The sequence below is a fragment of the Arminella tubonensis genome (genome assembly GCF_003240585.1).
GTDB lineage: Bacteria > Pseudomonadota > Alphaproteobacteria > Rhizobiales > Rhizobiaceae > Rhizobium > Rhizobium tubonense.
Genome location: NZ_PCDP01000065.1, coordinates 1 through 57,179, shown reverse-complemented (window position 1 = coordinate 57,179; position 57,179 = coordinate 1). Strand labels below are relative to the sequence as shown.

At 58.7% G+C, this 57,179-nt stretch carries 52 protein-coding genes and 1 pseudogene; 30 read left to right on the top strand and 23 right to left on the bottom strand.

Going from position 1 to position 57,179, the window contains the following annotated elements:
* The first annotated feature begins 393 nt into the window (after positions 1-393).
* From CPY51_RS27870 to cydX, 6 genes are all read left to right on the top strand, one after another.
* Positions 394-984: a GbsR/MarR family transcriptional regulator gene (locus CPY51_RS27870; protein WP_111163471.1), complete on the top strand. Its 591-nt coding sequence runs from the start codon at positions 394-396 to the stop codon at positions 982-984.
* Positions 981-2,744 carry a thiol reductant ABC exporter subunit CydD gene (cydD, locus tag CPY51_RS27865; protein ID WP_111163470.1) on the top strand — a complete coding sequence of 588 codons (1,764 nt, stop codon included), beginning with the start codon at positions 981-983 and terminating at the stop codon, positions 2,742-2,744. The genes CPY51_RS27870 and cydD overlap by 4 nt, the downstream gene beginning before the upstream one ends.
* Positions 2,741-4,432 (top strand): thiol reductant ABC exporter subunit CydC, encoded by a 1,692-nt coding sequence (gene cydC, locus CPY51_RS27860; protein WP_420820750.1) that lies wholly within the window; start codon positions 2,741-2,743, stop codon positions 4,430-4,432. Before cydD ends, cydC begins: the two co-directional genes overlap by 4 nt.
* An 85-nt stretch (positions 4,433-4,517) precedes the next feature.
* Positions 4,518-6,095 (top strand): cytochrome ubiquinol oxidase subunit I, encoded by a 1,578-nt coding sequence (locus CPY51_RS27855; protein WP_111163469.1) that lies wholly within the window; start codon positions 4,518-4,520, stop codon positions 6,093-6,095.
* Positions 6,096-6,101: 6 nt separating this feature from the next.
* Positions 6,102-7,256, top strand: a complete 1,155-nt coding sequence (cydB, locus tag CPY51_RS27850) for a cytochrome d ubiquinol oxidase subunit II (RefSeq protein WP_111163468.1) — start codon at positions 6,102-6,104, stop codon at positions 7,254-7,256.
* 21 nt (positions 7,257-7,277) lie between these two features.
* A complete protein-coding gene (gene cydX / locus CPY51_RS27845) occupies positions 7,278-7,397 on the top strand; it encodes a cytochrome bd-I oxidase subunit CydX (protein ID WP_111163467.1) in 120 nt (39 codons plus the stop codon).
* 17 nt (positions 7,398-7,414) lie between these two features.
* On the opposite strand, the gene CPY51_RS27840 is transcribed toward cydX, so the two are convergent.
* The 4 genes from CPY51_RS27840 to CPY51_RS27825 form a co-directional block, all read right to left on the bottom strand.
* Entirely contained in the window at positions 7,415-8,179 is a 765-nt protein-coding gene (locus tag CPY51_RS27840; RefSeq protein ID WP_111163466.1) for a glutamine amidotransferase, read from the bottom strand.
* A 67-nt stretch (positions 8,180-8,246) separates the two neighbouring features.
* Positions 8,247-9,251 carry a rhamnose ABC transporter substrate-binding protein gene (locus CPY51_RS27835; RefSeq protein ID WP_111163465.1) on the bottom strand — a complete coding sequence of 335 codons (1,005 nt, stop codon included), beginning with the start codon at positions 9,249-9,251 and terminating at the stop codon, positions 8,247-8,249.
* A 52-nt stretch (positions 9,252-9,303) separates the two neighbouring features.
* Entirely contained in the window at positions 9,304-10,314 is a 1,011-nt protein-coding gene (locus CPY51_RS27830) for an ABC transporter permease (protein ID WP_111163464.1), read from the bottom strand.
* Entirely contained in the window at positions 10,314-12,899 is a 2,586-nt protein-coding gene (locus tag CPY51_RS27825) for an ATP-binding cassette domain-containing protein (RefSeq protein ID WP_111163463.1), read from the bottom strand. Before CPY51_RS27825 ends, CPY51_RS27830 begins: the two co-directional genes overlap by 1 nt.
* 280 nt (positions 12,900-13,179) lie before the next feature.
* On the opposite strand from CPY51_RS27825, the gene CPY51_RS27820 reads away from it, so the two are divergent.
* From CPY51_RS27820 to CPY51_RS27790, 7 genes are all read left to right on the top strand, one after another.
* Positions 13,180-14,412 carry an ROK family transcriptional regulator gene (locus tag CPY51_RS27820; RefSeq protein ID WP_111163462.1) on the top strand — a complete coding sequence of 411 codons (1,233 nt, stop codon included), beginning with the start codon at positions 13,180-13,182 and terminating at the stop codon, positions 14,410-14,412.
* Between the two features lie 147 nt (positions 14,413-14,559).
* Positions 14,560-15,567 carry a LacI family DNA-binding transcriptional regulator gene (locus CPY51_RS27815; protein ID WP_111163461.1) on the top strand — a complete coding sequence of 336 codons (1,008 nt, stop codon included), beginning with the start codon at positions 14,560-14,562 and terminating at the stop codon, positions 15,565-15,567.
* 32 nt (positions 15,568-15,599) lie between these two features.
* The gene (locus tag CPY51_RS27810) at positions 15,600-16,919 is read left to right on the top strand and encodes an ABC transporter substrate-binding protein (RefSeq protein ID WP_111163460.1); all 1,320 of its coding nucleotides are present in this window, start codon (positions 15,600-15,602) and stop codon (positions 16,917-16,919) included.
* A gap of 55 nt (positions 16,920-16,974) precedes the next feature.
* A complete protein-coding gene (locus tag CPY51_RS27805) occupies positions 16,975-17,820 on the top strand; it encodes a carbohydrate ABC transporter permease (protein ID WP_111163459.1) in 846 nt (281 codons plus the stop codon).
* Entirely contained in the window at positions 17,817-18,650 is an 834-nt protein-coding gene (locus tag CPY51_RS27800; protein ID WP_111163458.1) for a carbohydrate ABC transporter permease, read from the top strand. The genes CPY51_RS27805 and CPY51_RS27800 overlap by 4 nt, the downstream gene beginning before the upstream one ends.
* Before the next feature lie 32 nt (positions 18,651-18,682).
* Entirely contained in the window at positions 18,683-20,794 is a 2,112-nt protein-coding gene (locus tag CPY51_RS27795) for an ADP-ribosylglycohydrolase family protein (RefSeq protein WP_111163457.1), read from the top strand.
* A 28-nt stretch (positions 20,795-20,822) separates the two neighbouring features.
* Complete coding sequence (locus CPY51_RS27790; RefSeq protein ID WP_111163456.1) at positions 20,823-21,893, top strand: ABC transporter ATP-binding protein; 1,071 nt, start codon at positions 20,823-20,825, stop codon at positions 21,891-21,893.
* 69 nt (positions 21,894-21,962) lie between these two features.
* Here CPY51_RS27790 and CPY51_RS27785 read toward each other — a convergent pair whose 3' ends face one another.
* The 3 genes from CPY51_RS27785 to CPY51_RS27775 form a co-directional block, all read right to left on the bottom strand.
* Positions 21,963-22,868 carry a S1C family serine protease gene (locus CPY51_RS27785; protein WP_111163455.1) on the bottom strand — a complete coding sequence of 302 codons (906 nt, stop codon included), beginning with the start codon at positions 22,866-22,868 and terminating at the stop codon, positions 21,963-21,965.
* Between the two features lie 174 nt (positions 22,869-23,042).
* The gene (locus tag CPY51_RS27780) at positions 23,043-23,228 is read right to left on the bottom strand and encodes a hypothetical protein (RefSeq protein ID WP_111163454.1); all 186 of its coding nucleotides are present in this window, start codon (positions 23,226-23,228) and stop codon (positions 23,043-23,045) included.
* A gap of 118 nt (positions 23,229-23,346) precedes the next feature.
* The gene (locus CPY51_RS27775) at positions 23,347-24,390 is read right to left on the bottom strand and encodes a class I SAM-dependent methyltransferase (RefSeq protein WP_420820749.1); all 1,044 of its coding nucleotides are present in this window, start codon (positions 24,388-24,390) and stop codon (positions 23,347-23,349) included.
* 259 nt (positions 24,391-24,649) lie between these two features.
* Here CPY51_RS27775 and CPY51_RS27770 point away from each other — a divergent pair, with 259 nt between their 5' ends.
* Both CPY51_RS27770 and CPY51_RS27765 read left to right on the top strand, forming a co-directional pair.
* Positions 24,650-26,629 carry a putative bifunctional diguanylate cyclase/phosphodiesterase gene (locus CPY51_RS27770; protein WP_111163452.1) on the top strand — a complete coding sequence of 660 codons (1,980 nt, stop codon included), beginning with the start codon at positions 24,650-24,652 and terminating at the stop codon, positions 26,627-26,629.
* 224 nt (positions 26,630-26,853) lie between these two features.
* A complete protein-coding gene (locus tag CPY51_RS27765; RefSeq protein WP_111163451.1) occupies positions 26,854-28,026 on the top strand; it encodes an MFS transporter in 1,173 nt (390 codons plus the stop codon).
* Between the two features lie 25 nt (positions 28,027-28,051).
* Here the strand turns inward: CPY51_RS27765 and CPY51_RS27760 are convergent, their stop codons facing one another.
* From CPY51_RS27760 to CPY51_RS27745, 4 genes are all read right to left on the bottom strand, one after another.
* Positions 28,052-29,443 carry an aldehyde dehydrogenase family protein gene (locus CPY51_RS27760; RefSeq protein WP_111163450.1) on the bottom strand — a complete coding sequence of 464 codons (1,392 nt, stop codon included), beginning with the start codon at positions 29,441-29,443 and terminating at the stop codon, positions 28,052-28,054.
* A 2-nt stretch (positions 29,444-29,445) separates the two neighbouring features.
* Positions 29,446-31,092, bottom strand: coding sequence for an acetolactate synthase large subunit (locus tag CPY51_RS27755; protein WP_111163449.1), 1,647 nt, complete (start codon positions 31,090-31,092; stop codon positions 29,446-29,448).
* Between the two features lie 194 nt (positions 31,093-31,286).
* Entirely contained in the window at positions 31,287-32,144 is an 858-nt protein-coding gene (locus CPY51_RS27750) for an NAD(P)-dependent oxidoreductase (RefSeq protein WP_111163448.1), read from the bottom strand.
* 96 nt (positions 32,145-32,240) lie between these two features.
* Positions 32,241-32,660, bottom strand: coding sequence for a hypothetical protein (locus CPY51_RS27745; protein ID WP_111163447.1), 420 nt, complete (start codon positions 32,658-32,660; stop codon positions 32,241-32,243).
* A 454-nt stretch (positions 32,661-33,114) separates the two neighbouring features.
* On the opposite strand from CPY51_RS27745, the gene CPY51_RS32585 reads away from it, so the two are divergent.
* Positions 33,115-33,273, top strand: a complete 159-nt coding sequence (locus CPY51_RS32585; RefSeq protein WP_154677744.1) for a hypothetical protein — start codon at positions 33,115-33,117, stop codon at positions 33,271-33,273.
* 144 nt (positions 33,274-33,417) lie between these two features.
* Here the strand turns inward: CPY51_RS32585 and CPY51_RS27740 are convergent, their stop codons facing one another.
* Positions 33,418-34,734 carry a type II toxin-antitoxin system HipA family toxin gene (locus CPY51_RS27740; RefSeq protein WP_195909641.1) on the bottom strand — a complete coding sequence of 439 codons (1,317 nt, stop codon included), beginning with the start codon at positions 34,732-34,734 and terminating at the stop codon, positions 33,418-33,420.
* Positions 34,691-35,032, bottom strand: coding sequence for a helix-turn-helix domain-containing protein (locus tag CPY51_RS27735; protein WP_146260180.1), 342 nt, complete (start codon positions 35,030-35,032; stop codon positions 34,691-34,693). The genes CPY51_RS27740 and CPY51_RS27735 overlap by 44 nt, the downstream gene beginning before the upstream one ends.
* A gap of 306 nt (positions 35,033-35,338) precedes the next feature.
* On the opposite strand from CPY51_RS27735, the pseudogene CPY51_RS27730 reads away from it, so the two are divergent.
* Both CPY51_RS27730 and CPY51_RS27725 read left to right on the top strand, forming a co-directional pair.
* A pseudogene (locus tag CPY51_RS27730) lies at positions 35,339-36,185 on the top strand (IS110 family RNA-guided transposase); the annotation flags it as partial.
* 826 nt (positions 36,186-37,011) lie between these two features.
* Positions 37,012-37,515: a cupin gene (locus CPY51_RS27725; RefSeq protein ID WP_420820748.1), complete on the top strand. Its 504-nt coding sequence runs from the start codon at positions 37,012-37,014 to the stop codon at positions 37,513-37,515.
* A 23-nt stretch (positions 37,516-37,538) separates the two neighbouring features.
* On the opposite strand, the gene CPY51_RS27720 is transcribed toward CPY51_RS27725, so the two are convergent.
* Positions 37,539-37,820 (bottom strand): hypothetical protein, encoded by a 282-nt coding sequence (locus tag CPY51_RS27720; protein WP_111163444.1) that lies wholly within the window; start codon positions 37,818-37,820, stop codon positions 37,539-37,541.
* A 738-nt stretch (positions 37,821-38,558) separates the two neighbouring features.
* Positions 38,559-39,500, bottom strand: coding sequence for an NADP-dependent oxidoreductase (locus CPY51_RS27715; RefSeq protein ID WP_244598808.1), 942 nt, complete (start codon positions 39,498-39,500; stop codon positions 38,559-38,561).
* Between the two features lie 739 nt (positions 39,501-40,239).
* Between CPY51_RS27715 and CPY51_RS27710 the strand changes: the two genes are divergently transcribed.
* From CPY51_RS27710 to CPY51_RS27690, 6 genes are read left to right on the top strand one after another with little or no spacing between them, the layout of a single operon-like run.
* Positions 40,240-40,860 carry a c-type cytochrome gene (locus tag CPY51_RS27710; RefSeq protein ID WP_111163543.1) on the top strand — a complete coding sequence of 207 codons (621 nt, stop codon included), beginning with the start codon at positions 40,240-40,242 and terminating at the stop codon, positions 40,858-40,860.
* Between the two features lie 2 nt (positions 40,861-40,862).
* On the top strand, positions 40,863-42,137 hold the full coding sequence (locus CPY51_RS27705; protein ID WP_244598807.1) for a cytochrome c: 1,275 nt from the start codon (positions 40,863-40,865) through the stop codon (positions 42,135-42,137).
* A 7-nt stretch (positions 42,138-42,144) separates the two neighbouring features.
* The gene (locus CPY51_RS32930; RefSeq protein ID WP_195909640.1) at positions 42,145-42,318 is read left to right on the top strand and encodes a hypothetical protein; all 174 of its coding nucleotides are present in this window, start codon (positions 42,145-42,147) and stop codon (positions 42,316-42,318) included.
* Positions 42,315-42,875, top strand: a complete 561-nt coding sequence (locus CPY51_RS27700) for a cupredoxin domain-containing protein (RefSeq protein ID WP_244598806.1) — start codon at positions 42,315-42,317, stop codon at positions 42,873-42,875. Before CPY51_RS32930 ends, CPY51_RS27700 begins: the two co-directional genes overlap by 4 nt.
* Positions 42,865-44,490, top strand: coding sequence for a b(o/a)3-type cytochrome-c oxidase subunit 1 (locus CPY51_RS27695; protein ID WP_111163442.1), 1,626 nt, complete (start codon positions 42,865-42,867; stop codon positions 44,488-44,490). The genes CPY51_RS27700 and CPY51_RS27695 overlap by 11 nt, the downstream gene beginning before the upstream one ends.
* Positions 44,487-45,278 (top strand): c-type cytochrome, encoded by a 792-nt coding sequence (locus tag CPY51_RS27690; protein ID WP_111163441.1) that lies wholly within the window; start codon positions 44,487-44,489, stop codon positions 45,276-45,278. The genes CPY51_RS27695 and CPY51_RS27690 overlap by 4 nt, the downstream gene beginning before the upstream one ends.
* Positions 45,279-45,543: 265 nt before the next feature.
* Here CPY51_RS27690 and CPY51_RS27685 read toward each other — a convergent pair whose 3' ends face one another.
* Positions 45,544-46,263, bottom strand: coding sequence for a Crp/Fnr family transcriptional regulator (locus tag CPY51_RS27685; protein ID WP_111163440.1), 720 nt, complete (start codon positions 46,261-46,263; stop codon positions 45,544-45,546).
* Between the two features lie 126 nt (positions 46,264-46,389).
* Here CPY51_RS27685 and CPY51_RS27680 point away from each other — a divergent pair, with 126 nt between their 5' ends.
* Entirely contained in the window at positions 46,390-46,623 is a 234-nt protein-coding gene (locus CPY51_RS27680; RefSeq protein WP_111163541.1) for a DUF6894 family protein, read from the top strand.
* An 825-nt stretch (positions 46,624-47,448) separates the two neighbouring features.
* On the opposite strand, the gene CPY51_RS27670 is transcribed toward CPY51_RS27680, so the two are convergent.
* From CPY51_RS27670 to CPY51_RS27655, 4 genes are all read right to left on the bottom strand, one after another.
* Positions 47,449-47,661: a hypothetical protein gene (locus tag CPY51_RS27670; RefSeq protein WP_111163439.1), complete on the bottom strand. Its 213-nt coding sequence runs from the start codon at positions 47,659-47,661 to the stop codon at positions 47,449-47,451.
* 263 nt (positions 47,662-47,924) lie between these two features.
* Positions 47,925-48,566, bottom strand: a complete 642-nt coding sequence (locus CPY51_RS27665) for a LysE family translocator (protein ID WP_111163438.1) — start codon at positions 48,564-48,566, stop codon at positions 47,925-47,927.
* A gap of 9 nt (positions 48,567-48,575) precedes the next feature.
* Complete coding sequence (locus CPY51_RS27660) at positions 48,576-49,511, bottom strand: dihydrodipicolinate synthase family protein (RefSeq protein WP_111163437.1); 936 nt, start codon at positions 49,509-49,511, stop codon at positions 48,576-48,578.
* A gap of 13 nt (positions 49,512-49,524) precedes the next feature.
* A complete protein-coding gene (locus tag CPY51_RS27655) occupies positions 49,525-50,157 on the bottom strand; it encodes a LysE family translocator (protein ID WP_111163436.1) in 633 nt (210 codons plus the stop codon).
* Between the two features lie 162 nt (positions 50,158-50,319).
* Here CPY51_RS27655 and pdxR point away from each other — a divergent pair, with 162 nt between their 5' ends.
* Positions 50,320-51,783 (top strand): MocR-like pyridoxine biosynthesis transcription factor PdxR, encoded by a 1,464-nt coding sequence (gene pdxR, locus CPY51_RS27650; protein ID WP_111163435.1) that lies wholly within the window; start codon positions 50,320-50,322, stop codon positions 51,781-51,783.
* Positions 51,784-51,924: 141 nt separating this feature from the next.
* Here pdxR and CPY51_RS27645 read toward each other — a convergent pair whose 3' ends face one another.
* Positions 51,925-52,938, bottom strand: coding sequence for an ABC transporter ATP-binding protein (locus CPY51_RS27645; RefSeq protein ID WP_244598805.1), 1,014 nt, complete (start codon positions 52,936-52,938; stop codon positions 51,925-51,927).
* A 137-nt stretch (positions 52,939-53,075) separates the two neighbouring features.
* On the opposite strand from CPY51_RS27645, the gene CPY51_RS33950 reads away from it, so the two are divergent.
* Entirely contained in the window at positions 53,076-53,345 is a 270-nt protein-coding gene (locus CPY51_RS33950; RefSeq protein WP_195909639.1) for a hypothetical protein, read from the top strand.
* A 497-nt stretch (positions 53,346-53,842) separates the two neighbouring features.
* Positions 53,843-54,106 (top strand): hypothetical protein, encoded by a 264-nt coding sequence (locus CPY51_RS27635; RefSeq protein ID WP_111163433.1) that lies wholly within the window; start codon positions 53,843-53,845, stop codon positions 54,104-54,106.
* Between the two features lie 69 nt (positions 54,107-54,175).
* On the opposite strand, the gene CPY51_RS27630 is transcribed toward CPY51_RS27635, so the two are convergent.
* Positions 54,176-54,841 carry a hypothetical protein gene (locus tag CPY51_RS27630; protein ID WP_111163432.1) on the bottom strand — a complete coding sequence of 222 codons (666 nt, stop codon included), beginning with the start codon at positions 54,839-54,841 and terminating at the stop codon, positions 54,176-54,178.
* Positions 54,842-55,116: 275 nt separating this feature from the next.
* On the opposite strand from CPY51_RS27630, the gene CPY51_RS27625 reads away from it, so the two are divergent.
* Both CPY51_RS27625 and CPY51_RS32920 read left to right on the top strand, forming a co-directional pair.
* Positions 55,117-55,515: a GFA family protein gene (locus tag CPY51_RS27625; protein ID WP_111163540.1), complete on the top strand. Its 399-nt coding sequence runs from the start codon at positions 55,117-55,119 to the stop codon at positions 55,513-55,515.
* Positions 55,516-55,986: 471 nt separating this feature from the next.
* A complete protein-coding gene (locus CPY51_RS32920) occupies positions 55,987-56,196 on the top strand; it encodes a DUF1059 domain-containing protein (RefSeq protein ID WP_195909638.1) in 210 nt (69 codons plus the stop codon).
* A 145-nt stretch (positions 56,197-56,341) separates the two neighbouring features.
* Here CPY51_RS32920 and CPY51_RS33610 read toward each other — a convergent pair whose 3' ends face one another.
* Complete coding sequence (locus CPY51_RS33610) at positions 56,342-56,749, bottom strand: hypothetical protein (protein WP_420820754.1); 408 nt, start codon at positions 56,747-56,749, stop codon at positions 56,342-56,344.
* Positions 56,750-57,179: the final 430 nt, after the last annotated feature.

Here is a 57,179-nt window from a genome sequence, read left to right as displayed (position 1 = left end):
GACGAGTGGAGAAATCCCTTCGCTTCCAGCCGCAAGTCAAGGCGCCGCTTGGGGAAAGCATTCAGAACCGAGTTCATAAACCGGAAGCCGCTGAACCTCGCGCTGCCCGCCACCGGTTAAACGAGCCGGGGACGACCGACCCGGGTCGCGACCGCGCAGGTCCGACACCACAATATCCGCACGGTTTGATCCAGATCAATTTCTGTGACGCGTCGCCGGCTATAAGGTCGACAATTGCGACTGATCCTAGCATTATCGGCCAAATCCACAATTCGCTGCGGTGGAACGACTGCCGCAGATTGACGCATATGCGACTTGCCGGTTGCGCAAATTATATTGGCAATTACAGTAATTTCAGAAATTACTGTAATTCCTGATGCATCGGAAATTGCTATGAACTTGCCCCCGCTTGTACAATCCTTCGTTCTTCACTTCGGCGAGATGGGCTCGCGCTGGGGGATCAACCGTACCGTCGGACAGATATACGCGCTGCTCTATGTCTCACCGACGCCGCTCTGCGCCGAAGATATCGTCGAGGCCGTTGGCGTCTCGCGGTCGAACGTGTCGATGAGCCTGCGCGAGCTGCAGGCCTGGAACCTGGTCCTTCTCAAGCACAAACCGGACGACCGCCGCGACTTCTTCACCACGCCGGACGATGTCTGGCAAATCCTTCGCACACTGGCCGAGGAACGGAAGAAGCGTGAGGTCGATCCGACGCTGTCGGTGCTACGCGAGATCCTGATGCAGCAGCCGGCCAGCGAAGAGGAGCGCTATGCACAGGCGCGGATGAGCGAGATGCACGGCCTGATCGAGCAGTTGACCAACTGGTACGACGACGTCAGGCAGCTTGAGACCGAGCGGTTGGCAACCCTATTGTCGCTCGGCGCCAAGGTAACCCGGCTGCTTGAGGCCAAGGACCGTGTCGTTTCCCTCGGTCGCCGCCGGTCCGGCACAAATCCGATAGACGGGAGGAAAGCGCCATGACCAGCGCCTTCCTCGAAGCCGCGGTCGAGCCGGCAGACCTGCCGACAAGGAATCCGCAAGCATCTGCCGAGCCCGCACTGGCCCGCGACCGCAACACTCCCCGGCTGCGACCGAACGGCCTGCCCCGTGCAGCCATGGTGCAGACCGTGGCCGCACTCATCTGGATTCCGCAAGCCGCGCTGCTCGCCTTCGGCGTCGGTACGATCGCCAGTGGCGGTGGCGGCCTTGCGGAAGTAGCGCTACCGGCCGCCTTCGTCCTCGCGCTGGGGGTGGCGCGCGCCGCACTGGACGCCACCGGCGGGCGGATGGCCTTCCGTGCCGCAAGAGCGGAGCTTACCCGACGTCGCGATATTGCCACGACTGCGCTTGCCGCCCGTTCGCCTCTTGACGTCGAGAGGCCCGCGTCGGGGTTTGCCGCCAGCCTGATCGCGGAGCAGGCTGAGACCATGGTGCCCTATTTCGCCCGCTTCCTGCCGGCACGGTTGAAGGCAAGCACCGTCCCGCTCGTCACGCTCGTCTGCGTGTTTCCCATTTCCTGGGTCGCCGCCATCATCCTGATCCTCGCGGCACCGCTGATCCCCATCTTCATGGCGTTGATCGGCTGGCGTGCCAAGGCAGCGAGCGAGGAGATGCTGGCGAAATCCGGGGGTCTCAATGCCTTTCTGCTGGATCGCCTGCGCGGCCTTGCGACGATCCGCGCATTGGGTGCAGTGGATATCACCGCGCAGAGGTTGCGTGCCGACGCGGAATCCCTGCGCCGCCGCACCATGGCAGTGCTCAAGATCGCTTTTCTGTCCTCCGCAGTGCTGGAATTTTTCGCGGCTCTCGGCGTTGCCGCAACCGCCGTCTATATCGGCTTCAGCCTGCTCGGCTCGATCGATATCGGCAGCTGGAACGGCAAGCTGACGCTGACGCAGGGCCTGTTCATCCTGCTGTTGGCGCCCGCCTTCTTCGAGCCGCTGCGGGAGCTCTCCGCGGCATGGCATGACCGCGCCTCCGGGCAAGCGGCGATCGATGCGCTTGACGGGCTTTCGCACAATGGTCTGGTCTTGCCTGGTTGGCGCAACGATCAAGTCGGTGCGTCCGACGATTTTGCCGCCGTGCCTGACATCCGTATCCGCGATTTCTCCTTCCGCCATGCCCCGGCGCAAAGCAGCGTTTTCAAGGACTTTAATCTGACGGTAGCAGCCGGCGAACACGTCGCTCTGCTTGGCCCCAGTGGTTGCGGCAAGACGACATTGCTGTCGCTGATCGCAGGATTGGCGCCACACGAAAATGGCACGATCCATATCGCAGGTGAACTGATGTCTGATCGGTCTTCCGCCGCGCTGCGCCGCCGTATCACCTGGATCGGACAGCGTCCGCACGTCTTTGCCGGTACGATGGGGAGCAACATCACACTTGGTCGACCCGATGTCGGGGCGGACGCAATCCGTTGCGCCATCCGGAAGTCACACCTGCAGCCTGTCTTCGAGACGCATGGGGCAGCGCTGATCGGCGAAGGCGGAGCGGGTCTTTCGGGTGGCGAAGCCATGCGGCTGATGCTGGCTCGCGCTGTCGTCGAAAACCAGGCGGGCATCATCCTTGCCGACGAGCCGACCGCGCATCTCGATGCCGAGACCGCCAACGACATCGCCCGGGACCTTATGCTCTTTGCCCACGGCCGGACCCTGGTCATTGCCACGCACGACCCGGTGCTGGCAGCAAGGATGGATCGCGTCATCCGCCTCGGCGCCCCCGAACAGGAGCTGGCGGGATGATGTCGACTATCCGTTCAATTCGTCCCATCCTCGAACTTTTCATGGCGGAACGCCGCCGGTCACTGCTGCTGGGCGGCGCGCTTTCTGCCGCCACTGTTCTAGCCGGGATCGGGCTCCTCGGGCTTTCCGGCTGGTTCATCACGGCCACGTGGCTTGCCGGCCTGTCAACGGCAGCAGCGATCACCTTCGACGTCTTTGCTCCGTCGGCCGGCATCAGGCTGTTGGCGATCGTCCGCACGGTCGCGCGCTACGGCGAGCGGTTGACGACGCATGATGCGACGCTTGGCGTACTCGCCGCCCTCCGCGAGAGACTGTTTCGCAGCTGGGCGCAGCCAGCCGCGGCCACGGCCCTGATGCGCCGCCCTGCCAAGCTGCTGTTTCGACTCACAGCCGATATCGACGCGCTGGATTCGCTCTATCTCAGGGTTCTCGTTCCAGTCGGCGTCGCCATTCTCTCGGGGCTCGCGACAAGTGTCGCACTCGGGCTGATGCATCCGCTGTTCGGACTGCTCGTCGGCCTGTGGCTTGTCGTCACCGGCCTCGGCATTCCGTTTGCCGGCGGAAGGCTGGCGATCAAGCCGGCCCGGCGCAGAGCGCATGCGATCGAGGCATTGCGATCGCGCACCATCGATCTCGTCGCCGGGCAGACGGAACTTGTCATGGTTGGGCGACTGCAGGCGCAGCGCGCTGCCATCGCCAAGGCGGACCTGCGCCTCGCTGAGGCCGATGATCAGTTGAACCGCATCGAAAGCACTGTAGCCTTTGGTTTCAGCCTCGTTTCAACCATGCTGCTTACGGGCACGCTTCTGACGGTCGCCGCACTCGCCAAGGCCGGGACGATCAGCGCGCCGGTGGCAGCACTCGGGTTGCTCGCTGCCTTTGCAGCGACGGAACCCTTCACCGCTCTTCGTCGCGGTGCCCTCGAACTTGGCCGCACGGCGCTGGCCGCCCGCCGCATCGGGCCTCGGCTTGATCCGCAGCCACCGACAGGGGCTCTTCGCCCGGCGCTGAAAGATTTCGCCGTCCGTCTCAACGGCGTTGCGGTCCGGCATGACGGGGCTGCCCGCTTCGCCCTTCACGGCATCTGTCTTTCGCTCATGGCGGGCGAACGGCTTGCGTTGATCGGCGCAAGCGGCGCCGGCAAGTCGACGCTGCTTTCGCTGCTCTCTCGCGAGATCACCGCCGAAGATGGCGCCGTTGAGCTGCAGCCATCAACGCTTTTGACCCAGAGGACGGAGATTTTCCAGGATACGCTGCGCGACAACCTGCGCCTCGCAGATCCTGCCGCCACCGACGAAGCGTTGCGCGACGTTCTTTCTTCTGCTGGCCTCCTTGCCGAAATCCAAGCATTGCCGCAGGGGCTCGATGTCAGTCTCGGCGAAGGCGGGCTCGGCCTTTCCGGCGGGCAGTTGCGACGACTGGCGCTGGCCCGGCTATTGCTGCGAGACGCTCCGCTCTGGCTGCTTGATGAGCCGACCGAAGGTCTCGACGGCGATACCGCGCGCGATGTGATCCAGCGGCTGGTCGCCCGTTCGCAAGGCCGCACGCTGGTCATCGCCACGCATATCCGCCGCGAGGCAGCGATCGCCGATCGGATAGCCGTCCTCGACCAAGGCCAGATCATAGCAACGGCGCGGCGCGGCGAGCAGGGATTCGACGTCCTTCTCGCCAGGCTGCGGCCGGACTGAAGCAGGCCTGCATATTATCCTTTCCGCACCGTCTCTTATGGCGATGCGGACATCACCGACCCCCTGGGACCGTGGGAGAACGCATATGGAACTCGACATCGTGGCGCTATCGCGCCTGCAATTTGCAATGACTGCTCTCTATCACTTTCTATTCGTGCCGCTGACACTCGGTCTTTCCGTGCTGCTCGCCATCATGGAGACGACCTATGTCATGACCGGCCGGCAAGTCTGGCGCCAGATGACGAAATTCTGGGGCACTCTGTTCGGGATCAACTTTGTGCTGGGGGTCGCCACAGGCCTGGTCATGGAATTTCAGTTCGGCATGAACTGGAGCTACTACAGCTATTATGTCGGCGATATCTTCGGAGCGCCGCTTGCCATCGAGGGCCTGATGGCCTTCTTTCTGGAAGCGACCTTCGTCGGGCTGTTCTTCTTTGGCTGGGAAAAGCTCTCGAAGGTCGGTCACTTGAGCGCCACATGGGCGGTCGCCCTCGGCTCGAACTTCTCGGCCCTCTGGATCCTGATTGCCAATGGCTGGATGCAGAACCCGGTTGGCTCGGCGCTCAATCCGCAGACGATGCGCATGGAGGTTACCAGCTTCTTCGACGTCGTCTTCAACCCGGTGGCGCAGGCAAAGTTCGTCCACACCGTCTCGGCCGGCTATGTCTGCGCGTCGATTTTCGTGCTCGGCGTCTCCGCCTGGTATCTGCTGAAGGGTCGCCACATCGAGATCGCCAAGCGCTCGATGACGGTTGCCGCCTCCTTCGGCCTTGCATCTGCGCTTTCGGTTGTCGTCCTTGGCGATGAAAGCGGCTATCTCTCGACCGAACACCAGAAGATGAAGCTGGCCGCCATCGAGGGCATGTGGGAAACCGAACCGGCCCCAGCCGCCTTCACCGCCTTCGGCTTTCCCGACCAGCAATCGCGCGAGACGCACTTTGCCGTCCATATTCCCTGGGTGATGGGCTTGATCGGCACACGCTCGCTGACAACAGTCATCCCCGGCATTCAGGAGCTTGAGGATCAAGCCAAGAACCGCATCCGCGACGGTATCAAGGCCTATGACGCGCTCTTGAAGATCCGCAGCGCTCCCAGACAGGACGCAGTGGCACAGGACGTCCGCTCCTCCTTCGAGGATCTCGGCCATGAGCTCGGCTATGCGCTGCTTCTCAAGCGTTACGTCGATGATCCGAGGCAGGCGACGGATGCCCAGATCGACCAGGCGGCCAAGGATACGATCCCGAACGTGCCGACGTTGTTCTGGTCGTTCCGCGTGATGGTCGGTCTCGGGATGTTCTTCATCGCGCTCATGGTCACATTCTTCTGGCTGTCGGCACGCCGGCGGCTTGATCGCTATCCGCTGCTGCTGCGGATCGCGGTGCTGGCGATCCCGCTGCCGTGGGTCGCGATCGAGTTCGGCTGGGTCGTCGCCGAATTCGGACGCCAGCCTTGGGTGATCGAGGGCGTCCTGCCGACGGCGGCCGCCGTCTCCAGTCTCGGCGCCGGTACGGTACTTTTGACCATCATCGGCTTTGCGTCCCTCTACACCGTTTTGATCGTCATCGAGATGAGCCTGATGGTGAAGGCCATTCGCAAGGGACCGGAACCGGACGACGAGCCCGAGGCCCATCTGATGTCCCAAACCCTCATTGCCGCGGAGTAGCACGTCATGATCCTGCACGAACTCATCGACTATCAAACACTGCGCGTGATCTGGTGGCTGCTGCTCGGCGTTTTGCTGATCGGCTTTGCTGTGATGGACGGCTTTGATCTCGGGGTCGGCACGCTTTTGCCATTCGTCGCCAGAACCGACACCGAGCGACGCGTCGCCATCAACACGATCGGCCCGGTCTGGGAGGGCAATCAGGTCTGGCTGATCACGGCCGGCGGCGCGATCTTTGCCGCCTGGCCGCCGCTTTACGCGGTCTCCTTCTCGGGCTTCTACCTTGCCATGTTCGCGATCCTCTTCGCGCTCATCCTGCGGCCGGTGGGCTTCAAGTATCGTTCCAAGCGCGACAGCCCGCGCTGGAAGGCCGGCTGGGATTGGGCGCTGTTCGTCGGCGGCTTCGTGCCGTCGCTGATCTTCGGGGTTGCGGTCGGCAACGTCCTTCAAGGCGTCCCGTTCCGCTTCGCCGACGACATGCGTATCTTTTACGAAGGATCCTTCTTCGGCTTGCTCAATCCCTATGCCCTGCTTTGCGGCTTGCTCTCGGTCGCCATGCTCTCGATGCACGGCGCAGCCTGGCTGCAATTGAAGGCGTCCGGCCCGGTCGCCGTGCGAGCCCGCAGCTATGGCAGTATCGCAGCGCTCGCCGTCATCGTCCTCTTCGCGCTTGGCGGCGTCTTCCTGTGGCTCGGTGTCGACGGCTATCGCATCACCGGCGAGATCAGCACGGTCGGTCCCTCCAACCCGCTCTTGAAGACCGTCGACCGGGCTTCCGGCGTCTGGTTTGCCAACTATGCCACGCACTCCTGGATGCTGATCGCGCCGATCCTCGGCTTCGTCGGCGCGGCTGCCGCCTTCTTCGCCATGCGGGCAAGGCTGGAGATCGCCACGCTGCTTCTCAGCAAGATCTCGATTTTCGGCATCATCTCGACCGTCGGCGTTTCGATGTTCCCGTTCATCCTGCCATCGTCGCTCGATCCGCGCTCAAGCCTGACGGTCTGGGATGCGTCGTCGAGCCATACGACACTGTTCATCATGCTGGTGGTCGTGGTGATCTTCCTGCCGCTGATCATCGCCTACACAAGCTGGGTCTATCGTGTGCTCTGGGGCAAGGTGGATGAGGCCAGCGTCAACGAAAAGGGCGGACACGCCTACTGAAATCCGGAAAGGATAGAGACAATGTGGTATTTCGCCTGGATCCTCGGCCTGTCACTGGCTGCCGCTTTCGCTGTGCTCAACGCGATGTGGTACGAACTCGTGGACGACGCAGCAAAGAAGGAAGCGGCCAAGAAAACGTGACCTGACCCCTTCAGCGCCTATATTTCACGGGCAAGCCAGCGGACCATGTTGGCCATGAACAGATCATAGCCCGACCATTGCATGAAATCCTGGGAGAGCCAGTGGGGACCGATGTCGGTCATCCAGGCAAGCGTCCGTCCTGCGCCGTATTGGCGAACCGACAGCAACGGCATTTGCCCGGCGCGACGGTCGCAATGGATCAGGGTCTTCATGTCGGTGCCCTCACGCGCCGCGACGCGGTTCATGCCAAGGACATAGGGAATGGGCGTTGGCACGCCCGCGAGTATTGGGTGACTAGCCTCGTCAATCGCCGGATCGAGCCCCTCCGGCGCCTCTATTCCGTCGGGACCAGGAAAGCACTCGACAGGCAGGCATTCCTCGACGGCCGTGCCGCCGAACATGGCAAGACCATCAATACCTTGAAAACTGCAATACCCGCCCGCCATCATCAGGGAGCCGCCGCGCTCAACCCATTGCCTTAGAAGTTCGAGCCGGTTTACCGAGCGGCGGCCTGCGCGCGTCTGGGGCGTATAGAGAAGCGACAGCGCACCCACATCGGAAAGCACCACCGTCGAATAGGCGGAAAGGCCCTCCATGGTCATTGGGAATTCGCTTTCGCAACGGTCGCCACCGATCTGGACGACAGCGATGTCGTGTGCCGCGAGGCCCTGGATGTAGCGCTCGGCACCGTTTGAATAGCGCGCCGAGGCACCAACCTCATATCCCTTGGCGGCAAAGGACGTGACGTGAAACGTCTCGCCGGCGAGCAACACTGGCTTCATGGTGGCCTCCGATGTCAATTGAAAACGGGTGGCACCATTGCGGCGCCACCCTTCAAGTCGCCCGATTTCAGAACTTGAATTCTTCAACGTTTGCCGGCGTCACGATCTTGGCTGGTCCAAGAAGCACCTCGCCTTTTTTGCCGACCTTGTAGGAACCCAGTCGCCCGGCTTCGAAGGCTTCACCCTCCTTGCCCGTCACCTTGCACTGCGCGACGGCCTGGGCCGCGTAATAGGTGAGGTAGCCAAGGTCCTTGACGTTCCACCAGATATCCTGGACCGAGCCGTTCTGGATGTATTTCTTGATGAGGGTCGCCGGCGCCAGGCCGGTGAGCTTCACCTTGCCGAGAAGACCTGCCTGATCCATGGCGCGGGCGGCAGCCGGCAAGCCGATGCCGGCCGGGATGATGATGCCCTTGAGATTTGGAAATGCCTGCGCCAGGGCCAGCGCCTGCTGCTGGTTGACCTGCTCGCTCTCCTGACCGTAGGCGACCTGGACGAGCTTCATCTTCGCGTATTTCTTGTCGGCTGCCATCTTCTTCTTCATGAAGTCGATCCAGGCATTCTGGTTGGTCGCAGTGGGCGTCGACGAGAGGATTGCGAATTCGCCCTCGTAGTTGATCATCTGACCCATGGATTCCAGCATCATTTCGGCCAGGCTGTCGCCGGCCGCCTGATTGAGGAACACGGTGCGGGCGGCGCTTGCCACATCGGAATCGTAGGACACGACTTTCACGCCCTGCTTGGCCGCACGGCGCAGAGCCGGGGCAACCGCGTTGGCATCGTTGGCGGAAATCGCTATGACGCCGACCTTTTGCGAAACGAGGTTATTGATGAAATCGATCTGCGCCTCGGCGGTCGCCTGCGAGGGGGCCTGCTTGATCGCCTTGCCGCCGATTTCCTTGGCGGCCTCCTCTGCGCCGGTCTGGGCGACCTGGAAATAGGGATCCGTGTCGAGCTTCGGCAGGAAGCCGACCGTTACCGGCCCCTTGGCGCATTCCTCCGCGCTGGCGGCGGCGACGCTTGCGATCAGGCTCCCCGCGATGAGCAGAGTTTTGATAAGATGCGATGTCATTTACGTTTCCTCCTCAAGATATCCGGTCCGATGAAGCAGGCCAGCCCCGGAACTACTCGCCTGTTTTGACTTTGGAATGCCGCGTTCGGACGCTGGCTAAAATTCGCTCCGCCGCATTGCTGGCCAGCAGAGACAGAATGAGCAGAAGACCGATGACCGTGCCCTGCGCGTCGCCGCCAATCTGCAGCAGGCCGAGGACGTTGCGAATGGTCGCGACGAGAAGCAGTGCCCATAACACGCCCGTCAGCCGGCCGCGGCCGCCGAACACGCTGATCCCTCCAAGGAGAGCGATCGTGATGACATCGAGCTCAATGCCAAGGGCATTGTTGGCGCGGGCATTTGCCAGACGTGCCGCATAGACCATGCCAGCCGCCCCGCAAACCACGCCTGACGTCACGAACAGAGCAAAGACCGTTCGCGCAAGGCGAATGCCGGAATAACGCGCTGCATCTGGGCTGCCGCCTATCGCATAGATCCGACGGCCAAGCGGCATCTTTTGAAGCGCGACGGCAAAGAGCGGCGCTAGAAGCAGGAAGGGAATGATGGTGAGGGGCACGGCCGAGGAGCCGACCGTGTCGATGCCGAAATCAAGGAAGCTGTCAGGAAAATCATTGATCGAGTCCGAGCCAAGGAGGATATAGGCAATACCGCGGAACAGCGCCATTGTACCGAGCGTCACGACGAGCGATGGCAGACCAAGCTTCGTCACCAGAACGCCGTTGAAGGCGCCACAAACGCCGCCGGCCATAAGCGTCACCGGAACTGCCAGCAACAGCGGCGCGCCTTCCCTTGTCAGCAGCCCGAATATCACGCTGGTCAGCGCCAGAATGCTGCCGACGGACAGGTCGATTTCACGGGCAATGATCAGAAGAACCATCGGCAGGACGATCAGCGCCCGCTCGGAAATGCCGGCGATTGCCTGGGATATATTGAAAACGGACGCGAAGTTCGGCACGCCGAGCAGCGCATAGGCGATGACGGCGATGGTCAGGACAGCCAGGAAATTGTCCCAATTCGCAAAGCGGCTGACGAAGCTCGGGCTGGATTTTGAGTTCGTGCTCATCAATGCGCTCCCCTGCGTTTGCCGGCCGCACGACGGGCAACGAATGCGTCGATGCCGATGGCTGCCAGGATGACCAGCCCATAGACGCCCTGAAGCCAGAGAGGATCGACACGCACCAGCGTCAGTCCATTGTTGATGATCAGCAGCATCAACGCGCCGGCTGCCACGCCGAGCACGGTGCCGGAGCCGCCACGCACTGCAATGCCGCCCACAACGACCGCGGCAATCACCGTCAGTTCGAAGCCGTAGGCAACGCGAGCATCGACTGTCGCATAGCGCGAAGCCCAGAGCGCGCCGTCGAACCCGGCCAGAAGTCCGGCTACCGAAAAGGCTGTCAGGATGCGCGCACGCGATGGAATGCCGATAAGGCTGGCGCCGCCGGGATTGGAACCGATGGCAAACAGCTCCCGGCCGACGGAGGTGTTGCGAAGGAAATAGGCAACCGCAAGAAGCGTCACCACAGCGATCAGCAGGACTGCCGGGACGCCGAAGATGTTTGCCGCCGTCATGTCCAGCCAAGCCTGGGGCACCTGATCGGCGCTGACCTGCGTTCCCCCGGCCCAGAGGCTATTGATGCCTCGAAATATCGACATTGTCCCGAGCGTCACCACAATCGCAGGAACCCTGCCGTAGGTCACGATCAGTCCATTCAAAAGTCCGGCCGCAAGCCCGATGGCACAAGCCAAAGCGACACCACCCAATACCCCGATTTCCGGATGGAGATGAATGGTCGACGCAGCGCCGTAGGCGGCAAGGCCAATGATCGCTGCGACGGAAAGATCGATGCTGCGCGTGATCACCACCAGCATCTGGGCTACCGCGACAATCATCAGCAATCCGGCATCCATTGCCAGGGCAGACAGATTGGCGCCGCTGAGCATACGCACGTTCAATATCGAAATCGGAATGACGACGGCAGCGATGGCCGCAAAAAGTCCGAACTCGCGGCGGGAAACCAACCGCCTCAAACTGCTGTCCGTAGTCTTCTCAGGACTGTGCGACCGCTCGTCGTGATGCTGGACCGGTTTGGCAACGAGTTCGCCATCCACCTGCCGGACGATTGCATTCGTCGCCGCACCGATCACTTTTTCCTGTGTGGCTTCGTCCCGGCTGAATTCAGCGGTGACCACCCCTTCTCGCAGAACGATCATCCGATCGGCCATACCGAGAAGCTCCGGCAGTTCGGATGAGATCAGTATGATCGCCATGCCCTTGCTGGCCAGATCGACCATCATCGCATGCACATCTGCTTTCGTCTGAACGTCTATGCCTTGTGTCGGCTCGTCGAGGATTAGGATGCGCGGTTTCGTCGCCAGCCATTTCGCCAGAACGACTTTCTGCTGGTTGCCCCCGGACAGGGCGCTGACCGGCTGCTCGAAGGACTTGAACCGCAGCCGAAGACGATCGAGAAACGGCTTTGCAATGCCGAGTTCCAGGGTGCGCGACATCAGCCCACCTCGCGTTGCCTCGTCAAGCACCGTCAGTGACGCGTTGTTGAGGATCGAGAAGTCCATGACCAGGCTCTGGCCGATCCGGTCTTCGGAAACATAGGCGACGCCGTGGTCCATCGCATCCTTTGGCGAGGAATAGCCTACCAGCTCGCCGTCGATTGCAATCGAGCCCGCCGTCGGCTGGTCGATGCCGAACAGCACGCGGGCGATTTCGGTACGGCCGCTGCCGACCAACCCGCCAAACCCCAGGATCTCGCCGGCTCGCAGTTGAAACGACACATCCTTGAACAGGCCGTCGCAGGACAGACCTTTGACATCGAGGACGACGTCGCCGGGCTTTGCAGCATTGTGCGGATAAAGGCCGTCAAGCGAGCGGCCAACCATCATCTGCACCGCACGCTCGCGCGTCAGCTCTGCGGCAACTTCCGTTCCGACAAGGCGCCCGTCGCGCAAGATGGCGATGCGATCGGCGACGTGAAAGATCTCGTCCATTCTATGGCCGACGAACATCATCGCCACACCTTGGGTACGAAGATTGTTCACAACTGAAAACAGCCGCTCGACTTCTCTCTGCGACAGGGCTGCAGTAGGCTCGTCCATGATCAGGACCCGCGCATCGAGCGAAAGCGCCCGGGCAATTTCGACCAATTGCTGCTCGGACGTCCGCAACCGTTTCAGAGGCGCCGTCACCTCGACGTCAAGGCCGACCAGCGTCAGAAGACGCGCCGCCTCATCCTGCATGTGGCGATGATCGAGCTTCCAGCGCAGGCCGGTCTGCCCGATGAAAAGGTTCTCAGCGATGCTGAGATCGGGAAAGAGGCCAGGATGCTGATGCATGACGGCGACACCCGCCCGCTGAGCTTCCAGCGGTGAGGCGAATTCGACCGACTTGCCAAGAATAAAAACCTGGCCGCCGTCCGGGCGATGGACGCCTGCAAGCAGCTTGACGCAGGTGCTCTTGCCCGCGCCGTTCTCTCCAAGGAGAGCAAGAACTTCCCCCGCCCGCAGTTGGATGGACACATCGGCAACCGCAACCGTGCCGCCGAAGACCTTGGTGACGCCATCAAGTGACGCCACGATTTGGCCTATCTCCGTCGCCCCGGACGCAGTGGGCTTGCCCGAAACATCAAGCATCGCGCACATCCAAGAAGGCCGGACCGTACCAAGCGCTGAAAATCATGTCCTTGATGCCTCCTCTAGTCCCACGACGAAGGTGTCGCCCAACTCCCATTGGGTATTTATTAAAGCAATTTACTATAATCAAGCTTGAATGTCGTCAAGTATCATTTTACAGATGATGCAGAAGCTTCCTTGGCGATTGGTTGCGAAACCCGGGCCGCCGCGCTAGGGGTGGCGCGACAGCGTCGGCTTAAAGCAAAGTGCTTTCAGATACGGTCTTCAATGGTTGGAACGCATGGCAGGAAAAGGCAGCAACTCAGTCCAACTCCGCCATTACAACGAGCGCGTCGTACTGGAAGCGGTGCGGCGTTTCGGTCAGGCATCCAAGGCAGAAATAGCGCGGTTCGCACATCTGACCCCGCCGGCTGTTGCCGGGATCGTCGATGCGCTGGTCGCTGGCGGCTACATGGTCGAAAACGGCAAACGCTTCGGCGGCAAGGGCCAGCCATCGGCGATGTACGCGCTTGCCAATAGCGGCGCCTACTCCATAGGCTTTCATATCGGCCGCAGAGCGATGGACGCCATCCTGATCGATTTTGCCGGGCAAACCTGTGCGTTCGAGACCCACGACTACGATCACCCGGATCCAGACAGCATCAAACGTCTAGGGGGTGCGGCGATTGCGCGGTTCAAGTCGCAATTGGGCAGCCCGTTGAGTTCTCGGCTGATCGGCATCGGCATATCCGCGCCCTATTTCATAGGCGGGTGGGACGAGGAACTCGGATTTCCCGGTGACGTGCAATTGGCCTGGCGATCGTTCGATCTGAAGGCTTATTTCACGGAGACGCACAACCTTCCCGTCATGATCGAGAACGATGCATCTGCCGCTGCGGTCGCGGAACTGGTTTATGGCCTTGGAAAGCAATATTCCGATTTCCTGCACATTTCCCTCAGCACGTTTGTCGGCGGCGGCCTTGTTCTCGACGGCACGCTGCAGACCGGGCCGAACGGCAACACAGCCGCCTACGGCCCCTTCCCGGTCACTCATTCGACATTGAGTTCGGTTCCAAAGCCGAAAGGGAAATTCGAGGTCCTGCTGCATCGCGCGTCGATCTACACACTCGTCCATCATCTGCGCACCAATGGTATCGACATCAGGCGGGTGCGCGATCTTGATCCGATGCCGGCGGCCGCGCGTGGGCTGGTATCGGAATGGCAGGACGATTGCGCCGATGCGCTCGCCCAGGCGATCATCGGAAGCATCGCCGTCGTGGATGTCGAAGCGGTCGTCATAGACGGGCTCCTGCCCGCTCCCCTGCTCATGGAAACGGTCGCCCGCGTACGCCAATGTTTTTCCGAGATGGTTCCTCCAGGACTGATCGCACCGACGATAACCGCCGGCGCATTGGGAGCGCGGGGCTCGGCATTGGGAGCAAGCATTCTTCCCATCTATCTGATGTTCGGCCCGGACACAGGCGTGCTGATGAAGAAGGGCAACGACAAGAAGCCGCTCCTGATCGGGTCCTGATCAAAGTTGGTTCCGAAGACCATGATCGCCGGCGTCGAGACGGCGGCCGCTAGATTCTCCTTCCCCTAATATTCAATCCCGGCTTGACAGGGGACCTATTGGGTGCTTGTTTATACGTATCACTAATACGTATAAGTCGAGATTGTATTGGCCAGCGGACGAGCAACGCAAAAGGATGTGGCAAGGGCGGCGGGTGTCTCGCAGGCCACCGTATCGCTTGTGCTAAGCGGCGGCGGCGCGCTCTCGATCCCTGCCGAAACTTGGGATCGCATCACAAAGGTGGCCAAAGATCTCGGCTACGTGCCCAACCGGTTCGCGCAGGCATTGAAGACCAATCGGTCAATGACGATCGCCTGCATCGTTCCCGACATCACCAACCCGTTCTATCCGTCTCTGATCCGCGGCATTCAATCGGTCGCCGACGGAATGAGCTACGATGTCATTGCCGTTAACACCGACGGCTCGCCTGATCGCGAGCGGCATTTTCTCGACTGGGCGCGGCAGGGGCGCGTCGACGGCGTAATAGGCGTATTCTTTACGCTTCGCGCCGGCGATTTCAGGCCGCTGATCGAGGCAGGCGTACCCGTGGTGCGCATTGAATCGTCCAAGAAGCGCGGCGGTGAAATCGCGCTCGACGATATTTTCGTCGACAGTCGTGCGGCGGCCTTTGCGGTGACTGAGTACCTGATCGCTCAAGGCCATTCCCGTATCGCCATGGTCGCTGGGCGTGGCGGTCCGCAGGGCAACCGCATCGAGGGGTATCGCACCGCGCTGGCCAACGTCGGCTATGACGAGCATGTCGTGGTCGACGAGGAGTTCAGCGAGATTGGTGGCCTACGCGCTGCCGAGACTATTCTGGCAAGTGCATTTCGACCAACAGCCATCTTTGCCGCCAACGACCTGATGGCGGTCGGCGTCATGCAGTCGCTGCGCGAGCGCAATATCTTGATACCGCGAGAGATGGCCGTGGTCGGCTTCGACGATATCTCAGCCGCAAAGCTTGTCACACCCCCACTGACGACGGTGGCCCAGTTTCAATGGCAGATGGGAGAACGCGCCGCCCAAACGCTCATGGAGCGGCTGCGCGGCGTCAAGACCGGCCCCGGCACCGCGGTCGAAATGCCTTTCAATTTAATCCAAAGGGGCTCGACGTAAGGCCACCTGAGGCAAACCTGGAGGAGGAAAACATGCAACGCCGTACAATTTTGAAGGCCGGACTTGGTCTGGCAAGCCTGCCGCTTCTATCGCGCTTCGCATTTGCAGCCGATCAGAAACCCGTGACGTTCTGGTATGAATCCGCATCGCCGGAAAACCAGGACAATCTCAAGAATCTGCTGGTCGATCCGTTCAACGCGGCCCATCCGGAAGATAGCTTGAGCATCGATTTCCGCGGCTCGGACCTCGACAAGCAGCTCCGCGTCGCCATGCTTTCGGGCACTGGTCCCGATGTCGTCTTCACCGCCGGCCCGAGCTATGTTGCCGCCATGTCGCAGGCCGGGCAACTTCTGCCGCTCGACGACTATGCCAAGAAATATGGCTGGAACGACAACATCCTGCCGCTTTTCCTCGAGCTCGGAAAATATGACGGCAAGCTCTATGCACTTGCCAAGACCTATGAAACGCTGGGTCTCTTCTACAACAAGACGCTCTTTGCCAAAAATAGTTGGAAAGCGCCCACGACCGTCCCAGAGTTCGAAGCGCTGGCTGACGAGATGAAAGCCAAGGGCCTGGTGCCGTTCGGCGCCGGCAATGCCGACTGGCGTCCGGCGAACGAGCACTATGTCTCAATCATTCTCAACTCCATCGCCGGCCCGGAAAACGTTTATAAAGCGCTGACCGGGGCGATCCCCTGGACCGATCCGGCCTTTGTCGCGTCAATCGACAAGCTGGCCGAGTGGTGGGACAAGGGGTACTTTGGCGACAACTACTTCTCGCTGACGCTCGAGCAGGCCTTTGCCCAGGTCGCCACCGGTCAGGCCGGGATGGCGCCGACGGGCACGTGGAATTTCACCAACATCAATCCCTATTTCCCTGATAACAAGGCGGAGCCGGGTTTTGTCGGTTTCCCGAGTGCAAAAGGTGATCCGATCTATCCGCTTGGCATCGGTTCGACCCTGTCGGTCAATGCAAAGTCGGACAACGCGGACGGCGCGGCGACGGTGCTGGATTACATGTTCAAGGATGACTTCTACAGCAAGATGAATTCGGCCTGGCAGGGCGAATGGAACCTTCCGCTGAAAGATCTCTCCAAGGTGACGCTCTCCGACAAGGTGCCGCCGCTCTACACCGAGACCATGAAGAACCTGTCGGCAGCGGTGTCCGACGGCAAATACGGCTACACCACCTGGACGTTCCTGCCGCCTGCAACCGACACCTATCTCGTCAGCGGCATGGAAGAAGTCTGGCTCAAGAAGATCAAGTCCACCGACTTCCTGAAGAAGCTGGATGAAACCTTCAAGAGCGAAAAGGAAGCCGGCAAGGCTCCCGCCGTTCCCCCGCGCACCTAATAACGAAGCATGACGGGCGGCGATTGCGCGCCGCCCCTCCCCTGGAGGAAAATCCATGCACCGCCTCTACATCGTTCCGACGATGATCATTAACGTTGTCATCGTGCTGATCCCGGCACTTTTGACAGTCGTGCTCGCCTTCTGCACCTGGGATGGCATCTCGGCGCCGACATTCGCCGGCCTTGCCAATTTCCGGGCGCTGGCGGCAGATGGCGTGTTCTGGTCGGCGCTTGGCAACAATATCATCTGGACGCTGGTCTTTCTGACTGTCCCGATCGCCATGGGCCTGCTTGCGGCATCGATGCTCTTGATCGTCCGACGCGGCAGCAATGTCCTGCAGATAATCTATTTCCTACCCGTCGTGATCGCGACCCCGATCACCGCGCGCATCTGGCAGGGCATGATCTACAGCCCGGTCACCGGCGTCTTCGGCGTCCTGAAGAAATTCGGGCTGCCGATCCCTAATCCACTCACCCAGCCCTCGATGGCGCTGTTCGGCGTTGCCACCGTCGATCTGTGGCACTGGTGGGGTTTCCTTTGCGTCATCTTCTTTGCTGCGCTGCGGCAGGTTCCGCAGGAGCAGATCGAGGCGGCCCGGCTTGAAGGTGCCACCTATGTCCAGATGATGCGCTACGTGCTTTTGCCCGGCATCCGACCAACGATCACCCTCATGATGATCATGACGGTGATCTGGTCGTTCCTTGCCTTCGATTTCGTCTACATCCTGACCCAAGGCGGTCCGGCATTCTCGAGCGAAGTCCTTTCCACGCTCGCTTATCGTCATGCGTTCTATGATCTTAATGTTGGGCAGGCCGCTGCCGCAGCACTGGTCATCAGCCTCTTCGGGCTGGTCGGGACGTTCTTTTATGTCCGGATACAGACGCGGGAGGGCGAGCAATGAGACTGGTAGAAAGCCGGGCGACGCTGACATTCTCCTATATCCTGCTCGGCATCTTCGCGTTCATCGCACTTTTCCCGATTGCTCTTTTGGTGCTGAATTCACTGAAGCCGGCAGCGCAGATCGTGCAGAACCCGCTTGGCCTCCCGCAGCCGATCCGTTGGATGAATTTCGTCAACGCCTGGAGCCACGCCAGGTTCTCGAAGACGTTCGTCAATTCGCTGATCGTCAGCGGCACGACGATCGTCCTTGTCTGCAGCACCTCCTCGCTGACGGCCTATGTGCTGGCGCGCAAGAAGATCAAGTCCTGGAAGATTTTTACGTTTTACCTTCTGGCCACCACCACGGCGCCGGTACAGCTTTATATCTTCCCGCTCTATTTCGGCTTCGCCAAGCTCGGCCTCATCAACAATATCTTCGGTGTGGCGCTAATCTATACGGCGCTCTTCAGCCCCTTCGCGGTCATGCTGTTGAGAACCTATTTCCTGGCTGTGCCGAAGGAGCTGGAAGAAGCGGCGATCGTTGATGGCGCCACCGCCTGGCAGGTGTTTTCGAAGGTCATGCTGCCGATTGTCTCTCCGGGCATCCTTACGGTCGCCTTGATTATCGGCCTGAATTCGTGGAACGAATTCCTGATCGCCACCACTTTCCTGCAGAAGGCGGACAACGTCACGGCGGTCATCGCCTTTTATCTTCTTTCCGGCCAGTACAGCTCCGACTGGGGTGAAATCATGGCTGCCGCACTTATCATCGTTGTCCCCGTCGTCGCGCTTTTCGTCTTCATGCAGAAGCGCTTCATCGAGGGCATGGCCGGTGGCTCGGTCAAAGGTTGAACCAATCCAATTCCCAGATGGAGTAGTCTGAAATGCAGCTTCCGAACGACTATCTCGAACGTGTCTATGCCGGCGTCCTTGGCAAGCTTGTCGGCGTCTATCTCGGCCGGCCTTTCGAGGGCTGGACCTACCAGAAGATCATGGAAGAGCTCGGCCCGATCGAATATTACGTGCATGAGCGCCTGAACCAGCCGCTGGTCGTTACCGACGACGATGTTGCCGGCACATTCACCTTCATCCGTGCACTTGAGGATTACGGTGTCAAACCCGGCATTTCCGCCGAAGAGATCGGCAAAAGCTGGTTGAATTACATTGTTGAGGAACGCTCGATCCTTTGGTGGGGTGGCAACGGCAATTCCACCGAGCACACGGCATGGCTGAACCTGAAAAAGGGTGTCGCGGCCCCGGCGTCGGGCTCGATCGCAACCAACGGCCAGGCAGTCGCCGAGCAGATCGGCGCGCAGATATTCATCGACGGATGGGCCATGGTCGCGCCACGCCAGCCCGAGCTTGCGGCGAAACTTGCCGAGCAAGCAGGCAAAGTCAGCCACGACGGCGAATCGGTCTATGCGGCGATGCTGTGGGCGGCGATGGAGGCGGAAGCGTTCGGGTCAGCGGATATCGACCATCTGCTCGATACCGGCCTCGCGCAGATCCCGCGCGACAGCCTGATTGCGAAACTGATTGCCGACATACGCGCCTGGCACAAGGCCAATCCAGACTGGCGCGACACCCGCCAGAAAATTCAGGATCACTACGGCTATGACAAATATCCAGGCAACTGCCACGTGGTGCCCAATCACGCACTGATGGTGATGGCGGTGCTCTATGCCCCCCATGACTTTCAAAGAGCGCAGATGATCGTCAACACATCGGGCTGGGATACCGATTGCAATGCCGGCAATGTCGGCTGCCTCATGGGCATTATGAACGGTCTCGAGGGGCTCGATGAAGGCCCGGATTGGCGCGGCCCGATCGCCGACCGCATGCTGATCTCCTCAGCCGATGGCGGCAATTCGATCAACGACGCAGTTCGCCAGGCCTACTATCTGACTAATCTCGGCCTCGAACTTTCCGGCGGCCAGACGCTCGATGCGCCAAAGAACGGCGCCCAGTTTCACTTCTCCCTGCCGGGCAGCCAGCAGGGGTTCCAGGTCCAGCCAGGGCTTGATGCCAACAAGTCAGTGCGCATCCGCAATGCTGAATTCGAAGGCAGCCGAGCGCTCGCAATCGACTTCGAAGCGCTAGGTCCGGGCCAGCTGGTGGCCATCACCAGTCCCACCTTCTCTCCGCGCGAGATGCTGAATATGCGCACTTACGATCTGATGGCCACGCCGCTGGTCTATCCCGGCCAGGTGGTGAAGGCACGGGTCGTCGCAGATGCCGGGAGCCTCGGCTCGGTCGAGGTGAAGCTGCGCGCCCGCGTCTATGACGAGCACGACCAGATGCGCGATGTGGAGGGCGAGGCCAAAAGGATTGGCGCGGGCGAAGAGGCAATGCTCGAATGGCAGTTGCCCGAAATGGGCGGTCAGCCGATCGCCGAGCTGGGACTGGTTATTGCGAGCACCGACAAACGTGCCGATGGCCGCTTGCTGGTCGATTATCTTCGCTGGGATGGCGCGCCGGCATTCACGCTCCGCCGCCCACAAGGCGATGGTGATTTCTGGCGCATGGCGTGGGTCAATGGCGCGAGCTTCTTCTCCAAGCGGTTCCCGCAGGCCTTCCGGATTTCGCAGACCGTCGGTGAAGGCATTATCATCCACGGCACGCGTCAATGGACGGACTATCAGGCCTCCGGGGATGTGATGCTGCATCTCGGCAATTATGGTGGCCTTGCCGTGCGAGCCCAGGGCTTGCGCCGCTACTACGGCGCGCGCGTCACCCGCGAAGGCAAGATGCAGATCGTCCGGGTGCGCGATGAAGATATCAGGATATTGGCCGAAGCCGCCTTCAAGACGGAATTCGAAAAGCCAATCGCAATGCGGGTTGCGGCCACCGGCAATCGCATCGTCTTCGAGGCCGACGGCGTCTTAATCTCGGCTGAAGACAATGCGCCTGGGGCCTTCAACGACGGGGGTATTGGCCTGATCGTCCACCAGGGCGCGCTTTCATCAAACGAAATACGCATCGGGGCTGTGCAATGACAAGTCGCGTCCGGGAAGGAAACTAAAGATGGCGACAGTCACGATCGACAGGGCACGCAAGGCCTATGGCGCCATGAAAGTGCTGCACGGGGTTTCGGTCGACATCGCCGATGGCGAATTTGTCGTTCTCGTCGGCCCGTCCGGCTGCGGGAAATCCACCTTGCTACGCATGATCGCCGGGTTGGAGGACATCACTGGCGGGACCATCAGCATCGGCGAACGGGTCGTCAACAATCTGCCGCCGAAAGAGCGTGACATCTCCATGGTGTTCCAGAATTACGCGCTTTATCCGCACATGACGGTTGCCGAGAACATGGCGTTTTCGATGACGCTGGCCAAAGCGCCGAAAGCGGAGAAGCAGCGGCGGGTCGCCGAAGCCGCACAGATTCTGGGGCTCACCCCTTTGCTCGAGCGTTATCCGCGGCAGTTGTCCGGCGGCCAGCGCCAGCGTGTGGCTATGGGACGGTCGATCGTGCGCAACCCACAGGTCTTCCTGTTCGACGAGCCTCTTAGCAATCTCGACGCCAAGCTGCGCGTCGCCATGAGAGCTGAGATCAAAAGCCTGCACCGGCGGCTGACGACGACGACAGTCTACGTCACCCATGACCAGGTTGAAGCAATGACCATGGCCGATCGGATCGTTGTCATGAACGAAGGCCGGATAGAGCAAATTGGGGCGCCGCTCGAACTCTACGACAATCCCGGCAGCATCTTCGTTGCCGGCTTCATCGGCTCGCCGTCGATGAACCTGCTCAAGGGTACGGTCGAGCAAACCGACGGTGCGCCGGTCTTCCGTCTTGGCGCCGATGCGACTTTGCCGTTGCCGGTTGGCCTGCGCTCAGCCGGCAGCGCAGAAATCTACGGCATTCGGCCGGAATATCTCAGCATCTCGGAACAGAGAAACGGGATCGCCGCCAGAGTTGTCGTTGTCGAGCCACTGGGTTCGGAAATTCAGCTGCTGGTGTCGGTCGGCGATCAAACCCTCGTCATCGTCCTGCGTGACCGGATCGAGATTGCTCCAGACGACGTCATCTGGCTCAAGCCAGACGTCAGTCGCGTGTGCCTTTTCGACAACAATGGGCTGAGGCTGGCCGACTGAGCTTCGATGGCGGCAAAGCAAGGCTGCAGACGCCATCGGCGTATGCAGCCGCTCCACGCAAGCATTTCGCTACTGCAATTGCGGCTTCTTGAGGTAGCTGTCCCGGTCGGCTGACTTAACACGCAGCCAGGCTTCGCGGCCGCCGCGCAATATTCTCATCGGGAACTCCGTGCCAGCCGGGCCGCTTTGCCACAGCTTCCGATAAAAGTCCGCAAGGCCCGCGACCTCTCCATCTCCTATCTCCGAAATGACGTCACCTCGACGCAGGCCCGCATCGGCACCGGGGCCCCCTTCGGCCACGTTCATAACGACGACCTGGCCATTGGTTTCGGCGGAAAACACGCCAAGCCACGGCCGCCGCGGATGGCTAACCTGGCCGCGGTTCAAAAGATCATCAAGAATCGGGCGTAACAGGTTGATCGGCACCACCATATTGATGTCGGCGCTCGCGCCGCTTTGGATCAATTGCATGCGAAGCGAACCGATGCCGAGAAGCTTGCCGTCCGTGCTGATGAGCGCAGCACCTCCCCAGGACGGGTGGGCAGGCGAGATAAAAATCGCCTCGTCCAGCAGGTACTCCCAATAGCCCGCGAATTGCTGCTTGGCGACGATATTTGCGTCGACAAACTGGCCCATGCCGTCTGCAAGCACGACCGGATCGCCCACCATGGCTTCGTCGGCATCGCCTAGATCCATGGGGGGACATCCAAGCTGGCCCAGTGCCTGCACCAGTCCGAAGCCTGTCTCCTGGTCGTAGGCAAGCGCGTGACCAGGAACCAGTTTTCCATCACTGGTCGTCAGCCAGACCTCCTCCGCCTCGGTGATAAGGTAGCCAATCGTAAGCACCAGTCCGTTTGCCCTGATGACCACTCCGCTGCCTTCCCTGCGGATACCAAGCGCGGTCGCCGTAAATGCGTCCTCCGGGATGGAAGACCGTACCGCCACCATCGACTGAAAAATCGCATCGATATTCATGATCTGGTCTCCGTGAACTGCAATTCCGAGGCGCTCGGGAAGACCGCCACGCTCGACACAGAACAAACGTCTGGCCTCACGGGCAGGTATGGATCCGCAGCACCTGGCACAAGGGCTTGCCAGCAGAATTTTCTATGGCGTATTCACCTGACACAGAGCCGACACTCGATCGGATCAACGGAACCGTGGCGGTTTCTGCGGCGCGTTGGCGTTGATCTCGTGCAGAGGCGCATATTTACCCAATAGCCTTACCAGTTTGCGTTCCTCATGCGCATCAAGGCCAATCTTCCTGCAATGCTCAGCGACGTCGCGGCTTTTAGGACCTGGATCGCTGACTTGTCGATTGTTGAGATGTTCCATCGTTGTTTCCTCCTGCAAGGGAAACGCAATTGCATGGCCTCTGGTTCGGCGACAGCTTCTTTTTTGTGCGGTCAAGGCACTCGCAAACGCGATTTCGCCGTGCGCAACCACCGCGAGGCTACGATGGCGATCGAACTATGCCGTAGACGATGTTGCGGTTTGCACCAAAATGCACGCTGGCGTCAAAGGCCTCCCTGCCATCCACCGCAGCGATAATGTCCCACATGTCAGACTCCGATCGCAGCAACAGCGCCCAATTCATGAATGTCTCCATGTAACCATCGACAGCGACATCATTGGAGAAATTGGCAAAAAGGAAAACCCCGCCGGGCTTCAACATTTGCAGGCAGCGCTCAGTCAACTTCACCGCAACGCCGAATGACAGATAGTCGTAGAGACCTGCGGCATAAATGAAATCGAATTGACCCAGGCTGTGCCGACCGGTCAGCAATCCGCGAACCGAGCCGTCGATGGCCTCCACACATGTCCCCGCGAAGTCCTTTGCTATCGATCCAATGCTTTCGGGATCTTGATCAAGGGCAACCCATCGCTTGATCATCCGGCTTTGGAGGGCGGTCGATCTCTCCGCTTCGCGTAAATGCCCGGCAGCGATCGTCAGGATTTCCGTGTCCGGTCCGCGACCGATCGCGATCTCATCAATATGTCGCGTCAGCAGATCGCGACGCTCTCGAACCGCCACGGAGGATGGGGCCTCCCTGGTGTAGTCATATAGGGCTCGGCCGCGCGGAGACGCCCGCTCGATCGCCTCGCTGACCCGCGCGTGGCCGTAGATAAAATCCAGCAGATGGGCGTCTCCCGAATAGCCCCGAGGTTTTTCAAACGACCAGCGCGTGAATGGGTCTTCAAGGAAAAAATCGGATACCGGATGGTTCTGGGCCACTTCAACGAGTGCTTGCCAGACCTGCGGAGAGAATTTGCGGCGAGTAAGATGCAGTTGCGTCGCCAGGCGGTCGATCACCACGGCTGCCGGCAATTCGTTCTCAACCTGCTGCTGAGCGATGCTCAAGGTCAAGGCAAGCTCGGCTTTTGCCACGGTCATCTGCTCGGCAAAATCCTCGCTTTGGGGTGTAGCGCTCTCGCGAGCCATGGATTGTGGAGTGATCAGACTCTGACCGTCGAATGAAAAGGGATGTTGGCTCACAGCGGGACTCAGTCGTTAACAATTCGCTAACTATAGGACGAGGAAGGTCAACGCGCGAATGAATTTGTCTCCATTCATAGAATGGAAGATTCGTTGATTCGCCTATCTTGGCTTTGAGCGCTTCCGCCGCATTCACGAATGACCTTGGCAAATCACTATTGGGGGGCTTCCTGCATGACCGACGCCTATATATCTGACCGCGCGGGAACCCCGATGAAGACGGCTTGCGCCGCTTGCGTCGCCTCCGGTGAGTGAGCACATGACCCAGACATTGGCGCAGATGGTCGACGTCGATCTTCAAACGATGCGGAACCGCTATTTGCCGGAAGAGCTTCGGGCGCTTTACCGCACGGAAGCAACCGCACTGCGGAAAGCGGCATCCAGGCGAGGCCTATGGATGGCAGTTTTCGTCTATCTACTGTTTTCGATCACGGACATTCTGCTCATCGGGGATGTGGCCGTGTACACGATTGCGGCGCGTTTCGCTGTCGGCTCGATTGTTGTCGGCGTGCTGGAATTGCAGTACCGCTTCGATCTGGGAGCAGACTGGCTAGACGCCACCTGCGCAGTGGCCCTCGTGTCGGGTTACATCGCTTGGCTACTGCCCGCCATGACGACGGGCGAAATCCAGAATATGTCCTACTACATGGTTTTCGGAGCCATCTTTATGATGGGGGTCAATCTGTTCTTCAGTTTCCGGTTTGCCCTTTCGGTGATCGCATCAGGAACAGTGCTCGGTGCCTTTTTGACCTCTCTCTTCTTCTTTCCCGCAAACAGCTATCACACGCTGGCATTTGTCGTCTTTTACGTGTCGTGTTTCGTGTTCACCTCATATGTGAACTGGAAGCTGAACGTCGAGCGCTACAATGTTTTTCTGAATTCTCTTGAAGCGAGGGTCCAGCATCAGGAGGCGACCGAACGTGGGAAGGCGCTTCTCAGCTTGTCGAATACGGACCCGTTGACCGGTTTGGAAAATCGCCGGGCAATCGACCAGACACTTCGCGAGTTTTGGGATGGCTGGCAAAGGCATGGCCGGAGCTTTTGCGCGATACTGATCGACGTCGACTTCTTTAAGAAATACAACGACTTTTACGGACATCAGGAAGGCGACCGATGCCTCGTTCTGGTGGCAAGCGCTCTGCGCCATTCGATCGAAGCCTTCAATGGATCGATCGGGCGTTATGGTGGCGAGGAATTCATAGTCCTGGCACCTGCGGAGACGACCGAACAGGTGGCCGAACTCGCCGAGACCATTCGAAGGACGGTCGAGGATTTGGGGCAGTTGCACGAGCAGCGAAGGGACGGTTCATCGTTGGTGACCGTCAGCGTCGGTGCTGCCTTGACCAGGCCTCAGACCGGATCGAAGCTCGAAAAACTCATTCACGACGCCGACCGCGCCCTTTATGGAGCGAAGGCCAGCGGTCGAAACTGCGCGCGCCTCTATGATCCGAACGATGTCCAGGGAGGTGATGACGGGGAGAATATCGCCGCGTTGCTGAAAATTGCGCTGGCTAGAGATCTGGTCTCGCTTGTCTATCAACCGATCCACAATGTTGCGTCGGGCGGAATAGAGGCCGTCGAAGCATTGATGCGACTGAGGTCCCTGGATGGCACTCCACTCCCGCCCAGTCTCTTCATACCCGTCGCCGAGCGGACCGTTGCAATAATCGAGCTTGGTAATTGGGTCCTGCGAACCGTCTGTCGGGATCTTCTGGCCGACAACCATGTCGATGTCGTTACCGTCAACGTCTCCCCGGTTCAACTCAAGACTCCCGGCTTTGCGGCATCGGTTGCCGCCATCCTCGCCGAGACCGGCGTAGAGGGTATAAAGCTGGCGTTCGAGATCACAGAGGGTCTGGAACTGGAGGCCAACTCACGGGTGCTCCACTGCCTCTCAGATCTTAGGAAGCTGGGGATAAGGATTTGGCTGGACGACTTCGGAACGGGCTTTGCCGGCCTTTCCTGGCTTCGCCTGATCGACTTCGACACGGTAAAAATCGACCGCTCCTTCCTGCATGACGCCGCCACGCCAAGAGGCAAGGCCATGCTCCGGGATATCGTCGGACTTCTGCGAAATCGTGGCCACAACATTCTCGTCGAAGGCGTGGAGAACGAGGATCAATTGGCCCTGACGAGAGAACTTTGGATAGATCAGGTCCAAGGCTTCCACCTCGGCCATCCAGTTCCGGCGGAATACATCCGCAGACACCGAATGAGTGCCCGCGTGGATCTCGCCTAGCGACGAGCTCCTCATTGGTCCAGGAGTTTGAAACTCACTGCCGCTTCGACGGCTGAAGCATTGCCTGTTCGACCGACTCCTTCCCGTAGATCCCTTTCTCAGCCTGCTCCGGCGTCGGCAATACCTGGGGCGGGACGCACTGATTGCGCCAAGCGAAAACTCGTTTCGCCAATCGGCGGCTGTGCGCTAAGCATAGCAACTCAAAAGCCGAATGGATTCGTCTCATGCATCTACAGCCGCAGCACCGGATCTATATCTGCTTCTTTCTTTTTGCCGCATCGCTTGGAGCGTTGCTGGCCAGGATGCCCGATCTGCAGGTAGCACTTGCCGTCGACAAGTCCGAACTGGGCGCAACCATTATCGGCATGGCACTAGGCGCCCTGATTTCACTGACTTTCTCCTCGCCGCTCATCGCGCGTCTTGGAGCGCGCACCACGGCCCTCATTACCGTTCTCGGAACGTCCGCATTGCTCGCTCTCGTTCCCTGGGTCGGGACCGCGCCCGGCGTCTTTAGCGTTTTGTTCTGCGAGGGACTTTTGGCGGGGGCACTCGAGATCAACCTCAATGTTGAGATCGGCCGCATCGAGGCGCTGGCGGGTCGCAGCCTCATGAATAGGGCACACGGCTTCTGGAGCCTTGGGTTCTTCGTCACGGCGCTTGCCGCCTCGATGATCCGCCAGGCAGGCGTGTCGATGGAACTTCATCTTGCGATGACATTTGCCGCTGTTGTCGTCATTGGCTCCTGGGCGATTTTCGGAATGCGAAATGCGCCGACGCCGACCGTCTCAGGTGAAACGAAGACGCCATTGATCGCTCTCCCGACATTGGGATTGTTGCCCCTCTGCGTGATGGGCATTGCTGCGTTCCTTGTCGAAGGAGCGGGGATCGACTGGTCGGCGATCTACATGCGTGACGTCTTCGCGGTAGAACCTCTGGTCGGCGGTCTGGGATTAACCCTGTTCACGTTCTTCATGGCTCTTGCACGTCTGTTCGTCGACCCGCTCGTCGATCGATTTGGTGCGCGAGCCATGGCCGGTGGCCTCCTCATTCTGTCGGCATCCGGCTTGGTCGCCGTGTGGCTTGCACCACACCCCTATGTGGCGTTGTTCGGCTTTGCCTTGATGGGGGCGGGATGCAGTGCCGTTTATCCCCTGGCGGTTTCTGCAGCGGCACAGCGTAAGGACAGGGCACCTTCCCTCAACGTCGCCGCGCTCGCGCAGATGACGTTCGTCGTCTTCTTTCTCGCGCCGCCCCTGCTCGGCTTCATTGCGGAGCATGCCGGCATCAGGACTTCCTATCTCGCCTGTTTGCCGCTCATTATCTACGCCTTGTTTTCGATCAATGCGCTCAGCTCTCGCATAGGAGCCAATCAAACCGTCGACGTCGTTCGTCTCTGATGGTCATGGGTGATATGGCGGAGGCCTATTTCACATGATTGAGCACGATCATCTTGTCTTCTGACATCTCCTCCATCGTCCAGGGAATGCCACCTATTCCATAGCCGGACTGGCGACGTCCGGTGAACGGCATCCAGTCGGTTCGGAAAGCGGTGTGATCGTTGATCAAGACGGCGGAGGCATCCAGCCTGCGCGCGGCATGCAGTGCAGACTTGATGTCGTTTGAAAAAATGCTCGACTGGAACGCATAGGCAAGTGAGTTGGCAAGAGCGATCGCATCGTCAAGCTCGGTAAAGCCGTAGACACATGTCAAAGGACCAAACACTTCGAGTTTCGAAACCTTGGCATCCGCCGGCGGGTTGACCAAAACAGACGGCAAGAGCGTCGTTTCTGAAAATCTACCACCGCCAATGATCCGCGTGCCGGAGGCTTTGGCTTCGTCGATCCAGGCTGAAACGCGCTCGGTCTCACGCGGCAAGATCAGCGGCCCGACCTCCGTCTCCTTCAGGAGCGGATCTCCGACCCTCAGCTGCGCGACGCGAGCTTCCAGACGCTCGATGAAATCCGTCATCAGGCTCTGGTGTACGAATATCCGCTGGACTGATACACAGACCTGGCCGGCGTGATAGTAACCGCCCTTGACGATCGGTTCGATGATGTCTGCGGGGTTTGCGCTGCGGTCGACAATTACCGGTGCGGCTCCGCCGTGCTCAAGTGCGCAGCGGGTGCCGGGCGGCAATTTGCTTTTGAGGTACCAGCCAACACGTGCAGAGCCGATGAAACTGAGGAAAGCCACCCGGCTGTCGGTTGCCAGGCGTTCGGCCAGTTCATTGTCGTCGGTTACAAGGGTCTGGCACCACGCCTCGTCGAGACCCGCTTCCCAGAACAGCGAGACAAGCTTGAGGCAGGAGATGGGCGTGGTCGCAGCCGGCTTGACGATCACCGGACATCCCACCGCCACAGCCGGAGCAACCTGGTGGATGATCAGGTTCAAAGGATGGTTGAAGGCGGAGATCGCCGCGACGACGCCGATCGGCTCCTTTGTTGTAAACGCCAATCGGTGAGCGCTTGCCGCAGTCAGACCCATCGGAATTTCACGGCCGGCGAAATTGCGCAGTTCGTCGGCGGCGTCGACCAGCCCGTCGATCGCCCGTGTCACCTCGACGATCGCGTCGGCGAGAGGCTTGCCGCCTTCCCTGGCGATCGTCTTTTCGAATTCATCCCGACGCCCTTCCAGCAGGACGGCCGTCTTTCGAAGGATGGAGATGCGCGCGTGCGGCGCCAGCCAGCCGTCGCGATCAGCAAAGGCCCCCGCTGCCGCAGCCAATTTTCGTTCGAGAGACGCGCTGTCGTCTGTGGGGACCTCTGAAATCAAAGCGCGATCGAAGGCTTGGAAGACCTTGAGAGCATTCGGCATAATCAGTTCTCCAGAATCGCAGGAAGGCGCTCGCGAAGTTCCCTGACAAGGACCCGCTCATTTTCGGAATAGTCGATGGGGACGTTCACCAAGTGGACGCCGCCACCGTCAAATGCCTTTTGCAGCACGCTCTTGAACTGGCCGATTGTGTTGACCCGCGTCCCCTTCGCCCCATAGGCCTCGGCATATTTGACGAAATCAGGATTGTCGAACGTCATGCCGAAATCAGGGAATTCGTCGACAGCCTGCTTCCACCGGATCATGCCGTAAGCTTTGTCCTCGATGACCAGGACCACGAGGTTCAACTCCAGGCGGACAGCCGTCTCGAGTTCCTGGCTGTTCATCATGAAACCGCCGTCGCCGCAAATTGCCATGACGCGACGACCGGGATAGAGCATCGAAGCCATCATCGCCGACGGAAGTCCTGCTCCCATCGTCGCTAACGCATTGTCCAGAAGCAGCGTATTTGCCATTTTGGTGCGGTAGTTCCGCGCAAACCAGATCTTGTACATGCCGTTGTCCAGCGCCAGGATGCCATCGGGCGGCATCACCTCGCGGATATCATGCACGAGGCGCTGCGGCGTAAACCGGTCCTCGGTCGCCCTATCGCCGATCCGTGCAAGAATGCGTTCGCGCAAATGGAGCAGCGCCTGCGCGTTCGGAAGTTTTCCTTCGAGCCTGTCTGCTAGCGCCTTCAGCGATGCGCCGATATCGCCAATCACCTCGGACTGAGGGAAATACACCTGCTCGACACTGGCCGGCAGATATCCGACATGCACCACCTTCGGTCCCTCGCCACCCATGATGAATGGAGGCTTTTCGATTGTGTCGTGACCGATCGTTATGATCAGATCCGCCTGTCCGATGGCCTCGTGGACATAGTCACGCTCGGAAAGCGCCGCCGTGCCCATGTACAATTCCGTACCACCCGGTACCGTGCCCTTGCCCATTTGCGTGGTGAAGAACGGTATCTTTGTACGCAGGACGAACTGGGCGATGTCGGACGTCGATCGCGGCCGTGAGGCGGCCGCTCCCATCATCAAAAGCGGCCGCTTGGCTTTAAGAATGAGGCCGGCGGCGCGATCGAGCGCAACTTCGCTTGCGGCCGGCAAATCGACCGGGTGCGGCGCGATCAACGGGACATCTTCGCATTCCTCCGCGGCAATGTCCTCGGGAAGCTCCAGATGCACCGGGCCGGGCCGCTCCTCTTGTGCCACGCGAAATGCTTCCCTGACCATGGTCGGGATCATCAACGGTGAGACGATCTGCCTTGCCAGCTTCGTCAACGGCTTCATCGAGGCGACAACGTCGACAATTTGGAAACGGGCCTGCCGGGAAGACAGGATACCCTTCTGACCCGTGATCATGATCATCGGCATCGCGCCAAGAAGTGCGTAGGCAGCTCCGGTGGAAAGGTTCAAGGCGCCCGGTCCGAGCGTGGTCAGGCATACGCCAGGTCTGCCCGTGAGGCGCCCGTAAGTTGCCGCCATGAACGCGGCTGCCTGTTCATGTCTGGTAAGCACCAACTGGATCGAGGATTTTCGGATGGATTCGACGACGTCGAGGTTTTCTTCACCCGGGATACCGAATATTCGATCCACGCCCTCGTTTTCTAGCGCGGCGATAAGAAGGTCAGAACCTTTGGTCATGGGAGAATGCCTTGGCTTGGGAGTATTGGATACACGGGAGATCGCCGCGCCACAGTGAGACTATGGAACGGACTTGATGAGAATATGGCAGTGGTGCGGCTTTGACTTGTACGGAAAGCGCGTCAATCGTCGATTTTCGAGATGCTCTGCTGAACAAAGCTCATTTTGGCCTTTGATCAGCGAGACGATCGATTTCAGTGATCGATCGGTGTTTCGAGGCCCAGGACCAAATTGACGACTTCAATCAAATCGCCCTCGCCGTTTCGATCGTCGGCGAACTGCTTGAAAATACCGGCCATTCCCTCGAACACCAGTGATGCGGGATTCTCCGGGCCGAGAAATTCGGCAATCTCCATCATCTCTCCTTCCCACCGATAGGCCTTAGGGTACATGTCGGGGATCGAGCGCCGCAGCCGGGTTTGGATCTCGGGCATGGTTCCGGCCATCACCGTTCGCAAGCCGTCGGCGGTATCGGTCTTTGCGGCAGCGAGAAACATTGCTGCTCCTAATCCGATCATTCCCTTATTCACCCCGGCGTAGACCATCTTCAAGGCGGATGCGGCACCGATTTTGCCTTCGATTCTTCGAACCTTAAGCTTCAGGAGCGTCAGGATTTCGGTCCTGAGATTCGGATCACCGCTGATATACAAGGCCGGACCTGCTCCGTCAGCGCTCGGAGGGCCGCCAATGATTGCGCCATCGACGACCTCACATCCCGTGCCTGAAAGGATTGCGGCAACTTCGCCCATGGTCTTCGGGTTTATGGCATTGCAATCGACATAGGCGGGCTTTTCGCGAGCTTGCGCCAAAACGTCGACAAACAGGCGTGCAACAGCGGTCGCGTTCGAGGGTGGAACGATCGACAGGATCAGATCGGCTTTCGCCATCTCGACAAGCCCGACGGGTTCCATCCCGGCGGATTCGGCCCGGGCAATGGTTGCACCACTGCGCCCGTCCAAATGAGTAATGACGCGAGCGCCGTTTTCGATCAGGCGCTGCCCGACAGCACCTCCCATCGCTCCCACGCCCATGATCGCGATCGTGTACGTCATCTCTTCCCTCCAGACCGATGAGACGGAAGGTACCTGTTTCAGTTCGTATTGTCTGGAAAAGCTGTTGGTTCCTTGCCGGTGAAGTTCGAGAAGCTTTCATAGACCAGGTTGGGGCGGTGTTCGGCGGGATAGTGGCTGTCGGAATGGTCCAACCCTCAAATCCGGCGCCCAGAGAGACCAAGCCTCGATTGGCTTGAGATGACGGCCGACATGGCTGTTGCTGCCCCAAAGGACCATGACGGCGCACTGTATCTGCCTATTGCCGAAATCTTCGCTGTCCATGGCGAGATCCAGCGTGACCGTGGCGCGGTAGTCTTCGCAGACGGCGTGGATCTGCTTCGCAGTTGTGCAGCGCGCATATTCCTTGAAAGCCTCCGGTGTAAATAGCTGCCGCCCCACGCCTTTCTTATTGAGCTTGTATTGAACGTAATAGTCGAGGTCGGCGCAGATGAGCTTTTCGGGGAATGGCTCTTTCTGCGCCGTGAAAAAAACCAGTGATAGCTCTCCAATCCCCATCCCAATGTCACATTGGTCAGGAGGTGATAGGTGGCGACGATGTCCAGCGCACAGAAACGCGTAACCCTTCCGGATGATCCGGCGCCATTCTGAATCCGACGCGCACACCTCGGTCGTGGCCAGCGAGCGCAAACTGTTCGAAGCCGCGCTCGCTCATCACGTCGCATGCATCATCTCCCATAGCCCTGAAGGAATAGGCGGCGTGGTCCGGGCCTCCGTCCGGCTGGGAGTGTTCCATAGCGAAGTTTGACCGCAACGTCGCCTCCGAAGCCCCGGACGGCGCATTTTCAAGCAAAGGATCGGTTCATGATGGAGCCAGCCAAAGCACCGCATCGGCCAATTATTGGGCGACACCACGGGCATTGGCCCCCGGGAAATTTTGGCGCGTGATTGCCGATCGCAGGCTGGCTGATGTCGCGCGGATCGTGCTGCTCGGCGACCGGCGTGTGCTGAAGTGGGCGCGGGCGATGCGGATGTCGGGCTTTCGGTCCGCCGTGTGGACGCCATCCTTCCGATCGACTGGGATGCTGACGAAAGTCCGATCATCGACCTTGGAAACATAGACCCGGAGACCCTGCCCCGTGGTGTCATGTCGCCAGGTCCGGCAAACTGACAGGGAAAAACCTGACAGAGGCAGTTCGGCTGGCCCTATCGAGCGCCCAGCCTGTCAGGTCCAGGATCGTGCGCGTGATACTCTAAAGCAAATGACTAAGGGGCCAACTGCGGATCGGGTTGCTTGGGCAAGCCTTTTGGCGACCTATTTCGTCAAACGGGCGACCTCGTTGACAAGCGGCAAGTTTTGAAAACGTTCAAGGAGTCTATTCTTCATTTCCGCAGTGATCGGTGAGTCAGCAATTATAGACGGCCATACATCGAGCGCCTTTTTCACGGTTTCCATAACCTGGCCAATGAGAACCCGTGGCTCGATCCTCAAAGCGGCCGCGGCCCGCTCGAACTTGTGGAGATTTATAAGGTTGGGGTCTTTTGTCCCGCCGAATTCTAGAGCCATGTTAGCGTCCCCGTAGAGGAAAGTTGGTACAATATCATACGCCGGTGTAAGCGAGACATCTCCGCCGATCGGATAGATGAAAGACCAGTTTTTCAAATGAGCGTCGCCATTTCCCAGCATCAGGTTCACGACGATACGCCTGACGCTCTCAAGCAGTTCTCCCCTGCTGTCACGACAAAAGCGTTGCACGATGTTCATTATCGTTGTTTCGTTCGCTTTCGTATATTTCTGATCGCCCACGGCGCCGACGATCTGTGCAAAATCTTCAACTTGTATCCGGCCGCCTTCCGGTCCTCGATCAAACCTCTCAACCACGAGCGACCGCTTGTCGCCCACGAGATATTGCTCTGGAATGCCTTCAATATTCTCGCTGCTGACAAGCTCGGCTTTGGCGACACGAATGTCCAGTGCTTCAGCGAGCTTGAGCGCTGTCCATTCAACCTCGGGCAGCAGCGCGTGCTGGGGAGATGGCGTCTTCAGAATCAGGTGACCGTCGCCTTTTTGGGCCGGAATAGTCAGTGAACCTCGGTTGGTGACCGAAAATTTCAATTGCACACCTGCCAGGGAAAAGCGGATCGGCGGGGAAGATGCGCGTTCGAGTGCGACGACTTTATCTTGTCGAAGCACCGCCTGCTCAATTCCGGCTTCTTGCCTTGCAATTAAGGCTCCGGGCAAGTCCTCCCCCAGTCTCGCCAGAACGTCGAAGTTATCGAACGCGCCAGCCCCGAATTCCTTTTCAACTAGCTCTCGAAGCGCTCCCTCGGGAAGCATGTTTTGAAAAAATGGCGGCAATGATCCGCCTTGCATTACTTTATCGCTGGTCGATCTTAGCCTGACTCGGGTGTCATCTTCGATTCCTCCACGCCATGACAAGCTGACCAAGGGACGATCTGATCCGAGATTGATGTAGCCATCATCAATCGTGAACCTGACCGTGCCCGACGGCTCCCGGACGAGCGAGCCGATCCGTAGCTCTCTACCTTGAGCCACCAGTAGCGTAACCCCAATCACGCCGGTCCGATTAACGATCAACAACGGCATTGTCCTCATCGTCATGGCTGTCATCGATAAAGACCTCATCGAAGACACTTGGAACATTATATGCTGGCGATGTCTGTCGTTCCCGCGGGCTGATCATTGACAGAACGTCCGCGACCTTTTCGTGTGGCACAAACATCAATGTCATTCCCAACGCCGATCCCAGTTCGTCCAGAAACTCGATCGTGCTGTTTGCTTTTCCATTTTCAAATTCGCTTATCCGGGCGGGTGTTTTTCCCGTCCTGCGCGCGATATCATGGATCCGGAATCGGCGGCTTTTCCGGGCTTCCGAAATTTGCTTGCCCAGCATGGTTTTCGTATCCAAACTCCGTTCCCTTTCATTTTAATGAAATTTTCTCTCCATTGTCCCATATAAAGAAAAATTGGGCAAGTTTTCTTCATAAGGAAAACTATCTAGAGAGTTTCAATATAATGGAACTTTGCCCGCAGCGGAGATGTTAGTCGGTTTTTAATTCGTCCTTTTCCGGCCCCATGAGTTTCATGGCCGGCCACAAATGCCGGTCCGAAGCAAGAACGAAAACGAAAACGCAGCGCGATCCAGGAATTCGTCCCGAATTGGTCTCTCGCCCCCGTCGTTCGAGCGCTGCAGACCCTTCGAGGTGTCGATCTGATTGTCGCGGCGACCCGCAACTGGATGGTGATGTACGATTGGCTCGACGACATTTGCGATGATGTCGTCCTCGCCCATCCGTTGAAGGTCAAGGCGATTGCTGACGCCAAGATCAAGACCGACAAGATCGATGCGACGGTGCTGGCGCATCTGCTGCTCGCCGATCTGGTGCCGGAGGCGCCAAGCGAGAAGTCACGGGAGCGGCGCGTCGCGCTGCGCGAGCGGATGTTTTACGTGCGGCTGCGGACGATGACCAAGAACCGGGTTGTTACCGTGTTTGATCGCTATCCGGAGCCGACGGCGCAATTGAAGAAGCTCGGTGATCTGTTCGGCAAGGCCGGCCGTGTCCAACTGGCACAGGTCAACGTCGGAAATCGACCGCATCCAGATCGACCGCGGCCTCGCCTTCATCGGCGACATCGACATGCGGATCAAGCAATCGGAATCAACGATCCGGGCGATGACGAAGACCAATGCCAATGTGAAGCGGTTGAAGACGATCCCCGGCATCGGCGAGTTCTTCGCCCGGCTGATTGACGCGGAGATCGACGACGTCAGCCGCTTCCGTAACCCGAAGAAGCTTGCTGCCTATGCCGGGCTTGTGCCGTCGACCTATTCGAGCGGCGGCAAGACCTATCATGGCAACATCATCAGGCAGGGCAACAAGTGGCTGCGCTGGGCCTTCGTGGAAGCGGTTTCTCCCGCCATCGCCAGCGATGCGCAAGTTCGTGCCCAATATGAACAATTGAAGATCAGAGGAACAAACAAGGCGCGCGTGGCGATTGCGCGCAAGCTTTTGACGATTGCCTTCCAGATCCCGCGTGACCAGCGCGCTTACGAGCCGCGCGACACCGCCAGACATGGGAAGCAAATGGAAATCCACATGGGCTGCCACCCTTCGGGGCTGATTAAGGCGTGCCTTTACGCGGCTGCAATTTGTAAGCGTCCCGGCCGCCAGACAATGATTTGACTTACATGAGCGTTTCCTCCCACCGCAAAGATCCAGGGCAGGAGAGTTCACAGGCAACTGAGGGTGGCGCCATCGTTTGGGTCATTCATTCTCGTAATCGATGCTCGCAGTAAGGGCCTCGTCCATCGCGATCCTCCGCTTTGATTCGGCGATGATATGTTCGGTGATATCGGTAGCGTCGTCATACCCTTCAGCGCGGAGCTGTCAGGCCCCCGTATCGGAGAAAAAGTGCAGCGTCTTCATCTCCTCCCATCATTTCTATGAAGCGTTCTCGCAAGCTCATGGTCTTCCTCCCAAGACTGATATCCCAACGTCGCTGAGTTGATTTGTGAAGACAATAAACAAACAGACGCCAAAGAAGCCCGCGCACAAGCTGGGCATTCCAGAACACAACCTGGGGCAGCGGGCATACAACGAGACAGGCCCAAGGAACTCGGAAACCCGTCTCCGCCCTGAATACACCCCGAAACATCCAATCGCATCGCTGAGCACCGAGGGTGCCAAGCTTTGGCGATCAATCGGACGACACAATGACGAAAACCAAGGGGCGGCCAAGCTCTTTTCAATCAAGAGGCAGCGGATGCGATTTGCGAACGCCTCAGCGTCGCGGAGAACCTGCTGGTGAGGGCGACTGGGAATCGATCTTCGCTGCGCTATCTACTTAAAGCCATTTGATCAGCGAGAGAACTGTAGGGGGAGTATCATGGAGCCCATGGGGCCGAAGGAGTTGCTGTTTGCGCCGAGCGAATGGGTGCCGAACAATCAACGCTTGAGCGTCCTGATCTATAGTCTGGCATCAACCAAATTAGAATTAAGCGCCAAGGGCTTCGAAAGGCTTTTCAAGGCCAATGAATGGGTGGGAATTTGGCGAAATGGCGTCTTCACCTATCAACATTACCACGTCCATGCGCATGAGGTGCTAGCGGTCGCAAGAGGAAATGCAAAGCTTCTTATCGGAGGCCCTACAGGACGCGAGATCGACGTATCCAGTGGTGATTGTTTAGTTCTTCCCTCAGGGACGGGTCACTGCAATCTTGGCTCATCCCCGGATTTCCTAGTCGTTGGAGGGTACCCGCCAAAGCAACATGCCGATATCCAACGCGGCCCCGTTTCGGATCGCCAGCTTGCAGACATCGCGAGCGTTGCGTTGCCTAAAACCGACCCGATCTATGGACGCGACGGTCCCCTAGTTCATCTTTGGCACTAAACTGCCTGCCCTGATGCCGCAAGTCATCCTCGGATGTCCTGCCATTGCTTCACGTCCTCGCTTTGAACCCAAACGGTTGCCTCTTCACCTTCTCGACCCAGCTGAAGCTTGTAGTTTGCAACCTCGCCAAAGAAATCAGAGTTTTCGAGTAACCAATTTGGCGAAATCTCGTCGGCTCCGGCTTTATCCTCAAGGGCCTCGCGAGTGACAATGACCAGCCAGTCCGTTTCGCCATCCGACATCGGGACATGGGCATTCTCGTCCATGATAAAGGGCGGCATCCCGGGCCTTATAAAAAGCGTCATATCGAACTCCCTGCTATTTTTCGGAGAACTCGGCAGGAACCATCACACGTTCCGGCATTCGAAGGAAGAGCCCAACGCTACGGCCAGGCTCTTCCATAATATGGATCTTTACTTGAGCGGATAGCGATCCGCCTAGGGCGGTATTGGTCATAGGTCGGACGGTTGGCGATGTCGCCCAAGTGTCTGGCGCACTACTGGTTGGACTGAGCTTGGGACCTGCCACTGATATGGTCGAGCTGCTCAACTACAATGATCGTTGGAAGATAAATCGAAGGGTGTGACCATGGAGGAAGAACGGGCGAAGGCTGCTGAAGCGTTTACCCGTCATTCAAGGAAGTTTGCCGCTCCTATGGCGAGGCTGCACTCGCTCGCAACCAATTGCGCGATGATCCCCAACAAGCCGACAGACTTCAAATAGTCGAGCTGTTCTGCGAAAAGCTGGAAAATGAAGTTCGCGGTCGTCTCGGCCCTCGGAGTTGACCCTCAGATCCGGAACGGGACTGGTCGGCCAAATTTGCCTAGATGGGCATTGCCAGTTCGCAGTTGCCCACCTTCCCGCCGCGCCCAATTGAGCAACTGGAACACAAAGGCAGTTCCGGTGACGGGTCTTTGCCATCATGGCCTTTGCTGAATGCGATTTGACTGCCCAGCATCCAGACTGCCACCAAAAGGGGGTCTGGCCCTAGACGTTAGCCGCACTAGCCCCAAACAGCTTATCGGAGTAATCGTGAAGAGCGGTCAGAGAACTTTCAGCACGATCTTTCCCTTGTTTCGCGCTCTTTTTCCTTCCAGCATCTCGTGGGCGCTGATCGCATCCGAGAGTGGAAGCACAGTGCCGACGTTGGTGTTCAGAATCCCGCCGTCAACCATAGTTGCGATGTCGTTCAAGTCAGCCGTCGACACTGCGACAAGAAAAAACACTGCGGTGACGGCATGTTTTTCCGCCAACTGTTGATCAGGTTGCGAAACAGCGGAAACAAGCTTGCCCCCCCGCTTAAGTACGGCAAATGATCGGACCTGCGTTTCGCCCCCGACCAGATCGATCACAGCGTCGACCTCCGAAACCTGATTTTCGAACCGGCTGCCGCGGTGATCGATGGCCTGGTCCGCTCCCAGCCTTTTGACCTCTTGCAAGTCGTCGGCGCTTGCGGTGGCGATAACCTTGAGGCCGGCCTTGTGAGCCAATTGAACTGCGTAGGCTCCGACATTACCGGCAGCGCCGTGGATGAGGACCGTGGCGCCCTGCTTCAAGCCGGCCTGATCGAACAGGGCCTGCTTGGCCGTGACGGCGATTACCGGAATAGATGCTGCTTCGATATCATCGATTGTCTTCGGCTTGCGGGCGATCATTCCGGCGCTGGCAATGGCGTATTCGGCATAGGCACCGATGAAGCGGGGGTTCGTGACACCATAGACCGCGTCGCCCTGCTCGAACGAATGCACGTCATCGCCAATCGCTTCGACAACGCCGGAAAGGTCCGAGCCGAGCGTCAATGGAAGAGGCTGCGGTAGCGCGCTGTGCCCGGCGCGTATCCAGCCGTCCCAGGGGCCAACGCCGGCGGCATGTACCTTGACGAGGACTTCGTTGGCACCTGGAGCCGGGCGATCGATGTCTTCCGCGCGAATGACCTCGGGGCCTCCGAATTCGTGGACGCGATAGGCTTTCATAGTGTTTGTCATTTCAATTCTCCTTGGTGAACGTCGATATGGTTTCGAGTTGACGTCTTTATTCTCTCATTGGGACGAAGATGGACTGTCAGACACGTTAGCAGGCTAGCGTGCGCCTTTCTGCTGAGAGCTTTCCGCCAGGCTTTTGCGCAAGAAGCGATGCCAGCAATCCGATCTACTCGCTTCAGCGGGGATTGCTCGGGGTCACCGACTGCTTTCGGACGTGCCAACCACGGACCCGTCGCCTACGATGATGCAAAGCTCATCGGGTGGCAAATCGCCAATTCCGATCATGAGTTATGGTTCGACAAGCGCTCGGTGGCAACGCTCCGGTTCCTCAGCAGACGGAATTTTATGACCTCAGGCGTGACTCGAGTGTACTCATCAACAGCCCGTTCCATTCCTTTCAATTCTATCTGGCGTTCAAGGCAATCAACGACGTCGCTGCCGAGCATTCCGGAAGATAATCTCTGGCCTCGAATACGAACTTGGGCGGATCAGGCCCATTTCTCGCGAGTGTTCAGCCGCGTGACCGGGGCAAGCCCCACGAAATACAGCTCTTCGCTGTGAGCGTTGGATGCCTTCCGCCAGACGGCGCCGTTGTTGACACGGTTCGTACTCGGTGTACTGATCTCAATTCTGGACGGCGTCGGGAGCGATCGCAGTGCGGCTAAGACTACGGGGACTGACAGCGTCAATCGCAATCGTCGTGGCCACTTCCGCCGCCGCCGCGGACGTATCGGTTCCCGGAATGGCGGAACGGGTTCAGGCCTGTACGCCGTGCCATGGCATCGAGGGTCGAGGAACAAACGATCCCTATTTCCCCAGACTGGCCGGAAAGCCGGCCGGCTACCTTTACAATCAATTGCTCGCCTTTCGCAGCGGTCGGCGGAGATATCCGCCGATGAACTATCTGCTGCAGTTTCTGCCCGATCCCTACCTGAAGCAGATGTCGGAGTACTTTGCCGCGCAACATCCGCCATTGCCGGCCATGCCCACTCCTAACGTCAGCGCGGAGGTTCTGAAGCGAGGCGACGACCTAGTCAACAGCGGTGACGCTGACAAAGGCGTTCCGGCATGCGCGAGCTGTCATGGAACGCTGCTCACCGGGCAGGAGCCAGCAATACCTGGTCTGCTCGGGCTCCGTGCCACCTATCTCAGCGCCCAGCTTGGCGGCTGGCGCTATGGTACGCGAACCGCGATTGCACCCGATTGTATGCAAATTGTCGCTGGCCATCTGACGGAGGCTGACGTCACCGCGGTAGCTGCGTGGCTTTCGGCGCAACCGGCCCCGGCCAATCCCGTTCCTGCGGCCAAAGGGAGCTTCACGCTTCCACTTGCCTGCGGAAGCCAACCGCGAGGAGGGAATTGACCATGGGCAATACTCTCCGCCGCATGATCACTCCGATTTGCGTTCTCGTTGGGATTTCGGGCGTTTTCTCCGTCGGGCCTGTCGCGGCGGAAGACACGAACGCAACTTTGGCATCCAGTCCACTGGTAAAGCGCGGCGAATACCTGGCCCGTGCTGGCGACTGTGTCGCCTGCCACACCGCGCCTGAAGGAAAGGTGTTTGCTGGCGGAAGGGCGATGCCGACGCCGTTCGGAACGCTGTATACATCGAACATCACGCCGGACGATGGCACAGGTATCGGCAAGTGGACCGCTGACGACTTCTACCGCACCATGCATGAGGGCAGGTTTCCCGATGGCGGATTGCTATACCCTGCCATGCCGTTCGGTTCCTACACCAAGGTTACCCGCGAAGACAGCGACGCGATCTACGCGTATCTGCGCACCATCGAGCCCGTAGTTCGGAAAGACACCCCGCACGACCTGCAGTTTCCCTATAATAATCGCTCACTGATCCTTGGATGGCGGACGTTATTCTTCAAGCAGGGCACCTTCAAGTCCGACAGTTCGAAGTCGGACGAATGGAACAGGGGAGCCTACCTCGTCGAAGGGCTTGGACATTGCGGCATGTGCCACACGCCGATCAACTCGCTCGGCGGCAACTCGGAATCGGAGGCTTTCCAGGGCGGGCTGATCCCGATGCAATACTGGTATGCGCCATCCTTGACCTCCAACAAGGAGGCGGGCCTCGGCGACTGGAGCATCAAGGACATCACCGACCTGCTGCAGAAGGGCACCTCCAATCGCGGCGCGGTCTACGGCCCAATGGCTGATGTCGTCTACAACAGCCTCCAGTACCTGACTGGCGAAGATACCAAGGCAATGGCGGTCTATTTGAAGAGCATCGCCCAGGACAGCCCCGATCTGCCGGTGTCACAGATGCCGCATGCCGAAAGCAGCCTGCTGATCAGCCTTGGGAAGTCAGTCTACGATAACCACTGTTCGAGCTGCCACGGGGCCAACGGCGAGGGCCGCCCGCCCGACTATCCCCTCCTTGCCGGCAACCAGTCCATCCAGATGGGCTCTGCTGTCAACGCGATCCGAATGGTGCTGAATGGCGGCTATCCCCCAGGCACGTTCGGCAATCCCATGCCACACGGCATGCCGCCTTTTTCCGTCACCCTTTCCGACGACGAGATCGCGGCGGTCGTCAGCTACATTAGAACGGCGTGGGGAAACACCGGCACGCCAATCAGTGCCACCGAAGCCAACCAGCTGCGCTCGGTTCCCTTGCAATGAGGCATCGATGATCAACACACCAGACAGCGGATCGGACGCCATCGATGAGCAAGTCGATGATATTGTCGCTAGCGGTCCACGCGGGGCAATCGTTGTTGCCGGGATCGCCACGACGGTCGTCGTGGCGTTGTGGCTGCTGTTCTACCTACTTGTGTTCCTGCCGCGTGGTGTCGTCCAGTGAGCGCTGATAACCATTCCGCCAGCGCAGATGTTTCAGGAAGGATCGAACGCCGGTGGGCGGCTATCTCCATCCTGATAGTTGTCTTCCTGACGGGAATGGCGGCATATGCCGGCGTCCATCAAGCCACCATGCCACAGTCGCAGGTCGAGACCATCGATCCGGTGACGCTGCATATGTCCGGCGAATTCGTGGAGACGAACCTCGGGAGCGCCGTTGAGCCTGATGGCTCGGTGACAGTGCGGGTTGTCGCCCAGCAGTATTCATTCGCGCCGTCCTGTATCCTTGTTCCGGCCGACACCAAAATCACCATGAGAGGCACAAGCGCTGACGTTGTCCACGGTCTGCTCATAGAGCAGACGAATGTCAACGCGATGCTGGTGCCAGGCTATATCTCGCAGCTCACCACACGGTTCGACAAGGCCGCGGACCATTTGATGCCATGCCAGGAGTTCTGCAGCGTTGGTCATGAAGGCATGTGGGCGAAGGTGAAGGTCATCGACAGGGAGCAGTTCATGGCGACGGCAGCCGGGCAGCGGAGGATAAGCTGTGTTAAATAGCCGACGGCTCATTCTTTCGCATTTCTGGCTGGCGTTTTCGGTGTTCGGTCTGGCGCTGCTGCTTGGAGCCTGGCAGATGTTCGTCCGCAGTCCGCTTGCGGCCTGGATCGGCAATCCGGAATGGTACTACCGATCTGTGACGGCCCACGGCACGGTCATGGGTTATGTCTTTCCGACGCTGGTAGCCATGGGCTTCGGCTACGCGATCACCGAAAGTTCGCTGAGCCAGAACCTCGTCGGAAGACGCTGGGCGTGGGCGGGTTTCTGGCTGATCGTCATTGGTGCCGTCATGGCGATGATCCCCGTCTCGCTCGGTTGGGCATCAGTGCTCTACACATTCTACCCGCCGATGATCGGCAGTCCTTTTTACTACATCGGCGTCGTTCTTGTCGTCGTCGGATCTTGGATTTGGGTGGCGCTGATGTCGATCAACCTGATGGTCTGGAAGCGCGCCAATCCCGGCGCCCCCGTGCCCCTTGCCATGTATGCCAACGTCGCAGGCTCATATCTGTGGGGTTGGACGGCCGTTGGCGCAGCATTGGAACTGCTCCTGCAGATCATCCCGGCGGCCCTTGGCTTAAAGTCGACAATCGACGCGGGACTGGCTCGCATATTCTTCTCCTGGACGCTTCACGCGATCGTCTACTTCTGGCTCGTCCCGACCTATATCGCCTATTATACGATCGTGCCAAGGGCGATCGGCGGCAGGCTTTATAGCGACTCGATGGCGCGGATATCCTTCGTGCTGTTTCTCGTTGTCGCCATGCCGATCGGCATCCACCACACTTTCGCCGACCCTGAAGTTGGGGCGGGGTTTAAGTTCGTCCATTCCGCCTTCACGGCGATCGTCGCACTGCCAACACTTCTGACAGTCTTCACCATTTGCGCCTCGGTCGAAATTGCCGGACGTCTGCGCGGCGGGCGGGGCGCTTTCGGGTGGCTCACGGCGCTGCCCTGGAAGAACCCGACGATGCTGGCCGTCACGTTTTCCTTCATCATGCTCGGCTTTGGTGGAGCAGGTGGTCTGATCAACATGAGCTATCAGCTCGACAGCTCCATCCACAACACGCAGTGGATCACAGGGCATTTCCATCTGATCTTCGGTGGTGCGATCGTCATTATGTATTTCGTGATCGCCTATGATCTATGGCCCCACCTGACCGGGAGGCCGCTGATCAGTCTGTCGCTGATGCGAGCGCAGTTGTGGCTCTGGTTCATCGGCATGATCGTCACGACCTTCCCCTGGCACTATGTCGGCATTCTCGGGATGCCGCGTCGGATGGCGTTCTACGACTATACCGACCCGGCGATCGCCGATCAGGCTGTCCCGGTAATCATGTCGGCCTTCGGCGGCTTCATTCTGGTGATTTCAGCTGCGCTGTTCTTTGCCGTCCTCATTCGCGGCCATCGCGCCCCGCTCGGAGATACGGGGGAGTACCGTTTCAGCATCGCCGTCCATCCACCCGTGCGCGTTCCCGTCGCGTTGAACACCCACGCTCTTTGGGTTCTCCTGATGATCGGTCTCACCATCACTAATTACGGTTTTCCGATCCTGCAGTTGGCACTCCGCAGCGATACGTCGGTGCCGGCCGTCTATGTGGGGATGCAGAGATGAGCGAGGATCGTCTCTTCAGTTTTGCGAACCGCTGGTCCACCATAAGTGTCGGCGCCACGGTCGGGATGTTTCTGCTTTCGGTGCTGATGGGCTTCGTCCTGCTGCCCTATGCCGAACCGGACAGTCGCCTCGGCACCCTTTGGGATCAGATCTGCAATGCGGCGGGCTTTCCCATTAAGCGCTCCACGACTGACACCGTGTCCCCGTCCTTCACTGTCTCGACCGCCAAATTCGACATCGCTGCCTTTCGTCACCCGCCTGCCTCTTCTATCGGCAGCGGGGCGACGCTCGCGCAGAAATGCGCCATCTGTCATGGACCGACCGGTATGAGCCGCGCCGACTCGCCGAACCTGGCCGGCCAATATGCTGTCGCCATCTACAAGCAGTTACAGGACTTCAAGACGGGGGCGCGGGTGAATGCGATAATGAGCCCCTTTGTGCTCAACATGAGCGAGCGGGACATGCACGATCTTGCGGTCTACTACGCTTATCTCCCTCGCCTGCCTGAACAGTATCCGACAGCCAGCGGACCCGCGCCTGCGATCGTCGTCAGCGGCGCACCGATGCGCGGCATCGCGCCGTGTGGTTCATGCCACGGGAATATCGAGAACAAGGTCGGCGCGCCCTGGATCGGTGGTCAGCCGGCCGCCTACGTCAAGGCGCAGCTTGAGGCCTTTGCATCGGGGGGGAGGCGCAACGACACGAGCCTTCAGATGCGCAATGTGGCGCGAGGAATGACTCCGCAGGAGATCGACGCGGCTGCGCGCTACTACGCATCATTGAACTAATCGCCGTCGTGCGCCTATGGCTACCTCTGTGGGAAAGGCTCAAACACGCAGGCGGCGCAAGCCTGCCCACAGACGAAAAGGCCGTGGTCCAGAGTAAAGCTGCGAAGGCTGGGATGGGTCGATCCGGTTTCCGGCATTGGCGTTTCGGGCCGAGTATAGGCGGCAGCTAAAGTGAAGTTGACCAGTTGGCTCCTTGAGAGCCCAAGCGCAGCGTCCCAACGATCAGAGATAGAGCTCAATCGCACGAACAGCGTAGCCCCTCGCCTCACCTGGGCTCAACGGAAAGGTTGAGATAAGTCGGATCGAACTCGGCGGCATCTTTGAGGCGCTGCCAGTCTAGAATGTTGACCGTTCGATTTTCCCAGGTGACCAAGCCCTCTTTTCGCAATGCTTGCAGCGTTTTGTTGAAATGGACGATTGACAGGCCAAGGACGTCTGCCATCTCGGCCTGCGAAAGCGGAAAATGAAAGCTGTTGCCATCGGTTCGCCGGACCACCTGCAGCCGCAGAAAGAGTTCACAAACGAGATGTGCCAGATGCGCTTTCTTCGTCCTTCGGCCCATTGCGACGATCCATTCCCGATGGATTGCGCCGTCGATGAGCGTGTCCAGCCAAAGAAGCCGGGTCAGGTGCGGTGCGACCTCGGTAATCCGAACAAGATCGGCATGGTCGACGAAAGCCACATGGCATGGCGACATGGCGACGATACCGTGGTCCATTGTCTTCAACGGAAACGCATGCAGATCAACGAAATCCCCGGACAAATTAAGCGCGGTGATTTGTCGGCTTCCATCCTCCATATACTTGTAGCGCGCAGCAAACCCATCGATCAGAAGCGTGCTGTAACCTGGCCTCGTTCCCTGGGAAACAAGGTCTTCTCCGACAGAGAACCGCTGCTCGCGCTGAAGGATCGAGCGAAGACGATCTTCCTCCTCGCGTGTGACGACGTCGTGGCTTCGAAGGTTGAGCAAGAGAGGTTCAATCACGGCGCGCTCCGGCGACTTCGCTTATGGTTTCAATTAGATTGCCGAACAACTGCCGTTGTCGGCCGCCAACGATGAACGGAACAAATGTTGCCCACAGGGCTTTTGCAGTGACACAAGGTGAACGCAATGGGCAGATATTTCTTCGACTTGCACAACGGCGACGGACCGACACGAGACGAAGAGGGCTTGGAGCTTCCGTCGCGTGCGCGGATTTCCAAAGAGCTAGCAAGAATCCTCCTAGATGTCGCTCGTGACGAGCTGGCCGATTTAGACCGAGTGGTCATTTCCGTAACGGTGAGGAATGAGAGCGGCGACGCGGTATCCGTCGCCAGCCTCACGTTTAACAACGAATGGCTTTAAGCCGATTGTCAATTAACTAGTTTATATCCACGCAGATATGTCGATGTAATTTGGCAGGCGTTTATTCAAGGGCCATCAGCTAGCTCCCTGCATCGCCAGGAGATCACTGCGCAGTTCAAACAAGAGGTCGCGCGATGCCAAAATACTATTTCACGCTCCTAGATCGAGAGGGCTATGCTGCATCGGAGGTCGCATGAATTCGAAGACGACGAGGCTGCAAAGACGAGGCGCAGAGATTCTCTCTGAAATTGCCTCAGGTTTACCCAGTGCCCTAATGAACATGATCTCCGTGGAGGTTTTCGACGAGGCTCGCAGGCCGATTGTCGAAACCCGTCTCGGTCTCGATGTGCTTCCTGAATAAACCAGTCGAGGGCTGTGTTCTGCAAGGCTCGCCTCTGCATTATGCGTCCGTTGAAGCCGTTCCGATCGGACTTTGACCTGTGTAACGGCGGCTATCGAAATTTGGTTTTCCAAAGGGCTCCGCTCGCGGGTGCAAGCGGAGCGAGTTTGGTCATCCGGGTGGATCAACGAGCCAATACTGCGAAGTTAAACGCTCGGTGAGCCGGTCCACAATAGCTAGCTCGGCAATCGGTTCCGACGGTTATCCGATCATGATGAATCATGGAAATATCCAGGCTCAAAGCAAAACCCAATGTCTGATCACTAAAACTTCCGGCTCTTCACCTTTAACGTGTCGATATGCAAATCGGGAATTTATCCCGAGCCGGATACTATGCCGAGTCTGTTCCCCAAAGCCCGCGATTTCCGGTAAACCCGGATAGCAAGCTCGGCAAAATATCGACAATCGAATGTGCCGAGAGCTGACTACACCGAGGTTTTAAACTCGGCGACTTTCGACGCGCTATGCTTCAAGCGGTCGATCAGGCAGTGGATGTCACCGAGAACACAGAGGTCCTTCACTTCGCCGCCGTCGAACGGGAAGAACGGCGCGCCGTACCACCAGACATGCCGACCTATCGCGGAGATGCCGAACGGTTCCTTCCTATGGACGCCATGCAAGCGCACTCTAGCCGTCACGGACTCCCCGTCTCCACCATTGCCAGAATGCCCGACGTCTAGATTTGCCCGTGGCCGACCATGGTGGGGCCCGAGAGAACCGTTGAACGTGAAGCTCTCGTGGAAAATATCCGGGATCAGGTTAGGTCCGTATGGCCCTACATCTCGTTATAGAACTTGCGGACCACTTCCTTCTGCGGACTGAGCGCCACCCCTCGAACGCCATTGCAGGTTCCAAGGTCGGATCGGTGGTGGTTATGCCTATTTCCTTCTGCTTCGCGAGGTCAGGAAACAGGACGTTTGGCCAGCAGCAGTCCGCACCCAAGCAATATCATCGCGCAGCCCGATCCCTCCCGAAGACGGCGGATGACATTCGGGCGCGAAACCGCGCCGTCGCGCAGTCTCCCGGCTCCGAACGCAACGACGATGTCGGCGAGCGTGTTGAGGGATACGGAAATTGCTCCGAGGATCACGAACTGCAGCGCGACATAATCCGAAGTCGTGTCGACAAACTGCGGAATGAAGGCCAGGAAAAACGCAGCCGTCTTTGGGTTCATCACTTCCACCAGAACGCCATCGCGAAAGGCTCTCTTCCCGCCGACTGACCGCTCGGCGTTACCCAGGGAGCGATAGTCGAGCCTCGCATGGCGAATGGTTCGATAGCCCATCCAGATCAAGTAAAGTGCGCCGACTACCTTCAGCGCAGTGAACAGTTCGGCACTCGCCAGCACGATCGCCGAAACGCCCAAACTACCGGCCGCGACGTGAAACAGTCCACCAACACCATTTCCAAGACTCGAAGCAATTCCCTCCGAGCGGCCGCCGGAGAGGGTTCGGGCAGCGACGTAGAAAATTCCCGGACCTGGAGTGATCGCGAGAAGGAATGCCGTCAATAGGTAAACGGTCAAGGCGTTGGAACTCAGCATCAATTCGTCCTAGTGAAACCTGTCCTGCCCCAGTGGGGCGGAATTAATGGAAAAGCCATCGTTGAGGTGGTCGAGAGCCGCGACGACGCGCTGGCGCACCTCATCACTCAATGGAAGAACGGGAAGTGGCGGATCGACGTCACAGAGGTTCCGAACCCTGGCGACTACGTACATAACCCTGAAGCTGCCGAACTCCTTGAACAGCGCCCATAGCGGTCCGAAGGCTGCGTCCAGTCGCCCGACGGCCACGATGTCCCCTGCTTGCGCCGCCCGGGTCAGAGCCAAGGCCTGCGAAGGCAGAAGTCCTGCGACGACGGAATACCAGGTATCGCCCCCGGCCAGCAACGTCGGTGCACCGCCCCAGTCACCGCTGTAGCCGATCTTGAATGCCGACCCGGTGACAGACCGGAGAGAGGCGAGTTCGGAACCGAAGTCGCCACCCGACGGCAGAGGCATTTTTACGGCCACGATGTTCGCGACCTTCGACAGCCGGGAAATGAGGGCCGGACTGAAGGTGAACTTAGTAGTACTGGGGTTATTGTAGATGCACAGCGGCAATTGGCCCGCATTGGCGACGGTGGCGAAGTGTTCGAAAACCTCGGCGTCGAATAGGGGCGTATAGGAAATCGGAGCGAGGAGCAGACCGTCGGCACCCGCGGCCTTCGCGTCTCGAGCGAGGGCCACCGCATCGTTGGTCCGGATCGCACCGACGCCGACGATGACAGGGATTTTGCCGCCGACGGTGTCGATCGCCGTTTCAACCGCGCGCCGACGCTCTTCTAGCGTGAGGAAAGCGTAGGCTCCGGTGCTGCCGAGCAGACCGATGGAATCCGCCCCGGCCTCCGCGATGTGCTTGAGAAGACGCGCAAGGGCTGCGGTGTCGATCCTGCCGGAAGCGTCGGCAGGCGTGATCGGGAATGCCGAGAGGCCTTGAAAGATAGACATGACAGGAAGACTTTCAGATGTGGGTCAGGAGTAGCATCAGTCCAGCGAACCCGAAGAATACAGCCAACGTACCCTCGATCCATCGGCGCGCCCGCCTATACAAGCGGATCATGGGAGCTGTCGAAAAGACGATGGCGTAGCCGCAGAAAATCGTCACACTCAGGATCGCACAGCCCAGGAGGATCACGACGACCGTGTGAGGCGACGACCCAGGACCGAGCCCGAGCGTCATCAACGCGATCCATGCCAGGATCGACTTCGGATTGGTCAGGTGCATTAGCAATCCGCGCTTGTAGAGCGTGGCTGCTGTCGCCTTGCGCTCGACGGTCGGCCGAAGCAGGTCCTTATCCGAAGACAGCGCGGCTTTGCCTGCTCTGAACGCGAGATAGAGGAGATACAGCCCTCCTAGGACCTGCAGGACGACAAGAGCTTCCGCGTATCGACTGAGAACCGCCGATACACCAGTCGCCGCCATCAGCCCCCAAAAGATCGAGCCGCTTACCACGCCCGAGGCGATTGCCAGCGCGGCCCTGCGGCCGTCGGTCATGGCAACTCCCATGATCCGCATATTGCTCGGGCCGGGACTACCGGCGGCAATAATATAGGCGGTGAAGACGATAGTGAGTTGGTGGATGTCGGCTAGCATATTTTACTTCTTCGGGACGGCGTTGTGCAAACTGCACCGTCAATACCTGCTCAACTGGCCCTGACATAGAACCACTTTTGCCTCAAAAAATCTGGTCCAGTTTCTATAAAATCCTTGGTGGACGAGTCTTCTCGACGTAACCTCTCTACCTAGGGAGTAGTGATGGTCAAGTTGTCCACCCGTCAGCAGAATTCGTCACCGGGGCTGGGGGCGCGCGGCATCTACGTGAGCCTGCGGGAGCAGATCGTGGCGGGCGTGTATGGCCACGACGGCGTCCTTCCATCGGCCCGCGCTCTGGCAGTCGAACTTGGCGTCTCGCGCACAACCGTGACGTCCTCATACGAACAACTAGCCGCCGAGGGGTTCGTGGTCATTCGACATGGAGCTCGACCGCGGGTCGCCATCAAGATCGCAGACGGCAAGAGCGGAGAAGCTCTTCACGAAGCCGGAGAGCCGCATTGCCTCTCCGCTTTCGGAGAAAGGCTTCGGTCCCGGGCGATCCCGATGCGTGTCCCATCCAAGAGGTTGGTCGCGGACTTCCGCTACGGCGACATGTCGGCCTCTGACTTCCCGACCCTCGCCTGGCGGAAGGCCGTGAACGACGCCGCGCTCCGTCGGCCGCCCAAGCTATTTTACGACGATCCCCGCGGCGCTATCCGCTTGCGCGCCGCCCTGCAGGGTTATCTCTGGCGAGCTCGGAGCATCAGATGCGAGGTTGATGAGATCGTCATCGTCAATGGCTCCCAGCAGGGTCTGGATCTCTGCGCGCGTCTCTTGCTCGACGAGGGCGACAGATTTGTCATCGAGGACCCGTGCTATCCGATGGCGCGAAGCATCTTCGAGATGACGGGAGCCATGGCGGCCCCGGTGGAGGTAGACGTCGAAGGCGTCAGGGCGGATCTGCTGGCGGAGGTAGACGCCCGGCTGGCCTACGTGACACCCTCACATCAGTTTCCCATGGGAAGCGTGATGTCCATCGGACGACGCCAGCAGTTGCTGAGGTGGGCGGAGGAGAAGAGCGCCTACATCGTCGAAGACGACTACGACAGCGAGTATCGGTTCGACGTGAATCCCGTGCCACCGCTACGCGCGCTCGGAGGCGCGTCGAACGTCATCTATGTCGGTACGGTCTCAAAGACGCTGTCACCCACGCTCCGGATTGGTTACGTCGTCGTGCCGCGGGAATTGCAGGAAGTATTCGCGCACGCAAAGCGCCTGACCGACAGGCATGCCCCCATCCTGGAACAGGAAGCGCTGGCGACCCTGCTGGAGTCTGGCGTCTACGAAAGTCACGTGCGTAAGGCCCGGCGTCACAACGCCCGCAGACGCACAGCGCTCCTCGACGCGCTGGAAGTCGAATTCCAAGAGGCGGTCAGGATCGAAGGCGCTGAAGCCGGGCTGCACGTCGTCGCCTGGTTCCTCGACCTGTCCCCTGCCATGGCGGCGTCATTCATCGAGAGGTCTTCCCAGCTTGGAGTTGGCATCTACTCAATCACACCTCACTACTATGGCCAGGGGCTGGATTTGAAATGCCTCGGCCTCGTGATGGGGTATGCAAGTCTCACCGAGCAACAAATCGATAGGGGCGTAAAGCTCCTGCGCAATGCTTACGATGGTGTACTTTGACGCGGCGCTATGTCTGGCCATCGTTCGTACGGTACCAGATTATCAAGAGACCAGCCCACGACGTATAATGATCGGCTTTATCAAATGCCAAAAATCAAGACCGTCGACGCGTGCTAGCTGAAGCCAATCGCAGAACCATTTTCATTTTGAACCATCAGACGCTTGGGTCACCTCGATTTGGGCCGAATCCCTAATCAACCCGTATTTGACCTGGGTCACCTTCAGGTCGCGATACCAATTCACAAGATCGCCCCACGGATCGTTAATTTTCGACAGACCGGAGACAAATGCGACGACGGTGCCGATCTCGGTTTTCCCCGTGATGACGTAGTAGCCCCCTAAGGCAAAAATACCCGCGTACCCAAGCTGCATCATGAAGTTCATCAGAAAATTCATGGAAAACTTGATCTTGTAGACGCTCATGTCGAGGGAGAACAGTTCCCCGATGCGGGCATACTGAATGCCGTCATGATCCTTGGCGCTCCCGGCATCGACAATTCCGGCGCTGACCTCGCGCATGACCACAATCTTGCTCTCAACGCGCCGGTTGATCGCCGACTGCATCAAGGGGACAAAGCCAACCTGGGGAAAAAAAACAACGGCGACAACGAGACCCATGAGCGGCTGGAGATAAAGCATATAGCCGATGACAGAGGCCAGGATGCCGATCTGTAGGAGCGGCTCCGAAATGGCCTGTCCTACGAACCCGCCTACCGGTTCGGCTTCAGCGACAACAATGGAAAGCTGGATGCCTTCATCACTTGCCGACGGTGCTTGCGAAAGGGATCCCTCGGCTGCGGCAAAAATCGAAAGCCGCAACCAGCGGATTGCTACCTCGCCGACCCAATTTCGGTAGATATTCAGCCAGACCTTGATTAAACCTTCCGCCAAGGCGAGGCCCAAATAGATTGAGATCAGCATCGCTATGGTTTTGTAGGAACCGCCCTCGGTCGTTGCGTTCACGATGCGCCGCTGAATTTCAAGCGGCGCGGTCCCGACGATAAAAAGGAGGGCAGAGAGCGCCGCAATTGCAATCTGATGCAGGCCGCTGATTGAGACGACGAAGCCGTAAAGCGTTTGCGGGAGTGTTTTCCGAAGTGGATCGGTCTGTGCAGCTACGGACCCCACTGCTGTTGACTGTCTGACTACATTCATTTGTTGTCGTCCGGAACTGGGTTCATTGACTTGCCCTCAGGCCGAAACCAATTCATTGATGAATTGAACAACTTGCCGGGTGTTGTAGGGCTTGCGCAGGAGTGCTCGTGTTGATTGCCTGGTGGCCGGAGATGACAATGATCTTGATCGGCGGCCAGCGGTCGCGAACGGCGACTGCAAGTTTCAATCCGTCCATACAGCCGGGCATGTCGATATCGGTTGGCAACGAGGGTTGCGATGGCGGCATCGGCATGTTCAGCCTCGAAAACTTCAAAGCCCGCATCTTCCAATTCGTCAACAATCGCCATTCGTATGAGCGCTTCGTCTTCGACAACGAGAACGGCGATACGATGATCCATTTTCATACTTTCTTGTTGGACACCGATCCGTTTTCAAACGGCAATTAGGTTGGGTTGGGTGACCGCCAAGGGGTAACACGCCAGACAGCGTTTCGATCCATTCGTTCGAGGTCGCCGTGGACCCCGAGACTAATGAGGCATGCGGCCCATATCACCTCCCTATGGGTTTTGAGGAGTACGTCACGACGGCTGTCTGGTTCCAGGCCAAGGAGGACATCGAGGAAAGCGTTGGGTTTCTTGTGGACAACCTCGAAGACTGTGGCGTTATCTGAGGCCCATTGAGATAGCACTCTTGTTGCGTGGGTCCTAAGCCAGTCTTGAAGAAATTCGTCAAGCGTCCGCTTGCGGCGCGTTCCCGCCCGTCGGCCTGGTTCGAGTTGGACGCAGTTGGGGTGTTTAGAACTAATAGTGTCGACACCGGGCGTATCCATCGACGAGTTAGTGCATGATGCGCCCCGCCCATCCGGGTGATTTTATTGTGATCAAGCGAGGAGTAATGTTCTGTTCGGCTTTAATTTTTTTGGGGGCCACAAGAGGAGGACGCAATGCCTACCATATTGGCCTACCACGACGTCAAAGACGTCAAACACTGGCTTGCTTCACCGCGCCGCAAAGAGATTTTCGAACCCATCGGCTGCACAAACATTCGGACGTTTGTCGATCCACAAGGGTCCAAACGAGTTGGCCTGGTCATGGACGTCGCCGACATGGGCCGCTTGGCTGAATTTATGAAGACCAAAGCAGCGGCCGATGCGATGGAGTATGACGGAGTGTTGCCGGAGTCCCTGGTTATCCTCGCTCAATCGTAGCGTGAGTTCAGAGTTCCGCGTCGTGAACGCCATTCGAAGGTCGGAATGGCCAACGAACATCCTGCGGGATTAGCGGACAGTTTTAGCCCGGCTCTGGCTGAGGCGGTCGGTCTTTACAGGCCAGAGGGCCTCGTACTCGAAATGCGTTAAGGACGCCCCAGCTGATCGTTGATCCTGCCGGTTGGTAAACCCGCTGTGTATCAGTTCGTATCCCCATTCGGAAACACCGGCGCATTTGCCTGTATCGGCGTAATCCTCGGCCTCACGGAAGAGCCCCAGCTCGATTAGCGTGCGTATTGCCTTGTCTGAGAACGGCCCCGGAAACGTCTTGTGTTTGAGTGAAAGCCATCTGCCCCCAACTCTTGGAGAGCCGCTATCAGCAGTAGCTGGTTCATGAAAATGAAAGAGAAGGTCCTCAAAAGTGTGGGGCCTTCCCGCGATTACAAGTCTGAGGACCTCGATAACTTTGCGAGCGAGCGCCGGAATATCCGAGTCCGTCAGCCTCGTGTTGCCCTTGAAATGCAGCGTGAATTCAGGATTGTTCCTCGCCGCGATCAAGCCGGCTTCAAAGGCTTTCTCAAGCATCCGGCAGATCGTCATCGCTTGATCTTCCAGCCATCCTTCTCGATCATCCCTAGCGAATAGTCGTCCGGCCTCCTGAAAAGCTGCCTTCCTTCGATCCCTATCATTCATTTCCGTCTGCGAAAAAGCGATGCCTCGTATCATGCCTACCATGGGTCCTCCCGTAAGCTTGGACGATTTTCTTTGACCCATCTACTCCTTGAGCCGAATCAGTGAATTTGGGAAGTGTAGGCCCAGATGCGATATCGACCAAAATCGGAAGGGGTGGTACGTCCGAAGCCTGTCTGGTTTCAGGCGAAAGAGGATATTTGACGCGACCGTCACCTTCCTCGCGGACAGCCTCGAAGAAGGTGGCATCATCTGAGACCCAACGAGATGATACTGACATCGACATTAGGGAGATAGACGTGGCCGATGAAGCGCTGAGGATGTTGAAGGGCCGGTGCCTCTGCGGAGGCGTGGAATACGAAGCCAGCGACGCATTCCGTTACGCAATGAATTGCCATTGCTCGAACTGCCGCCGTGCGACCGGCTCGGCCTTCAAACCCTTTGCCGGTATCGAGAGCAATATGGTACGGATTGCAACCGGCCGGGAGCTGGTTTCGATATATGGCAACGCGGAGAAGGCCCATGATGTTCATTGCATGCGTTGCGGCTCCCTGCTCTATTCCATCGTTAACAACGGGGAGACGGCGCACGTCACCATGGGCACGCTCGTCGAGGCACCGACCATCAGGCCTTCGGCGCACATCTTCGTCGCCTCCAAGGCTGCCTGGCACGAAATCACTGATGACCTGCCACAATATCCGGAGTTTCCGACAGCGTGATCAATCATACAGCCAGCATCTTTCCCACGCGCCGGTTCAGTTAAAGTTGTTCCCGTAGAATTGCGTTGGGTTAACCCGATGTAAGGATTGTCCGAAATTGCGACAGGTCTATTGTAGCTTTACTTCCCCAGCTGGGCTGTAGGCCAGGCGTCGAGTTCCCCCAAACTGCAACGGCGTCTGGTCTTTTTGCGTTTTAGACGGAAGCCGAGCCCCATTGGCAGGCGCCGCGAACATGTTTCGGAACTGCCAAATCAATCCAAAGTTGGTGCCCGCGTCACTCTATCGCGAGCCCAGCCGTACTAGCCGCGACACGAGCATCCGGTCGCGATGGTTCGGCAGCCAGGGGGCCCTTGTAGAAGCCGTACTCGTCCTCGACATCCTGCGGCCACTCTTGCACGGAATACGAAGGGCCGTGTCCGGAACCATTCCTGGAATCGACTGTTTCCTCCTGTTCAAATTAGGAGACGTCCGATGAAGACGATGACATGCCGCGAACTCGGTGGCGCATGCGATGAGTACCTCTCTGCGCAGACGTGGGATGAAATGGTCAAAAAGATGACAAACCATGTAATGGCCAAGCATCCTGACGTGGCGGAGAAAATGAAAAAGATGCACGAACAAGACCCTAAAAAATGGGGCAAAGAAATGAAACCAAAATGGGATGTGGCCGCGGAGGTTTAACTGGATCGGAGGGCGCTAAAGTGGGCGTCTGGCTTCCTAATCCGAACAGGTTCTCTTTCACCTCACTCCCCATGAAGGGGCGGGTTTTCCTGAGGGTCTCAGTATGCGAGCCCAGTTGTCATGCGCAAAAGCGATGCTCACCGGACTACCGGGGACAGACGTCCCAGAAGCCGGAGGTCTTGGCAGGAGACGTGTAGTACCAGCATTGTCCCGATGAAGGCGGTTGACCAGCCAGTGACACTGCGGCAGCACCAGCGACAAATCCGATGGCAGCACCGGCAGCGATTGCGCCGCCCGGCCGCCAATAGCGGCGGGGATTGACCACGACAACGCCGCGCGGGCGAACATACCCTCGGCTACCCCCGGCAACACATCCGCGTGCCCCGCATGCAGCGCCGCCACGTCTGTATCCCCCGCGTCCGACTGCACCTGCTGCACATCCCCGTGGACCACATCCGGCCGCAGCACATCCACGCGGGCCACAAGCTGCAGCTCCACGGCGGTTGAAGGCGTCAGCAGGTGACGCCGCCAGCATCGGAGCTGCCACTATCATGAAGAGAGCCAATATTGTCGCGGCGTTTCGAATGAAAGTAACGATGGTGAGTCCAGCTCTCAACATAATGCCACTCCTCGGATACATGAGGGGATCAACCTCGCCGGAACCAAGAGAGCGGTCAACGTATGCTACGAGGTTGTTACGGTAACATGCCGGGCGTCAGCATGAGAAAGCGAAGTGGGATAGACGGCACGTGTTCGTTGGCGGAAACACCATCCCGAGAAGCAAAAGCGCCGTGAGTGTCTTCCCAAGCATCTGAAGCCAGTACAACCGAACTTCAGAACTCCATCAAAGCGCGAGCGTTGTCTAATTGCGTTCCGTTAGTCAATGCGTTTTGAGCACACGATATCGGCACCATACGGGGGAACACGCAAGGCGGCGTAAGTTAAATGATTGATCGGGCCTCAGCGGCGTTGTTTTCTTCAGA

What these genes read in the sequence shown, in the direction of transcription:
- CPY51_RS27870 (WP_111163471.1), top strand. Translation starts at nt 394, where the DNA reads ATGAACTTGCCCCCGCTTGTACAATCCTTCGTTCTTCACTTCGGCGAG.
- cydD (WP_111163470.1), top strand. Translation starts at nt 981, where the DNA reads ATGACCAGCGCCTTCCTCGAAGCCGCGGTCGAGCCGGCAGACCTGCCG.
- cydC (WP_420820750.1), top strand. Translation starts at nt 2,741, where the DNA reads ATGATGTCGACTATCCGTTCAATTCGTCCCATCCTCGAACTTTTCATG.
- CPY51_RS27855 (WP_111163469.1), top strand. Translation starts at nt 4,518, where the DNA reads ATGGAACTCGACATCGTGGCGCTATCGCGCCTGCAATTTGCAATGACT.
- cydB (WP_111163468.1), top strand. Translation starts at nt 6,102, where the DNA reads ATGATCCTGCACGAACTCATCGACTATCAAACACTGCGCGTGATCTGG.
- cydX (WP_111163467.1), top strand. Translation starts at nt 7,278, where the DNA reads ATGTGGTATTTCGCCTGGATCCTCGGCCTGTCACTGGCTGCCGCTTTC.
- CPY51_RS27840 (WP_111163466.1), bottom strand. Translation starts at nt 8,179, where the DNA reads ATGAAGCCAGTGTTGCTCGCCGGCGAGACGTTTCACGTCACGTCCTTT.
- CPY51_RS27835 (WP_111163465.1), bottom strand. Translation starts at nt 9,251, where the DNA reads ATGACATCGCATCTTATCAAAACTCTGCTCATCGCGGGGAGCCTGATC.
- CPY51_RS27830 (WP_111163464.1), bottom strand. Translation starts at nt 10,314, where the DNA reads ATGAGCACGAACTCAAAATCCAGCCCGAGCTTCGTCAGCCGCTTTGCG.
- CPY51_RS27825 (WP_111163463.1), bottom strand. Translation starts at nt 12,899, where the DNA reads ATGCTTGATGTTTCGGGCAAGCCCACTGCGTCCGGGGCGACGGAGATA.
- CPY51_RS27820 (WP_111163462.1), top strand. Translation starts at nt 13,180, where the DNA reads ATGGCAGGAAAAGGCAGCAACTCAGTCCAACTCCGCCATTACAACGAG.
- CPY51_RS27810 (WP_111163460.1), top strand. Translation starts at nt 15,600, where the DNA reads ATGCAACGCCGTACAATTTTGAAGGCCGGACTTGGTCTGGCAAGCCTG.
- CPY51_RS27805 (WP_111163459.1), top strand. Translation starts at nt 16,975, where the DNA reads ATGCACCGCCTCTACATCGTTCCGACGATGATCATTAACGTTGTCATC.
- CPY51_RS27800 (WP_111163458.1), top strand. Translation starts at nt 17,817, where the DNA reads ATGAGACTGGTAGAAAGCCGGGCGACGCTGACATTCTCCTATATCCTG.
- CPY51_RS27795 (WP_111163457.1), top strand. Translation starts at nt 18,683, where the DNA reads ATGCAGCTTCCGAACGACTATCTCGAACGTGTCTATGCCGGCGTCCTT.
- CPY51_RS27790 (WP_111163456.1), top strand. Translation starts at nt 20,823, where the DNA reads ATGGCGACAGTCACGATCGACAGGGCACGCAAGGCCTATGGCGCCATG.
- CPY51_RS27785 (WP_111163455.1), bottom strand. Translation starts at nt 22,868, where the DNA reads ATGAATATCGATGCGATTTTTCAGTCGATGGTGGCGGTACGGTCTTCC.
- CPY51_RS27780 (WP_111163454.1), bottom strand. Translation starts at nt 23,228, where the DNA reads ATGGAACATCTCAACAATCGACAAGTCAGCGATCCAGGTCCTAAAAGC.
- CPY51_RS27770 (WP_111163452.1), top strand. Translation starts at nt 24,650, where the DNA reads ATGACCCAGACATTGGCGCAGATGGTCGACGTCGATCTTCAAACGATG.
- CPY51_RS27765 (WP_111163451.1), top strand. Translation starts at nt 26,854, where the DNA reads ATGCATCTACAGCCGCAGCACCGGATCTATATCTGCTTCTTTCTTTTT.
- CPY51_RS27760 (WP_111163450.1), bottom strand. Translation starts at nt 29,443, where the DNA reads ATGCCGAATGCTCTCAAGGTCTTCCAAGCCTTCGATCGCGCTTTGATT.
- CPY51_RS27755 (WP_111163449.1), bottom strand. Translation starts at nt 31,092, where the DNA reads ATGACCAAAGGTTCTGACCTTCTTATCGCCGCGCTAGAAAACGAGGGC.
- CPY51_RS27750 (WP_111163448.1), bottom strand. Translation starts at nt 32,144, where the DNA reads ATGACGTACACGATCGCGATCATGGGCGTGGGAGCGATGGGAGGTGCT.
- CPY51_RS27745 (WP_111163447.1), bottom strand. Translation starts at nt 32,660, where the DNA reads ATGGGGATTGGAGAGCTATCACTGGTTTTTTTCACGGCGCAGAAAGAG.
- CPY51_RS27740 (WP_195909641.1), bottom strand. Translation starts at nt 34,734, where the DNA reads ATGACAGCCATGACGATGAGGACAATGCCGTTGTTGATCGTTAATCGG.
- CPY51_RS27725 (WP_420820748.1), top strand. Translation starts at nt 37,012, where the DNA reads ATGGAGCCCATGGGGCCGAAGGAGTTGCTGTTTGCGCCGAGCGAATGG.
- CPY51_RS27720 (WP_111163444.1), bottom strand. Translation starts at nt 37,820, where the DNA reads ATGACGCTTTTTATAAGGCCCGGGATGCCGCCCTTTATCATGGACGAG.
- CPY51_RS27715 (WP_244598808.1), bottom strand. Translation starts at nt 39,500, where the DNA reads ATGACAAACACTATGAAAGCCTATCGCGTCCACGAATTCGGAGGCCCC.
- CPY51_RS27710 (WP_111163543.1), top strand. Translation starts at nt 40,240, where the DNA reads ATGGCGGAACGGGTTCAGGCCTGTACGCCGTGCCATGGCATCGAGGGT.
- CPY51_RS27705 (WP_244598807.1), top strand. Translation starts at nt 40,863, where the DNA reads ATGGGCAATACTCTCCGCCGCATGATCACTCCGATTTGCGTTCTCGTT.
- CPY51_RS32930 (WP_195909640.1), top strand. Translation starts at nt 42,145, where the DNA reads ATGATCAACACACCAGACAGCGGATCGGACGCCATCGATGAGCAAGTC.
- CPY51_RS27690 (WP_111163441.1), top strand. Translation starts at nt 44,487, where the DNA reads ATGAGCGAGGATCGTCTCTTCAGTTTTGCGAACCGCTGGTCCACCATA.
- CPY51_RS27680 (WP_111163541.1), top strand. Translation starts at nt 46,390, where the DNA reads ATGGGCAGATATTTCTTCGACTTGCACAACGGCGACGGACCGACACGA.
- CPY51_RS27665 (WP_111163438.1), bottom strand. Translation starts at nt 48,566, where the DNA reads ATGCTGAGTTCCAACGCCTTGACCGTTTACCTATTGACGGCATTCCTT.
- CPY51_RS27660 (WP_111163437.1), bottom strand. Translation starts at nt 49,511, where the DNA reads ATGTCTATCTTTCAAGGCCTCTCGGCATTCCCGATCACGCCTGCCGAC.
- CPY51_RS27655 (WP_111163436.1), bottom strand. Translation starts at nt 50,157, where the DNA reads ATGCTAGCCGACATCCACCAACTCACTATCGTCTTCACCGCCTATATT.
- pdxR (WP_111163435.1), top strand. Translation starts at nt 50,320, where the DNA reads ATGGTCAAGTTGTCCACCCGTCAGCAGAATTCGTCACCGGGGCTGGGG.
- CPY51_RS27645 (WP_244598805.1), bottom strand. Translation starts at nt 52,938, where the DNA reads ATGAATGTAGTCAGACAGTCAACAGCAGTGGGGTCCGTAGCTGCACAG.
- CPY51_RS33950 (WP_195909639.1), top strand. Translation starts at nt 53,076, where the DNA reads ATGATCTTGATCGGCGGCCAGCGGTCGCGAACGGCGACTGCAAGTTTC.
- CPY51_RS27635 (WP_111163433.1), top strand. Translation starts at nt 53,843, where the DNA reads ATGCCTACCATATTGGCCTACCACGACGTCAAAGACGTCAAACACTGG.
- CPY51_RS27630 (WP_111163432.1), bottom strand. Translation starts at nt 54,841, where the DNA reads ATGGTAGGCATGATACGAGGCATCGCTTTTTCGCAGACGGAAATGAAT.
- CPY51_RS27625 (WP_111163540.1), top strand. Translation starts at nt 55,117, where the DNA reads ATGTTGAAGGGCCGGTGCCTCTGCGGAGGCGTGGAATACGAAGCCAGC.
- CPY51_RS32920 (WP_195909638.1), top strand. Translation starts at nt 55,987, where the DNA reads ATGAAGACGATGACATGCCGCGAACTCGGTGGCGCATGCGATGAGTAC.
- CPY51_RS33610 (WP_420820754.1), bottom strand. Translation starts at nt 56,749, where the DNA reads ATGATAGTGGCAGCTCCGATGCTGGCGGCGTCACCTGCTGACGCCTTC.